The 57671-nt window shown below is 54.8% G+C and carries 47 protein-coding genes and 1 pseudogene; 41 read left to right on the plus strand and 7 right to left on the minus strand.

Annotated elements, in window-relative coordinates; genetic code table 11:
* Positions 1-342 precede the first annotated feature (342 nt).
* The 11 genes from AC3Y2E_RS26065 to AC3Y2E_RS26115 all read left to right on the plus strand — a co-directional run bounded on the left by AC3Y2E_RS26065 (position 343) and on the right by AC3Y2E_RS26115 (position 11043).
* A complete protein-coding gene (locus tag AC3Y2E_RS26065; protein WP_379215640.1) occupies positions 343-2271 on the plus strand; it encodes an alpha-L-fucosidase in 1929 nt (642 codons plus the stop codon).
* 431 nt (positions 2272-2702) lie between these two features.
* The gene (locus AC3Y2E_RS26070; protein WP_379215642.1) at positions 2703-3464 is read left to right on the plus strand and encodes a GTP pyrophosphokinase; all 762 of its coding nucleotides are present in this window, start codon (positions 2703-2705) and stop codon (positions 3462-3464) included.
* A gap of 54 nt (positions 3465-3518) precedes the next feature.
* Positions 3519-4610, plus strand: coding sequence for a hypothetical protein (locus AC3Y2E_RS26075; protein ID WP_379215644.1), 1092 nt, complete (start codon positions 3519-3521; stop codon positions 4608-4610).
* A gap of 5 nt (positions 4611-4615) precedes the next feature.
* Positions 4616-5428: an aminoglycoside adenylyltransferase domain-containing protein gene (locus AC3Y2E_RS26080; protein WP_379215646.1), complete on the plus strand. Its 813-nt coding sequence runs from the start codon at positions 4616-4618 to the stop codon at positions 5426-5428.
* Between the two features lie 10 nt (positions 5429-5438).
* Positions 5439-5612, plus strand: a complete 174-nt coding sequence (locus AC3Y2E_RS26085) for a hypothetical protein (RefSeq protein WP_379215648.1) — start codon at positions 5439-5441, stop codon at positions 5610-5612.
* Positions 5613-5663: 51 nt separating this feature from the next.
* Positions 5664-6020, plus strand: a complete 357-nt coding sequence (locus AC3Y2E_RS26090; protein ID WP_379215650.1) for a cupin domain-containing protein — start codon at positions 5664-5666, stop codon at positions 6018-6020.
* Positions 6021-6208: 188 nt separating this feature from the next.
* Positions 6209-6808, plus strand: a complete 600-nt coding sequence (locus AC3Y2E_RS26095; protein ID WP_379215652.1) for a sigma-70 family RNA polymerase sigma factor — start codon at positions 6209-6211, stop codon at positions 6806-6808.
* Positions 6768-7112, plus strand: coding sequence for a hypothetical protein (locus AC3Y2E_RS26100; RefSeq protein WP_379215654.1), 345 nt, complete (start codon positions 6768-6770; stop codon positions 7110-7112). The genes AC3Y2E_RS26095 and AC3Y2E_RS26100 overlap by 41 nt, the downstream gene beginning before the upstream one ends.
* Complete coding sequence (locus AC3Y2E_RS26105; protein WP_379215656.1) at positions 7087-9345, plus strand: hypothetical protein; 2259 nt, start codon at positions 7087-7089, stop codon at positions 9343-9345. Before AC3Y2E_RS26100 ends, AC3Y2E_RS26105 begins: the two co-directional genes overlap by 26 nt.
* 198 nt (positions 9346-9543) lie before the next feature.
* Entirely contained in the window at positions 9544-10425 is an 882-nt protein-coding gene (locus tag AC3Y2E_RS26110; protein WP_379215658.1) for an ADP-ribosylglycohydrolase family protein, read from the plus strand.
* 84 nt (positions 10426-10509) lie between these two features.
* Positions 10510-11043 (plus strand): GNAT family N-acetyltransferase, encoded by a 534-nt coding sequence (locus AC3Y2E_RS26115; RefSeq protein WP_379215660.1) that lies wholly within the window; start codon positions 10510-10512, stop codon positions 11041-11043.
* Positions 11044-11177: 134 nt separating this feature from the next.
* On the opposite strand, the gene AC3Y2E_RS26120 is transcribed toward AC3Y2E_RS26115, so the two are convergent.
* Positions 11178-11711, minus strand: a complete 534-nt coding sequence (locus AC3Y2E_RS26120) for a type 1 glutamine amidotransferase domain-containing protein (RefSeq protein ID WP_379215662.1) — start codon at positions 11709-11711, stop codon at positions 11178-11180.
* 257 nt (positions 11712-11968) lie between these two features.
* Between AC3Y2E_RS26120 and melA the strand changes: the two genes are divergently transcribed.
* The 7 genes from melA to AC3Y2E_RS26155 all read left to right on the plus strand — a co-directional run bounded on the left by melA (position 11969) and on the right by AC3Y2E_RS26155 (position 19419).
* Positions 11969-13381: an alpha-galactosidase gene (gene melA / locus AC3Y2E_RS26125; RefSeq protein WP_379215664.1), complete on the plus strand. Its 1413-nt coding sequence runs from the start codon at positions 11969-11971 to the stop codon at positions 13379-13381.
* Between the two features lie 42 nt (positions 13382-13423).
* Positions 13424-14614 (plus strand): HEAT repeat domain-containing protein, encoded by a 1191-nt coding sequence (locus AC3Y2E_RS26130; RefSeq protein ID WP_379215666.1) that lies wholly within the window; start codon positions 13424-13426, stop codon positions 14612-14614.
* 995 nt (positions 14615-15609) lie between these two features.
* Complete coding sequence (locus AC3Y2E_RS26135) at positions 15610-16233, plus strand: ABC transporter substrate-binding protein (RefSeq protein ID WP_379215668.1); 624 nt, start codon at positions 15610-15612, stop codon at positions 16231-16233.
* Entirely contained in the window at positions 16203-16622 is a 420-nt protein-coding gene (locus AC3Y2E_RS26140; protein ID WP_379215670.1) for an ABC transporter substrate-binding protein, read from the plus strand. The genes AC3Y2E_RS26135 and AC3Y2E_RS26140 overlap by 31 nt, the downstream gene beginning before the upstream one ends.
* Positions 16623-16918: 296 nt before the next feature.
* On the plus strand, positions 16919-18172 hold the full coding sequence (gene ilvA, locus AC3Y2E_RS26145) for a threonine ammonia-lyase IlvA (RefSeq protein WP_379215672.1): 1254 nt from the start codon (positions 16919-16921) through the stop codon (positions 18170-18172).
* 227 nt (positions 18173-18399) lie between these two features.
* Positions 18400-18873: a hypothetical protein gene (locus AC3Y2E_RS26150; protein ID WP_379215674.1), complete on the plus strand. Its 474-nt coding sequence runs from the start codon at positions 18400-18402 to the stop codon at positions 18871-18873.
* 30 nt (positions 18874-18903) lie between these two features.
* Positions 18904-19419, plus strand: coding sequence for a hypothetical protein (locus AC3Y2E_RS26155; protein ID WP_379215676.1), 516 nt, complete (start codon positions 18904-18906; stop codon positions 19417-19419).
* 83 nt (positions 19420-19502) lie between these two features.
* Here the strand turns inward: AC3Y2E_RS26155 and AC3Y2E_RS26160 are convergent, their stop codons facing one another.
* Positions 19503-20447, minus strand: coding sequence for an aldo/keto reductase (locus AC3Y2E_RS26160; RefSeq protein ID WP_379215678.1), 945 nt, complete (start codon positions 20445-20447; stop codon positions 19503-19505).
* Between the two features lie 15 nt (positions 20448-20462).
* Complete coding sequence (locus AC3Y2E_RS26165) at positions 20463-21473, minus strand: Gfo/Idh/MocA family protein (protein WP_379215680.1); 1011 nt, start codon at positions 21471-21473, stop codon at positions 20463-20465.
* 365 nt (positions 21474-21838) lie between these two features.
* Between AC3Y2E_RS26165 and AC3Y2E_RS26170 the strand changes: the two genes are divergently transcribed.
* Positions 21839-23542 (plus strand): ankyrin repeat domain-containing protein, encoded by a 1704-nt coding sequence (locus tag AC3Y2E_RS26170; protein WP_379215682.1) that lies wholly within the window; start codon positions 21839-21841, stop codon positions 23540-23542.
* 64 nt (positions 23543-23606) lie between these two features.
* Here the strand turns inward: AC3Y2E_RS26170 and AC3Y2E_RS26175 are convergent, their stop codons facing one another.
* From AC3Y2E_RS26175 to AC3Y2E_RS26185, 3 genes are all read right to left on the minus strand, one after another.
* The gene (locus AC3Y2E_RS26175) at positions 23607-23978 is read right to left on the minus strand and encodes a Rieske (2Fe-2S) protein (protein WP_379215684.1); all 372 of its coding nucleotides are present in this window, start codon (positions 23976-23978) and stop codon (positions 23607-23609) included.
* On the minus strand, positions 23975-25108 hold the full coding sequence (locus AC3Y2E_RS26180) for an amidohydrolase family protein (RefSeq protein ID WP_379215686.1): 1134 nt from the start codon (positions 25106-25108) through the stop codon (positions 23975-23977). Before AC3Y2E_RS26180 ends, AC3Y2E_RS26175 begins: the two co-directional genes overlap by 4 nt.
* Positions 25109-25434: 326 nt before the next feature.
* Positions 25435-26769: an ABC transporter substrate-binding protein gene (locus AC3Y2E_RS26185; RefSeq protein ID WP_379215688.1), complete on the minus strand. Its 1335-nt coding sequence runs from the start codon at positions 26767-26769 to the stop codon at positions 25435-25437.
* Positions 26770-26935: 166 nt separating this feature from the next.
* Between AC3Y2E_RS26185 and AC3Y2E_RS26190 the strand changes: the two genes are divergently transcribed.
* The 7 genes from AC3Y2E_RS26190 to AC3Y2E_RS26220 all read left to right on the plus strand — a co-directional run bounded on the left by AC3Y2E_RS26190 (position 26936) and on the right by AC3Y2E_RS26220 (position 36391).
* Complete coding sequence (locus tag AC3Y2E_RS26190) at positions 26936-27730, plus strand: helix-turn-helix domain-containing protein (protein ID WP_379215690.1); 795 nt, start codon at positions 26936-26938, stop codon at positions 27728-27730.
* 477 nt (positions 27731-28207) lie between these two features.
* Positions 28208-29473: a GTPase HflX gene (hflX, locus tag AC3Y2E_RS26195; RefSeq protein ID WP_379215692.1), complete on the plus strand. Its 1266-nt coding sequence runs from the start codon at positions 28208-28210 to the stop codon at positions 29471-29473.
* Between the two features lie 478 nt (positions 29474-29951).
* On the plus strand, positions 29952-31445 hold the full coding sequence (locus tag AC3Y2E_RS26200; RefSeq protein WP_379215694.1) for a HEAT repeat domain-containing protein: 1494 nt from the start codon (positions 29952-29954) through the stop codon (positions 31443-31445).
* A gap of 373 nt (positions 31446-31818) precedes the next feature.
* Entirely contained in the window at positions 31819-33153 is a 1335-nt protein-coding gene (locus tag AC3Y2E_RS26205; RefSeq protein WP_379215696.1) for an ABC transporter substrate-binding protein, read from the plus strand.
* 184 nt (positions 33154-33337) lie between these two features.
* Positions 33338-34132: a class I SAM-dependent methyltransferase gene (locus tag AC3Y2E_RS26210; protein WP_379215698.1), complete on the plus strand. Its 795-nt coding sequence runs from the start codon at positions 33338-33340 to the stop codon at positions 34130-34132.
* Between the two features lie 172 nt (positions 34133-34304).
* Positions 34305-34727, plus strand: a complete 423-nt coding sequence (locus tag AC3Y2E_RS26215; RefSeq protein WP_379215700.1) for an NUDIX hydrolase — start codon at positions 34305-34307, stop codon at positions 34725-34727.
* Positions 34728-34903: 176 nt separating this feature from the next.
* Positions 34904-36391 carry an MDR family MFS transporter gene (locus AC3Y2E_RS26220; RefSeq protein WP_379215703.1) on the plus strand — a complete coding sequence of 496 codons (1488 nt, stop codon included), beginning with the start codon at positions 34904-34906 and terminating at the stop codon, positions 36389-36391.
* A 64-nt stretch (positions 36392-36455) separates the two neighbouring features.
* On the opposite strand, the gene AC3Y2E_RS26225 is transcribed toward AC3Y2E_RS26220, so the two are convergent.
* On the minus strand, positions 36456-36677 hold the full coding sequence (locus tag AC3Y2E_RS26225; protein ID WP_379215705.1) for a hypothetical protein: 222 nt from the start codon (positions 36675-36677) through the stop codon (positions 36456-36458).
* 181 nt (positions 36678-36858) lie between these two features.
* On the opposite strand from AC3Y2E_RS26225, the gene AC3Y2E_RS26230 reads away from it, so the two are divergent.
* The 15 genes and pseudogenes from AC3Y2E_RS26230 to AC3Y2E_RS26300 all read left to right on the plus strand — a co-directional run bounded on the left by AC3Y2E_RS26230 (position 36859) and on the right by AC3Y2E_RS26300 (position 57195).
* Positions 36859-37605, plus strand: coding sequence for an MOSC domain-containing protein (locus AC3Y2E_RS26230; protein ID WP_379215707.1), 747 nt, complete (start codon positions 36859-36861; stop codon positions 37603-37605).
* Positions 37606-37812: 207 nt separating this feature from the next.
* Positions 37813-38229 (plus strand): VOC family protein, encoded by a 417-nt coding sequence (locus AC3Y2E_RS26235; protein WP_379215709.1) that lies wholly within the window; start codon positions 37813-37815, stop codon positions 38227-38229.
* Positions 38230-38325: 96 nt separating this feature from the next.
* Entirely contained in the window at positions 38326-38535 is a 210-nt protein-coding gene (locus AC3Y2E_RS26240; protein ID WP_379215710.1) for a hypothetical protein, read from the plus strand.
* 334 nt (positions 38536-38869) lie between these two features.
* The gene (locus tag AC3Y2E_RS26245) at positions 38870-40741 is read left to right on the plus strand and encodes a leucine-rich repeat domain-containing protein (RefSeq protein WP_379215712.1); all 1872 of its coding nucleotides are present in this window, start codon (positions 38870-38872) and stop codon (positions 40739-40741) included.
* A gap of 244 nt (positions 40742-40985) precedes the next feature.
* A complete protein-coding gene (locus AC3Y2E_RS26250; protein ID WP_379215714.1) occupies positions 40986-41684 on the plus strand; it encodes a class I SAM-dependent methyltransferase in 699 nt (232 codons plus the stop codon).
* Positions 41685-41708: 24 nt separating this feature from the next.
* A complete protein-coding gene (gene nikA, locus AC3Y2E_RS26255) occupies positions 41709-43316 on the plus strand; it encodes a nickel ABC transporter substrate-binding protein (RefSeq protein ID WP_379215716.1) in 1608 nt (535 codons plus the stop codon).
* Entirely contained in the window at positions 43313-44275 is a 963-nt protein-coding gene (nikB, locus tag AC3Y2E_RS26260) for a nickel ABC transporter permease (protein ID WP_379215718.1), read from the plus strand. The genes nikA and nikB overlap by 4 nt, the downstream gene beginning before the upstream one ends.
* The gene (locus tag AC3Y2E_RS26265; RefSeq protein ID WP_379215721.1) at positions 44272-45120 is read left to right on the plus strand and encodes an ABC transporter permease; all 849 of its coding nucleotides are present in this window, start codon (positions 44272-44274) and stop codon (positions 45118-45120) included. The genes nikB and AC3Y2E_RS26265 overlap by 4 nt, the downstream gene beginning before the upstream one ends.
* On the plus strand, positions 45117-45920 hold the full coding sequence (locus AC3Y2E_RS26270) for an ABC transporter ATP-binding protein (protein WP_379215723.1): 804 nt from the start codon (positions 45117-45119) through the stop codon (positions 45918-45920). Before AC3Y2E_RS26265 ends, AC3Y2E_RS26270 begins: the two co-directional genes overlap by 4 nt.
* Positions 45921-45966: 46 nt before the next feature.
* Positions 45967-46821, plus strand: coding sequence for an ABC transporter ATP-binding protein (locus AC3Y2E_RS26275; protein ID WP_379215726.1), 855 nt, complete (start codon positions 45967-45969; stop codon positions 46819-46821).
* A gap of 93 nt (positions 46822-46914) precedes the next feature.
* Positions 46915-48294, plus strand: coding sequence for an extracellular solute-binding protein (locus tag AC3Y2E_RS26280; protein ID WP_379215728.1), 1380 nt, complete (start codon positions 46915-46917; stop codon positions 48292-48294).
* A 270-nt stretch (positions 48295-48564) separates the two neighbouring features.
* Positions 48565-48663 (plus strand): annotated as a pseudogene (locus AC3Y2E_RS26285) (thymidylate synthase); the annotation flags it as partial.
* A gap of 536 nt (positions 48664-49199) precedes the next feature.
* Positions 49200-50186, plus strand: coding sequence for a hydroxyacid dehydrogenase (locus tag AC3Y2E_RS26290; protein WP_379215731.1), 987 nt, complete (start codon positions 49200-49202; stop codon positions 50184-50186).
* A 60-nt stretch (positions 50187-50246) separates the two neighbouring features.
* Positions 50247-51581: an ABC transporter substrate-binding protein gene (locus tag AC3Y2E_RS26295; protein ID WP_379215733.1), complete on the plus strand. Its 1335-nt coding sequence runs from the start codon at positions 50247-50249 to the stop codon at positions 51579-51581.
* A 157-nt stretch (positions 51582-51738) separates the two neighbouring features.
* A complete protein-coding gene (locus AC3Y2E_RS26300) occupies positions 51739-57195 on the plus strand; it encodes a heparinase II/III domain-containing protein (RefSeq protein ID WP_379215735.1) in 5457 nt (1818 codons plus the stop codon).
* Positions 57196-57671 lie beyond the last annotated feature (476 nt).

The raw sequence follows: 57671 nt of genomic DNA on the forward strand, positions 1-57671 counted from the left end.
TCTTCTTGAGCTTTACAATGAACATCACCCCCAAAGGGGATAATCTTGGAGGAGCCGGATGCGATGACCCGCACGTCCGGATCTGTGAGAGGCCCATGCAATTGTGCATGGGCCTACTCGATTTGTGCTTGGCCTGCAGCTTGTCCGCCTCGCTTACACGAGTGCGATTAGAAGCCATCCTAATTAACAAATCAGTTGGAAAGTAAGTATATATTATGTACAATATATAATATGATGAGATAGTCGGCGATATCAACCTGCCCAGCCACCCCGAGGGACAAGCCGACGGAGCCTGCAATGTACATTAGGCGAGTCCACCATAGCCAGGGAGCTGATCGGATCGTGAGGACCATCAAAAGAGCGGTGCATATCGATTTTCATACGATGCCGGACATACCGGATTTCGGAGAACGGTTCGATGCCGTCCAGTTTGCGCGTACGCTTGCCGATGCGCGCGTCGATTTTATCAACTTCTTCGCCAAATGCAATATCGGCTTTGCGTATTATCCGACGAAGATCGGCATCCCGCATCCGCACCTCAAGTTTGATATCCTGGGTCAGGTCGTCGAGGAGTGCCGCAAGCTGGGGATTGGCGTTACCGCGTACTTTAATGTAGGCCTCGACCACGAGATGGCGCGCAAGCGCCGGGACTGGACGGTCGTCGACGAGGACGGTCAGATTATATACGGGGACAGAACCGCCAACTTCTTCCGTAACATGTGCTTCCATTCCGGTTATCGCGACTATATGCTGGCGATGATCCGTGAGGTTTTGGAGCGGTATCCGGTGGAGGGCGTATTTCTGGACTGTATGGTGGTGCGCCCGTGCCACGGGAACGAATGTCTGGAGACGATGCGCGAGAAAGGGATGGACCCGCTCGATCCCGGTCAGGTGCGGGAGTTTGCCCGCGAAGCGCTGCTCGAGTTTTGCCGGGACGTCAAAAGGCTGGTCGGGGACGATAAATTTTTATATTTGAACGGACTGAGCACGCAGGAAACGAAGGGGCTGCGGACCCATTGGGAGATCGAATGTCTCCCGGGCGCCTGGAGCTACGACTTCTTTCCGGCGCAAGCCGCGTATATCCGTAATTTGGGGCAGCAGGTGTTCTATATGACGGGGCGGTTTCATGCGAACTGGGGCGATTTCGGAGGACTCAAAAGCAAGGCGTCGCTCCAGAACGACTGCTGGGATTCGATCATGAATGCGATGCCGACCTCGGTCGGCGATCATATGCATCCGCGGGACGGACTGGATGAACCGGTGTACCGGATGATCGGGGAAGTCTACCGCGACATCGAACGTTACGAGCCTTGGACCGACGAGGCGGCGGCCGTTGCGGATATCGCCGTGCTGACCCGAACGGACGGACATCTTCACGGCTGTCATGCGGGAGCGGTCCGCATGCTGGGCGAACTTAAGCTTACGTACGACATTATCGACGAAGAGATGGAGTTTGACCGCTACAAGCTCCTTATTATGCCGGATCAGATCCCGGTCACACCGGCGCTGCGGGCGAAGCTGAAAGCCCATCTGTCCGCCGGCAAAGGGATTATAAGCTCCGGACATTCCGGTCTGGACGAAGCTCACAGCGGTTTTGCGATGGACGAGTGGCGATTGAGCTATGAAGGGAAGGACACGTCGAACGCGTCTTATTTCCGGATGAAGGAGAATGCGGGAGACGACATACCCGATATGCCTTGTGCCATGTACGGAACGGGAATCCGGATGAAGCTCGGAGAGGGCTCCCGGGCGATTGCGGACTACGTGCAGCCTTATTTCAACCGGCGGTGGGACGGCTTCCATGGTTCCTTCTATACGCCGCCCGAGAAGGAGAACGGGGAGCCGGCCGTGGCGAGAAGCGGGAACATCATTCACTTCTGCTTCCCCGTATTCGGAAATTACAACCGTCATGCGTATCCGGTGCATAAATATGCGGTGAAGCATTGCATCGATCAGCTGCTTGCGCAGCCGGTGCTCCGGTGTGAACGAATCCCGACGACAGCGCGTGTGACGGTTACGGCGAAGGAACGGAACCGGATGATCCACATCAAGCTGACGTATCCGGAGAAGCGGGGCAGCTACGAAGTGATCGAGGACCGTCCGATTCTGCACGGTGCGGCAGTATCCTTAAGGGCGGACGGCGTGACGGCTGTCTATATGGCACCGGACCGGACGCCGCTGCCCTTCGACCGGACGCCGGACGGCTATGTGCGGATCGCCTTGCCACCGATTGAGGGGTATGCGATGGTTGTCGCGGAAGCCGCTCCTTGACGGACGGCTGACATGTGACGCGGAATGGGGAAGGGACACTTGCTTAACCGGCAAGTGTTTCTTTTATTGACGGCGGAAGTTCAAATTCTTCACCGTACTAACGCGGATAAATAGACCCCTTACTTGTCGAGTCCGCTGGTGCCTCAAGTTGCATGTCGTTGTTTATCATAGCCGTTCGGCTCTCTGTGCTGCTACTAGCTGGGGGAGGGGGACCGAATAGAAGCGGTTTGCAGCCTTTATTTGGATGCTCAAGATTGAAGCTGCTAGAGACTCTTATCTGGTTAGGCAGTCTGTAGGCACGTCGTCTCCGGTTTTCCGAAGCGGTATTTGTTCTGGCCGGGTTCCGTCTTATGGTATAATGGGATGGATACGTTTGGGAAAACTGCCGGTATACGGCCATAACGAACGGACAGACAGAAAGGGAATCGGCAATGAGTATTAGTCAAATGGAACAGGTAAAGACGATCCGCAACAAGATTACGCGGTTTATGATGATGTACAAGTTTGCCCTAAGCGAGCTTGAAACGAAGGTGGACATTCTGAAGGAAGAGTTCCATCTGCTGCACGATTACAATCCGATCGAGCACACAAAGTCGCGGATCAAAACGCCGGTCAGCATTATGAACAAGCTTCGCCGCAAAGGCTGCGGCACTTCGTTTTCCAGCATCAGGGAGAATATTAAGGATATTGCGGGGCTGCGTATTACGTGCTCCTTCATCTCGGATATTTATTGGATCAGCGAGATGCTCAGCAACCAGAGCGACTTGAACATCGTAGAAATCAAGGATTATATCATGAATCCGAAGCCCAACGGCTATCGCAGCCTCCACCTGCTGATGCAGGTGCCGGTTTTTATGTCGGACCGCCAGGAGAACGTGTTTGTCGAGGTGCAGATCCGGACGATCGCGATGGACTTTTGGGCGAGCCTGGAGCACAAAATTTTTTACAAATACGACCAATCCGTCCCCGCCCGTCTGCTGCAGGAGCTGAAAGAAGCGGCCGACTCGTCCAATGAGCTCGATCTGCGGATGGAACGGCTGCACCGGGAGATCGAAGCAATAAAGGGAGAACAGCATCACGACGACGCCGAGGAGCTGGCCCGGTTTATGATCGATAATAAACACTTCTCGATCCCGGCCGCTTTGATGGAACTGCTCAGCGAAGACATGGAACTTGGAAAATCCGGGGGATAAGCGCCTTACGGTCGGTGTACCGGCGGAGAGGAAGAAAAAGGGAGGGTTTTCGAAATGAGCTGTACGGTTATGTTTCCGCATGACGGCGATATGTTGAATGAGTACGACGGACAAATCCGGGAGGGGCGGCTCGTTATTAACGTGTCCATATCCGCGCCGGACGGCAGGCAGTTGCTCGTCAACGGTGCCGAAGCGCGCCGGGAGGGCGAGTACTACTACGGGGAAGCCGCTTTGGACGGATATGCGAATACGATAACGGTGACGGATCGGGAGACGGGTTACACCGACAGCCGGGTCGTCTATTGGCTGAAAAACGCCGTGAACAAATACCGGATTGCGGTTGACGACAACATCTGGTTTCTGAAAGACATCGCCGACAATCGTCATCGGTACCGGTCCATCTTCGACAACCCTTACCTCGGCATGTACAAGGATATTCATGAGAAGTACGGCACGAAGGTGCAGTTTAATCTGTACTACCAGACGGAAGGCTTCAACCTGACGCAGATGCCGGATACGTACAAGGAGGAGTGGAAGGCGAATGCCCACTGGCTCCGGTTAACGTTCCATGCGCTGCAAAATGACCCGCCCCGGCCTTATGAACACGCGGAGCCCGAAGAGGTGCTGCGCGACTGCAAGCTCGTCACTGGCGAGATCGTCCGGTTTGCAGGCGAGGAGGTTCTGGAGCCGGCCACGACGATCCATTACGGCGCGGCGACACGAGAAGGGTGCAGAGCGCTCCGGCAGTTCGGCTTCCGCGGATTAGCCGGTTATTTCCGGTTTGCGGGCGGCCGCCCGATCGTCTCTTATTATTTGAACGACGAGCAGACCGCGCATCTGAACGGCCGGGACTTCTGGAAAGATCATAGCGAGGATCTCATCTTCATCAAGATCGATGCGGTGCTGGACGGGCTGAAGAAAAACGATATTATCCGGGAGCTCGACCGGGTCAAGGCGAACCCGGGCGAAGCGGGATTTATCGAGCTGCTGATTCACGAGCAATACTATTATCCGCATTATACTGCTTACCAGCCGGATTACCGGGAGAAGCTGGAGACCGCAGCCAGGTGGGCGACGGAGAACGGTTACAGCCCGGCCTTTTTGAGGAGTGCATTGGGGAGTAAGGAAGCCGGAAGGAGCGGGTGAATCGGATGAAGCGGATGAAGACGGACACATCGCTATATTTGAATAAGATCGTGGATCTGTTCAGGCAACTGCTCGAGGACCGGTTGATCGGTATTTATTTGCACGGTTCGCTCGCTATGGGCTGCTTTCATCCGGATCGAAGCGACATCGATTTTCTGGTCATCCTGAAGGATAAGCCGGACGAGGACACGTACCGCGAACTGGCGCGTGCCGTACTGAGGATGGCTGACGACATGCCGGAACTTCCCGAGCTCGAATTCAGCGTGCTGCTGGAATCGGCGGTGAAGCCTTTTACGTATCCAACGCCTTTTGAATTTCATTACTCCCCCCTCCATAGAGAGAAATACAGATTGGACGCAAACTACAGATGCGGCGGATTAACGGACGAAGATTTGGCGGCCCATCTGACGATCGCCTATTACCGGGGCATCGCTCTACATGGCCGGCCGCTCCGGGAGCTGTACGAGCCTGTAGATGCCTTGTACTATACGTCGTCGATCCTTAATGACATTAAGGATGCGGCCCGGGATATTCTTATGAACCCGCTGTATATGACGTTAAACTTATGCCGGGTGCTGTACTACTTGAAGGAAGGGGCGATAAGCTCCAAAAAAGAAGGCGGGGAGTGGGCGTTACAGGTTGTTCCGGACCGTTACAAGGTGCTGATCCGCCGTTGCCTGGACGAATACAGCGGGGTTTCCGCGTGCCTGGAAGCGGAGACGCCGTTGCTGCCTAGCTTCGCCGAGTATATGCTGACTGAAATCAACCAGTCCCTCAAGGAGCGCGAATCGCCTGGAAATCGGCTGACGAAGGAGTGAGCGGCAGCAGATGAACCCTTATCATTGCTGTGCTTCCTGTACGCATTATGAGATTCGGAAGCACACTCCGGAGAAATACTGGTGCAGCCGGCTCGGTTATGCAACGAGCCCGAAGTACAAATTCGACTGCTGGACGCCGAAAGAAGCGGTGCTTCGTGCAATCGGGAAGAACAAGCCGAAGTAACCCGCCGCATAAAGCCGGCCACAAGTAAACCGAGTCTGGAGTGTTGCAGCAATGAAAATCAGCAAAGAGACGGCCGAGCATTATATTTGGGCGGAAGTATGCGACGGTTGGCGGCTTGTGAGCGAAGCGGACCGCAGTATCATTCACGAGCGTATGCCGGCAGGTACGTTCGAGGTGAGGCATTACCACGAAAAAGCGAAACAGTTCTTCTTTGTGCTGTCCGGAACGGCTACGATCGAGATCGATGGAGAGCAAGTCATCCTTGAACGCCACGAAGGTGTTTCCGTCCTGCCGGGCATCCCTCACCAGATGAAAAATGAATCTCAACTCGACGTGGAATTTCTCGTTATCTCCCAGCCGGCAACGGCGGGCGACCGCATTCCAGCAAAACCTCTAATCCGGGAGTAGTGCAAGCTTCGAGTAACCGCCCCTTCTTGGCATGAAAATAATTATGCCGTTAGGAAGGAAAATCAAAAAGTTTCGGCAGGCCGAGCGCCTGCTTTTTTTGTTTTTACTAATCGAAGAGGATCTGTGTTCAACTTTTTTTGCCAAAAGGCGTATTTCATGCAACCGGATCGGCACAGCTTGCATCTAAAGTGCAGAGAGAGGGGGCGAGCGGACTGGATGTCATCGAACGGTTGAAGCGCCGGGATGAAGCTGCGCTGCAAAGCTTGATGGAGATATACGGCGACTATTTGCTTCGCACGGCCTATCTCCTGCTCAAAGACCGGCAGGCGGCGGAAGAGGCGGTTCAGGACACCTTTATAACCGCTTATTACAAGATCGGACAGCTCGCCGAGCCTTCCCGGCTGAAAGGCTGGCTGACCCGGATCGCCGTCAACCGGTGCCGGATGAAGCTTCGTACCTGGGACTGGAACCGGCTGCTCTCTTATGCACGGATGGAATCGTTTCTCGGGGACGATCCGGAGCCCGGTCCGGAGGAGCGTTTCTTTCTGGAGTGGCGCACCGAGCGCCTGACCGATGCGGTTCATCGGCTGAAGTATTTATACAGAGAGACGATCACGTTATATTACTACAATGAACTGGCTGTGCGGGAAATTGCGGAACAGCTCGGAACGAACGAAAATACGGTTAAAGCGCGCCTAGCCAGAGGGCGTTCGATGCTGAAGCGGATCTGGGAGGAGGGGGACAACGATGAGCAGGGACAACGAGTCGGTAAAAACACGATTGGATGAGGAGCTCAGCGAGCTTCATTTTACGAAGCAGGAGGAGGTGCGGAAGCAAGCTTTTCCTGCTACACGGAGCGAACGGCTGCGCGCGTTATGGAACACAGAGATCGAGCTTCCGGTCGTGCCCGGCGCTGCGGCGGCTTTGTTATTGTTCGTCTTGCTGGGCGTCCAGCGGTTCCCCCAGGTCTCCGAACCGGAACATCCTGCGCCTGCGGCGGTCCGGCAGTTGGTCGAAGCGGGCGGCAATACGTATTGGAAAGATGAACTAGAGAAGGCGGTGACCTATGCTGAAAATCAAAATAAAAGTTAAGCATCTGGTCCTGTCGGTGTTGGCGGTCGCGGTGGCTTTGCCGCTGCTGACGGAAGTGGCGCTTCCTTACGGGAATTTGTATTACGCTCGACAGCAGGCGGCTGCCGGCAATATCCGGGGCGTGCAGGGCATCATGGAGGCGCTTGACGGTTCGTTGTTTACGGAAAAGCAGAAGCTGAAACTGATACGGGAGACGATGATCGAAGGAGCTATGGCGCCTGAGCGGATGCGTGCATCCAACTACGATTTATATGTCGGACCCGGTCATACCCAGTCCCATCTGCCGAACCGTACGGAACTGTTCCGGACCGAAGAGAAAGTGCCTTACCTGGAATACTATGTGGACCAGGCGTCGATCGACGGATATTGGTCACAGGCGGTGAAACATCTGGCGTATGTCTACGAACGCCAAGGGCAGCCGGAGGAAGCGATCCGGACGCTTGAGGAGGCGGAGCGGCGGCTAACTGCCAAAAATTTCGCTTATGTGCGTCAAACGCTCGTCATTAGACAGGCTGAGCTGCTTGCGGCCAGTGGACAAGTGGAGGAGGCGGACCGGGTTCTGGCAGAGTTCGCATACCGCCAGCTGGAGGGCGAGAAGAACAGCAGCGGGGAGATCGCCCGGATGAGAGCCCGGGTCTGGATCGATGCCGGTCAAAGCAGGCAAGCGCTGGAACGATTCAGTGCCGAGCTGGAGGAAGCGAATTCGCTCCCGGCGGCATCCGCCAATAGGCAGGTCTTTATACACCAATTAATGATGCTGCAGGAGCTGCTGCAAAAAGAGGAACAACGACTCGAAGCGGGACGTACGATCGTCTCGGGGACGCTCCGCCGCAGCGACGGCACGCCGATCGTAAACGCCGGCGTCTTCCTTCGGGAGGAGTCGATCGCGAATCGCAGCGTGACGGAACAAGATCCGTATCAGACGACTACGGATACTTCCGGGCAGTATACGTTTTATGGAGTCACTCCCGGCAGCTACCAGCTGTACCTGGGGATGAATTTCGATCAGATCAGCGGCTGGACGTGGCCGATCGGCAATGACGAATGGACGATCATCGACGGACAACCGAACGTTTCGCTGCCGGTGACGTTATATCCGCTGTTGGAGCTGTTTTCTCCGGTGAACCAGCAGACCCTGTCCGGACCCGATATCGAGTTCGAATGGGAACGGGTGGAAGGAGCCGCCTATTATAATGTAAATGTAGGAATCGGATTCAAAAACGGATCGGGCAGCACGACGCTGCAGACGCATGTGGAAAATAACCGGCTGACGGTTCCGGCGGAGCGGTTATACGATCAGGTATTCGGCTTGTCGTACGAGACGGAGAGGGACTGGGCGTCAGCCGACCCGTCGGGCCTGCTTGGTTATTCCAATCCGGACAACCGGTTTTTCTGGAGCGTCGAAGCTTTCAGCGCGGACGGCCGGATGCTGACGAAGAGCAGCGGCTACCGGCTGGATGACGATTCCATCGGCAATCTGCCTTTCTTTTATATGAAGCAGAGAACGTTGACGGAAGCAGATCGGCTCGTTCAAGTGAGCCATTATGAGGAAGCCTTGTCGAAATACAAGGAAGAGCTGGAGAACGATCCGAACCACGTTCACGCTCTTCGGATGGTCATTCGCCTGCTCCAGTCGAAAGCGCTCGTGATGAAGGACCAATCGATACAAGAAGCGCTAGTTCCGTATTTGAAGCGGATGCTGGAGGTTCGTCCCGAAGCCGTCTATGCGAGCGCGCTGGCGGAATATTATGCCGGGAACCGGGCCTGGGCGGAATACAATACGACGATCGGGCTTTACGACCGGCTGCGTCGCTCGCCTTTGTCCTCTTACGAGTTATCGGTGCGCGGCAAGACGCTGACGCAGCAAAGCCGGTTCGACGAAGCTTTGGCGTATTTCGAACAGGCCATGAGGTTAGACGGCAGCCACAGATTCGTCGGATTGTATCTCGCAGTCGAAATCTATACAGACCGCTCGATGGAGGAGGCGCTCCGGATTGCGAAAGCATACCCGGAACATTTCGTCGGTCCGCCGCAGCGGAATTGGGTCAGGCTGGTCGATGCGATGGGCGAAGAATCTGCAGCCTCGTCCCAGGTGAAGACGTACATGGACGAATTAAGAGAGAAGCTGGAATGGGTGTTTCAAGGCGACGAGGAGCGGTTGAGATCGTGGATCGCGGCGACCCGTCAAGACGGTATGAAGGAGTTTGTAAGAGCGGTTATGGCGGTTCGATAACTGAATCCGGGTGGGGGAGAAAAGTCCGAGAGATCGGGCTTTTTTCGTTATGCCTTTGAAGCTGGGGCATACGGCGATCGGGTGTGTGCTTGACAGCAAGCGTAGGGGAGGATATATAATACCATTATGTTAATAACAAAATGATACTAACAACTTTCAGCCTAGCTGACGGAATAAGCTGGATAGGGAGGGGAACTTATGAATCGGTTGAATCGTATAAAAGGCGGTCTGTACGGTGTCGCAATCGGGGATGCCCTGGGCGGAACGACGGAGTTTATGACCCGAAGCGAGGTCAAAAACAAATACGGCTACCTGACGGAGATCATCGGAGGCGGCGTCTGGGATCTGGAGCCGGGCGAAGTGACGGATGATACGATGATGACGCTCGCGGTCGTCGAAGGGATCGTCCGCAACCCGCATGATCCGATACCGCATATCGGGTCGAACTTTATGGAATGGTACCGGTCCGATCCGAAAGATATCGGCAATATCATTAGAAGAGTATTGAGCACTTATAACGGCAGCTGGTTCGAAGCCGCCTATCTCGCGGATCTGGATCTTGGTCAAAGCGCCGGTAACGGCTCGCTGATGCGTTGTCTGCCCGTAGGGCTAAGCTACCCCGGGCTGCCGGAGATCGATAAGTTTTCGCGGTTGCAGTCGAAGATGACCCATTACGACGAACGATGCAGCGAAGCTTGTACGCTGTACAACCGGATCGTATTCCGGATTATGAACGAGGAGCCGCTGCGCGAAGCCGTTCGCAGCGAAATCGGGAATACCGTCTACGCATCCGTCCTCTCCCGGGAACCCGACTGCGAACCAAGCGGTTATGTCGTTCATAGCTTCAATTGGGCGTTATTTCTTCTATTGCGCGCCGAATCGTTTGCCGAGGTGGTCCAGACGGCGGCGAACCTGGGCGGCGACTCGGATACGATCGCTGCGATAGCGGGAGGGATCGCGGGGGTGTATGGTGGTTATGAAGGCATTCCCGCCTCCTACTCGACTAAGATTCTGATCAAGGACCTGTTGGATGAGCTGGCGGAGCAACTGGCCGCCGTGCGCGCGAGGCTAATTACTTAACGACTGGCCGCTATGTGCGCCTGCTGAAGGCATCCGTTCCGGCCGAACGGTGTGAAATTTCGCAAAGTGAAGGTGGAAGAAAAGATGAGCAGCCCGTATCAAGACTTATACATAAGGCGGTTGGAGGATGACGATATCGGTTCCGTGATGGAGCTTATGCAGCTGATCGTATCGCTGCTTCCTTCTTCCGACTATTACGCGATGGACGATTCCGGCTATTTTCGCGAGCATATCCGGAATATGGGGGAGCTGTACGGCGCTTTTGCCGATACGCAGCTTGTGGCCGTAACCGTCCTGGGATTTCCCGGACCGGGTCCGCGGAACTTGGCACGCGAGTACGGGGTGCCAGAACGGGAGCTGCTTCGCGTAGCGGCTCTGGAAGGCTCGGCGGTCCATCCGTCCGCCAGGGGAAAAGGACTGCAGCGGTTTTTCGTGGAGCTTCGCGAACGGAGAGCTGCCGAGTACGGATGCTTGCACATGTATTCGACGGTTCACCCGGACAATGAGGCAAGCCGGCGCAATCTGGAGTTGTCCGGATACGAATGGAAGTTTTCCCGTTCGATGTACGGCGGTCTGCCCAGACATTGTTATGCGAAGCGGCTGAACGGACACTTGTAGGCAGCAACCGGCGGCTGCATCCGCAGCTTCGAACGCCAATGCGGTATCGGGCTCCAAACAAACATCCTCTGCCGCATCCGCCGAATATTGGCGGGCGATAGAGGATGTTCCGCGTATATCGGATCGCAAGCGGCTTAATTGGCTGAATGGCCCAGCTTGCGGAGCGTTTCGCCGATGAAATCCGGTTCATCGTGCGGTCCCCGGGAAGTAACGAAGTTGCGGTCAACGACGACCGGCTGATCGGAATATACACCGCCTTGCTCGGCGATTTTCTCCGCTACGCCCGAATAGGAAGTGAAATTTCGGCCCTGGACGAGCCCGGCTTCGGATAGCAGCAGCGGACCGTGACAGATGGCGGATATTGTGATCTCCTTCTCGTTGGCTTGCCGAAGGAAGTCCAGAATCTGATCGTTCCCCATCAGATGTTCGGGAGAACGTCCGCCTGGAATGACGATCGCGTCATAATCGTCCGCAGATGCTTCGTTGATCGACAAATGCGTCGTATACGTGATCGTCCCTTGCTTGCCCTGCAGCTCCTGTTCTTTCTCCAGGCCGATAATGACAGCTTCGTGCCCATATTTGGTTATCGCTTCGAACGGATGTTTCATCTCGGAATCCTCATACCCGTCTGCCAGCAGAAAAGCGACCTTACATCCTCTTTGTTCCATGTTCCGCACTTCCTTTCGTCATAAAGTTCTCTCAACAACTATGTATTACCCGGCTTGGACGCGAGTCAAACGAAAGCCGGTATTCAACTGCGGGGCGGCGCGGGCCTGCGGGATTGCCATGATTAACGAGAAAAAATTAATTCCGTCCGGAAAATACAGAGGAGATGGAAGGGGATTCACGAATATATACGTATTGGGGTTTCATCGCGCCAATCTTCATGAGCTGGTTTTCATGGCAGGGAAGAAGGGGGAACGATATGAGAAGAGTAGCCATAATAGGAGCGGGCAGCGCCGTATTTTGCAAAACGCTGATGCTTGACATGATGGCCACGGAAGCGCTTGAAGATACGGAGTTCGTCTTGATGGCTCCCTCAACGAGAAAAACGAGCCAGGTCGCCGCTTTCGCAGATCGCGTCATCAAGCGGAACGGGTTGAAATCGAAAGTAAGCGTTACGACGGACCGCCGGGAGGCGCTGCGCGGCGCCGATTATGTGATCTGCTCGTTCCAGATCGGCGGGATGGGCGCATTTGAGCTGGATTATAAAATTCCGCTGCGCTATGGCGTCGATCAATGCATCGGCGATACACTCGGTCCCGGCGGCGTGTTCCGCGCGCTGCGCACCATTCCGGTCATCCTGGACGTAGCCCGCGATATGGAGGAACTGTGTCCGAAAGCGACGATGCTTAATTACGTCAATCCGATGGCGATGGTCGGTTGGGCGCTCGGGGAGACGAATATTCAGTACGTCGGCTTGTGCCACGGCGTGCAGACGACGCTTGATCTGATTTCCGGCTATGTGGAGGTGCCGAAATCGGAGATCGATTTTGTTTCCGCAGGGATCAACCATATGGGCTGGTTTCTTAAAATCGAACATAAGGGGAAAGACTTATATCCGGAGCTTCGGAGACGGTTCGAGCAGCCGGAGTATTACGTAAACGAGAAAGTACGAGGCGAAGTGTTCCGGCATTTCGGCTATTTCATGACCGAATCTACCGGGCACCTGTCCGAATACGTTCCCTGGTTCCGCAAAAGCCCAAAAGCGATGGAGCTGTACTGCGACGAACCCGCCTTCGGAGGCGAATCGGGAGCCGCCTATCACTGGGGTGAATACGTGGCCCGCAAATACGAGGAGCGCGACCTTCTGGCGGACGAGCCGGCCGACCTGCCTCCGCGCAGTATCGAATATTGCGCTTACATCATCGAAGCGCTCGAAACCGGCAAAACGTTCAAATTCAGCGGCAACTTGCGAAATAACGGGATGATCGCCAATCTTCCGGCGGATTGCTGCGCGGAAGGCCCGTTGTTCGCGGATCGGACCGGCATCCACCGGACGATTGTCGGAGAACTGCCGCCGCAGTGCGCCGCGCTTAATATGACCAATATCAACGTTCAGCGTCTGGCTGTTCTGGCAGCCAAATCGGGTGACCCGGAAACGGTGGTGCAGGCCGTCGCGATGGACCCGCTTGCTTCATCTGTGCTGACGCTGAAGGAAATCCGCGATATGGTGACCGAGATGCTGCAAGCGCAGGAGCAGTGGCTGCCGCAATTCGCAGGGCGGCTGCCGAAGCCGACTCCGGTGATTCCGATTCCGGCCGACGTCCGAAGGGCGCATGTGCCGATCGATCCGGCGCTCGCGATCTTCTCGCGTTTCGGAGAATTGGCCAAGTAGGCTGCACGATAAACGAATACATACATAGGAGCCGAGTTAACGATGAATCCATTTGCAGATTCCGTAAGTATGGGAAGGTATCATTTAGAGCACGATTCGTACGGCCTGGCGTCATTTTTCTTTTACCGGGCGATCTTGGAAGAGAATACGAACGGAAACGCCTGGAACGGACTAATCATGTCCTTCAGCCTGATGCGCAGGGAGGAAGACGCCCAGATCGCGCTTGCCCGGTTCGCTTTGCAGGAAGGGCTGCCGTTCGATAAAAACCTGGTCACGTTCGCCATGATGATGTTTCAGCGCAGTCCGATCGCTTTGTCGTCGTGGTTCCGGGCGATGTCGAAACGTTTCGGGCTGACTGCCGAGGAGCGGGATAATTACTCGCAGTTGGCGGACGAGATGGAGAAGACGTACCGGAAAGCGGCGGAAGAGCAAGGCGAGACGCTGTTGAACTTGCAGGGCAACCTTACTTTGGAGGAATATGCGGGCAAGACGATGGAGCTGGACAATCTGGTCGGAGGCCAGGTGGATGCAATCTATACACGCGCTCAGGCCGGCTTGGACGGGGATATGCACGAGGCGCTGAACGCGGTCCGGATGTTGTGCATGGTGCCCGATCCGAGAAGCGAGAAGCTGCTCCGCCGCGTATGCCGCAACGAAGACCTGAACGGCAAAGTGATTACGCAGGCGCTGCTGTCGCTGCGCTGGCTCGGAGTCCGCGGCAATGTGAAAATTCATAAGATGGGCGAGCCGTTCGTCGTGAATCTGGACGATCCGCAGCCGGAGCTTACGATATCGGTGCCGGCCGCGTATAAACCGGCTCTGGACCGGATGAAGCTGTGGATGGCGAAGGAACAGGGCGCCGTCACCGAAGCGGAATACGAAAGCCACGCGTCTACGGACGAGCCGGAGCTGCCGCAGGAGCTGGCCGAAAAGCTGGAGAAGGCGGACATCCCGGCCGTTCTGCAGGAAGTGGTGCATACGCTGATCCGGGCCGCCTACGATCATTATTACCCATTCGTACCGACCATTCGCGAAACCCGCCAGTGGAGCACGGCGTTCCTTCTGCTGATGAGGGAGTATTTATTGGGAATCGGCGAAGCGTGGCCATACGGGGAGCCGGAGCAGGACGATACGGCGGTGCTGCACCGCAACTGGCTGCTAAGCGCCAGCCCGGATTTTCAAAATTCGGTGAAAACGGCCGGATTGATTCGGGCCAGCTTGAAGAAAGACTAGGGTAGTCGGAGTGGAAGGGTAAGGATAGTGCAAGTGCAAGTGCAGGTGCAGATGCAAATGTGAGCATACGAAAACGGCTAAAAGACGGGCTGTCTCCGTAGTTATTATGCGATTGTGGAGCCCGGCCAAGAATCGATTTGCTTGAACAATAAGGACCTCAATCCACGTTACAGTGGAAGCTGAGGTCTTTTCGTTTCGAAACAGGGATGTTCCCGCCACATGCGACACGTTTGGGGCAGCCACGTACCTGCGCGGGTAGATTAATGACGGCGGCAGCAGCAGTAGCAGTAGCAGGTTTGCGATTCGTTGCTGACGGAGACGGGTGCTGCCGTACCGATCATGGTGCTTTGCAGATGCTCTTCCAGCACTCTGTTGGCGCTCTGCTGGCGCTCAGCCGCGTTCTGCGTATTACCCAAGCCGCAGGATTCATCGTAGCCACCCGGTTCACTGCCTCTGCTTGTACCCCCTATTTCCTCCGAAACCGTCCTCGAAGGGGGAAATAGCGATTGGAGACTCTTAAAATCGGCGCTACCTGCGGACCCCACTATTTGATTGAAATAAAGGGTGCTAACCTCCTCTATTTGTCCCGATCGATCATCCCCATATGACAAAAATAGAAGGTACCAAAAACTCTTATTCATTGTCGAGCCTGTACAAGTAACGCTAACCTTCAAGCGAATCCCGTCTGCCTGCAAGTATGCCATGTGAAAGAGGCTTCGTGAGAAAACCATCGTGAGAAAACCTTTGTGAGAAACCTTTATGAGAAAACCTTTGTGAGAAAACTGAAAAATCCCTTGTGAAAAGTCCGTTGTGAAAAATCCCTTGTGAAAACCCTCGTACGACAGTTTTTGTTCCTGTCCGTTTTGTACAAACACCAAGACACATTGTTGAGTTTGTCCATTGAGTCTCGTTCCGATTTTGTGTAATCTCATTGATGATAATAATTATCATTATCACAGAGAAGCAGATTGCTCAAAAAACGGGAGGGAACCAAGTTGAAAAGGCTGGCAAAACAGAGCATATCCGTGATCGCTGCGGCAACGATGATGGGGCTGCTATTGATCGGGTGTACATCCGGCAATTCGGATTCGGGTTCGACGAAAGGGGACAACGGCGGCCGTCCTGCCGGTTCGAATACGGAAGCGTCAAACGGGCAGACGGGAACTAAGGAACAAGCGACGACACGCTCGTATACAGATTACAAAGGGCATACGGTGCAAATTCCGGCAGCGCCGAAAAGAGTTGTATTCGCAGGGGAGACGACAGGCGATCTGATTGAACTGGACATTCCGATGATCGGCATTTTCGGTGATCATCTGGATGGTAGAGTGTACCAGAAAGAAGCGGCGCAAATCGAAAACGTAGGCTTTCCGCTTAATCTGGAGAAGGTGATTTCCTTGAATCCCGATCTGATCATCATTGCCAATACGGACGAGAAAGCTTACGCCCAGCTGGACAAAATAGCGCCGACAATTATGTTCGACACGTTTGCTTCGCTGGACGACCGCTTCAAGGAATTGGGCGTTATTTTCAATAAACAGCAGCAGACGGCCGATTGGTTGAAAGCTCATCACGCCAAACCGCCGAGATGTGGAAGAAGCTGTATGCGACTGTACTGAAGCCGGGCGAGACGGCCTCCGTGTTCACTTACTACCCCGGAGACCGGTTGTTCGTCATGGCCAGAGCGGGTCTGCCGCAGCTGTTGTACGGCGAAGGCGGGCTGAAGCCGACGGCTCCGATTCAGCAAGTGCTGGATGCGAAGGAAGGTTTCCGCCAAATATCCGTGGAAAGTCTCCCCGAATTTGCAGGCGACCGCATCTTTATTCTGGACCCGGTTGCCGACGAAGCAAAGAAATCGACGGATGCCCTCATAAACAGCGCGGTATGGAAAGGACTGCCTGCCGTTAAGAATGGGGATGTATATCGCCTTTACATTCAGAAATCGGACTCCGACGCCGCCTCGCGGGAATGGCTGCTGGAGGAGCTGCCGCGCATGCTCGCCAAGTGACCGTCAAGAGCCATCAAGCACATCAAGCAAAATCAAGCGCCATCAAGCACCATCAAGCACCATCAAGCACCATCAAGCACCATCAAGTAACCGTCAAAGCCGGCTCTTCCAGCACGTCGGGAAAAATTTGCCGGACCGCGCTTCACCCGTTGGAGATTTCCTGAACCTTCGCCTTCCTGAAGCCATTGTCGTTAAATTGTCGGTGGACATTATGTCCCATGGATGTATAATGTAGAGATATTATGCGTACATGGATGCTGGACCGATAGGCATGTGCTGGATGGAGGAACTTACGGATGGTTGCGGATCGAGTCAGACTGGAAGACATTATCGTGGCGGGGCACGCGCTGAAGGACGTTGTGCACCATACGCCATTGCAAAAAAACTATATTTTATCGGAACGGTACGGCTGCAACGTCTATTTGAAACGGGAAGATCTCCAAGTCGTCCGTTCCTTCAAAATTCGCGGCGCCTATAACCTGATGCGCGGGTTGTCCGTGGACGAGCTTAAGAAAGGCGTCGTCTGCGCGAGCGCCGGCAATCATGCGCAGGGAGTCGCTTATTCCTGCAAGGCGATGCAGGTTTCCGGTAAAATTTTCATGCCGGCGACGACGCCGCGGCAAAAAATATCCCAGGTTAAGCTGTTCGGAGGCCCGTTCGTGGAAGTGCTGCTGACCGGCGACACGTTTGACGACTCGTTGCGGGAGGCGCTTGATTATTGTAGTCGCGAAGGGATGCAGTTTATTCATCCGTTCGATCAGCCCGAGATTATCGCCGGACAAGGTACGGTCGGTCTGGAGATTTTGAACGATATGCGGGAGCCGGTCGATTACATTTTCGCCGGGATCGGCGGAGGCGGCTTGATGGCCGGCATCGCCGCTTATGTCAAAGGTTCGAAGCCTTCCGTGAAGCTGATCGGCGTAGAAGCGACCGGAGCGCCGTCGATGCGCCAATCGATACAAAAAGGCGAGATCGTAACACTTGGCGAAATCGACAAGTTCGTGGACGGTGCCGCGGTGAAACGCGTAGGCGAGCTGACTTACGAAATCTGCAAGGAAGCGCTGGACGATATTCTGGTCGTGCCGGAAGGCAAAGTGTGCACCACCATCCTCGAGCTGTACAACGAGAACGCGATCGTCGCCGAACCCGCCGGAGCGCTGCCGATTGCCGCACTCGACTTTTACAGAGACCAGATTGCCGGCAAAAACGTCGTATGCGTAATCAGCGGAGGCAATAACGATATCGACCGGATGCAGGAGATCAAGGAGCGCTCGCTTATTTACGAAGGGCTGAAGCATTATTTTTTGGTCAATTTCCCGCAGCGGGCGGGGGCGCTCCGCGAGTTTCTGGAGTTCGTCCTCGGGCCGAACGACGATATTACGCGCTTCGAATATGTGAAGAAGACAAGCAAAGACAACGGACCGGCGCTTGTAGGCATCGAGCTGAAGCAGAGGGACGATTACGAACCGCTGATCGACCGGATGCGGACGCGGGGGCTGCAGTTCAGCTATATTAACGAGGATTCCAATCTGTTCAGCCTGTTGATTTAAGGGCCGGACAACCTTTGGAAGCCAGATGAGCTTCGATACCCAAAAGACAGATGATCCAATCACTGTCTTTTTTTGTTTTTTCAAGGAAACAGCAGGAAATATTCGGGAATTGGGCGAATCTATCCGATGTGGAGGCAATATTCTATATTAGCTAATCAGCATAATCGGAAGAAAGGGGGCGCGGCACCGGAACTTGCAGACTTACACGAAACGGGGAGGTTAGTCGGATGCACAAACCTTACTACAATGTCGGTCACAACGTCGGTACGACCATTCGCTGGTTTATTTTCATACCCAGCTTTTTCGGCGCTTATATGCTGATGGCCTTATTTCGATATCCGGTCGATTATTTCGTGCTTGGTTGGTTTACGAAGTATAGTTTGCAGACCAAATTTATTTTGGACCATCTGTATTCGGACTTTATCTGCATCGCGTTCGCCATTTTCGTGAGCTGCATATTCGCGCCCGGAAAAAGGGTCATGATCGCGGCCGTCTACATGGGATTTGTGCTTATCGCCATACCGGGGCAGCTCAAGACCGATCTGCTCTACAACTATTACGGTTATCAGCCCTGGAAGATGCCGTTTCTCATTTCTTGTTATGTAGCCGCAGCCGTCATTCCGTTTCTTTTTATGGTGCTGCAGCAATATTTAGAAAAAAAGGCTTCGATATCGGCGGACATCCCCAAGCAAATCGCGTAATAAAAACCGGATCGGCCGGGAGGTCTCAAAGTGATCATTCTGCTGGTAGTCGGCCTGTTTGTCCTCGTAGCCGGAACCTTCGCCGGTATTCTCGAATCCGACATCCTGATCGTCGTTTGCAGTGTTGCCGGAGGCCTGATCCTCGTCTCCCTATGGAAAATTTGGAACGTGCTGCAGAAGATTCATTATCGGCTGCTCGGCATTGCGTTGACGGACAGTCAACTGAACACGATTGTGAAACATTCCGGGAAATACGCTGTCGAGTCGGACCTGTTCGACGTTTATCCGGATTCCAACACGCCGTACCCGCTGCTTATGCTGGACGGCGAGCTTTATATACGGGCCAGACTGTTTCGCGATTATGTGGAGCAGGAAGAAGATCGGTATCAGTTTTCGCTGCCGGACCGGGAGCCCGTCGAGTTGAAGTTCTCCGATCGTTATGTTCCGGGCGCTGCGCTGTTCGGTCACGGGGATCAAGTATTCGTGTCGGTTTCGAGGCTTGGGCTCACGCCGGTTTTCTATAAGGATCGTATCCGGCTGGAGTAACTGCCGAGAAGATGGCACGATAAAAACCCCCGCAAGGCGATCAGCCTCATGCGGGGGTGGTTGTCGTGCCGATTGACGGACAATCAGATCGCTTTGAGCTCGGCGGACAAGTCGAGCCAGTTCAATTCCTCTTCGCTCAGCTGAATCCGGGTAGCGTCGTGGCACGATTCCAGCTCCGCTTTATTTTTCGGGCCAATCAGAGCACAGGACGGGAACGGCTGGTTCAATACGTACGCAAGTGCAATCTGAATCGTGGAGACGCCGCGCTCCTTGCCGAGCTGTTCGGCCCGGCGATATCGTTCCCAGTTGGCGTCGCTGTAGAAGACGCGGACAAGGTCGGCGTTGTCGCGTACTTCCGGCGTGAACGATCCGGTAAAAAATCCGCGCGCCTGCGACGACCAGGACAGCAGCGGGAACTGCTTCTCGCGGTGCCAAGCGCAGTCGGCGCTGTCCGCGGATACGCAGCCTGCCCAGAACGGTTCGTTAGCCTTCGCCAAGCTTAAGTTCGGACTGCTGAACGTAAAACCGACGAGTCCGTTCGCTTCGGCATAATCGTTCGCTTCCTGAATCCGCTGATGCGTCCAGTTCGATACGCCGATGGCACGTACGCGGCCTGCTTCGATATGCTCGTTCAGCGCCTCGATAATCGGGCCTACCGGTACGTTCGGGTCGTCGCGATGAAGAGCATACAGATCGACATAATCGGTGCGCAGACGCTGCAAGCTGATGGCGAGCTCCTCGTCGATCGCTTGCTTGTTGACGCGGGGACCGCTCGCATTGTGATGGGCTCCTTTCGTCAGCACGATCACTTCGCTGCGGTTGCCGCGGGATTCCATCCATAAGCCGATCGTTTCTTCGCTTTTGCCGCCTGCATAGATATGGGCGGAATCGAGGGAATTACCGCCCAGCGCGACATATTCATCAAGCAGTACACCGACCGTGTCCAGCAGCTCCGGCTTGTAGTAATCCGTTCCCATCATGAGCTGGGAGCAAGGTTTGTCCAGTCCGGGTATCGTAAAATAGTTCATGTCGGCTTCTCTCCTTTATCCGTTCGGGATCGAAATTCTGGAACGCGTGCGCGCCGATTCGAGGCAGGCGTCGAGAACTCGCATATTCAGGACGGCATCGTTCGGTGCAAATCGGGCAGGGGCGCCATCCAGAACGGCAGCGGCCATCTCATCCGACTGCAGACTGTACTGGTTGACGGGGGCCAGCTGTTCTTCGCGCCGGTTGCCTTTGACCGTGACATAAAAGACCGAAGGAGCGTCCGTCGAGCAGACGAAGGCGGAAGGAAGCTCGATGCGGCCTTCCGTGCCGAGCACCTCCAGCGTGTTGCGGCCTGCAGCCCACATCGCGCAATCGAACGTAAGCGCCACGCCTCCGGAAAATTCCAGCAGCCCGGAAGCCATCATATCCACGCCCCCGTGTTCGGGCGAGAAGAACGCATGTACGGTTGCCGCTTCCGGCTCGCGGCCGAGCAGCATACGGGCAGCGCTGATCGGATAGACGCCGATATCGTACAAGGCGCCGCCTCCCATGGCTTGGTCGTTGCGGAAGTTGGTCGTATTGGCCGAGCTGTTAAAGGTAAACGTTCCGTGGATTCCGCGAATCGCGCCGATCTCGCCGGATGCGATAATCTCTTGAATGCGCGCATACCGCGGATGATGGCGGTACATGAACGCTTCGGCCAGCTTCACGCCGTGCTTGTCGCACGCGGCGACCATCTCGGCCGCTTCGGCGGCGTCCATCGAGAACGGTTTCTCGCACAGCACGTGCTTGCCGGCTTCCGCGGCGCGGATCGTCCACTCTTTGTGCATGTTATTGGGCAGCGGTATGTATACCGCGTCGATATCGTCGTCGGCAAGCAGCGCTTCATAGCTGCCGTACGCTTTCGGGATGCCGAGCTTCTCAGCGGTTTGCTTGGCTTTGGCTTCGTCGCGGCTTGCGATCGCAGTGACGATACCCCGCTGCGATTGCTGGATTCCGGGAATGACCGAACGGATGGCGATTCCGGCGCATCCCAGAATGCCCCATCGAAGTTTACTTTGTCCCATTAGTTGTCCAACCCCTTATTAGCAGTATATTGTCATTATAGTTCAATCACATTAGAATAAAAATAATAATATATTGACTCGGATAACACGATATTGTCATATCACGTGTGCGGCGCTTGGCCGCTTGCAGCGCTCGTTGTCCCGCCCTGGAGCGTACTCCCGTCGCCTGGATACTGCATATTTCAGAGTTTATTCCAAATCTGTTTTTTTCTACTTCTGCGGCAAGCGGCAAATATGAATCATTCATGCCCCGCATCGAAATCGGCGTGATATAATTGGGATAACGCAAGATATGACGAGACCGGGTAGACGATCATGAAGAGGGACCCATCACGGTCTACGAAACGGAAATGGGGTGCCGGCCATTGAACAACCTGGCAAACGGAACGGGCGAAGCAGGCGGTTTTAACGATAAGCCGAATCAGGGAACAGACGCGTTGCGGTGGATACAACCCGAAGAACTCCGCACGGATGAAGGTACAGACATTTGGCAAATGATAATGGCTTCGATCACGGGCGATCTGGCAAGCGCCGAGCAGCTGCTTCGCGTTAAGCCGCAGCTCGCCGCGTGCAGCTGGGGGTATTTCACGCCGATTCATTTTGCCGTGCGTTACGGACATGCCGAGCTTGTCCGGCTGCTGCTGAAGCACGGGGCGAATGCGACGGAGCGGTGGCTGGGCTGGCAGGACGACCCGCTTACCAAAGCGAAGGATCGCGGGTATGCCGGCATTGAGGAGTTGCTGTCCGGTCACCTGGAGAGCACGTTCCATATATCGCCTGACGGAGCCCGGGTATGCGGATTGATCCGGTCGGGTAAGAGCGAAGAAGCTGTGCAGCTGATCGACGGGCGCACGGAGCTGATCCATGCCGGCGACGAGCGCGGCAATACGCCTTTGCACTGGGCTGTGCTGACCCGTAATCTGCGGCTGCTGGACGGCTTGATCGAACGAGGGGCTGACCCGGACGCCCGGAGGATGGATGGGGCGACACCGCTTCAACTCGCGATTGAAGGCGACTACTGGTTTAGAAGCCAGCGCGATCTGAATCGTAACGCCATCCGCAACGCGTGGTTTGTCGTCGGTTATCTGGTTGCCCGCGGAGCGGCATACGATCTATGGACGGCCGCGGCCATCGGTGATACCGAGCGGGTCGGTGCTTTTCTGTCCGAAGACGCCGCGCTTGTACATACTGCCGACTCGAGGGGCAGACGGGCTTTAACATATGCCGCCAAATACGGACATTCCGCAGCCGTTCAGCTGCTGCTCGATTATGGAGCCGATCCGAATGCGGAGGAACCGGATGCGCCTTATGGCAGCGCTTTGTGGCATGCCGTGAACGGCAATTATGAAGATATCGTCCAAAGGCTGCTCGAATCCGGAGCGAATCCGAACACCCCGGTCGAGGCAAGCGGCAATCCGCTGTTCATCGCGGCGAAGAGAGGTCACAGCTCGCTCGTTCAGCTGCTGTATGCCCACGGCGCGGCGATGAATTTGGATGCGGCTTGCTGTCTGGGCCGGCTCGATCTGGCCGGCGAGATTTTGCAGGCGAACCCGCCTCTTGTGAACAGCGGCGGCGACTACGGGCCGTTATGCATGGCGACGGGAGAAGGGCATACGGACCTGGTTCGTTTGCTGATCCGCCGGGGTGCGGATCTGAATGCGCCCTGGTACGCCAACAATTATATGGGCTACGCGATGGAGAAAGGACCGGAGCTCGTTCGTTTGCTGCTTGAATCGGGGGCCGATCCGAATCACGCAAACTGGCTCGGTGTCACGTATCTTCATAAAGCGGCAGCGGCAGGCAATCTGGAACTTGCCCGGCAGTTCGTGGATGCCGGCGCCGATTGCAACGCGATGGACGAGGAGTACGGGGCGACGCCTCTTGGCTGGGCGGCCAAATACGGCAAAGCCGAATTGGTCCAATATTTGCTGGACCGGGAAGCGGACCCCCGGCTTCCGGCCGAGCAATCCTGGACACAGCCTCTGTCCTGGGCAAGGCGCAAGGGGCATGCGGATATCGCGGAACTGCTTGAGGTTGCGCTGACAAAGTTGAAGACAGCCGGCCATTGACATGTCCGGTCTCCAGCAATTACGAAGGGTGCCGTATGTGATACCGGCACCCCAATTTAATGGATTAAACATGTACAAATAGCTGATCCTCGTTAACCGTAACGTCATAGTGCTCGACGGTCACATCGTACGTTTTCGTTCTCGTCTTCGGATCGACCACCATGCAGCCCGTCTTGATCTCGAATTCCCAGAAATGCCAGGGACACCGTACAATTTCGCCTTCCAGCTCAAAGCAAAACTCGCCGCGGGCGGTAGAGGTAACGAAGGAAGTCGTGATTCCCAAGCAGAGCGGTGCGCCTTGATGCGGACACAAATTGCGGATGGCATAATAATGTCCGTTCACATTGTACACGCCGATGCTGCGTCCGCCGATCTCCACGATTTTTCTCGACCCCGGTGCGATTTCCGAGGTGCTGCCTACACATACACGGTTCAAGCCCGGACACCTCCCGCCGCTTGTTTTCTCGCCGGCAACCTGTACAGCTCCGCCGCATTTTGATAAAAGATACGTTCCTTCATCTCCTCGTCCATCTTCGGAAAGGCGAGCAGCGGCGAATCAAAATCCCAGTGCGGATAATCGCTTGCAAACATTAAGTTTTCCCGGGCGTAGATCGCCTCCATCATGGGCATAAACATCTCCTTCTGCGGAGGAATCTCGATGGGCTGCGAGGTTACTTTCATATGTTTGCGGTAATATTCGCTTGGCGGCTCTTTCACCCACGGAGTCTGATGACGCAGCGCCTTCCAATCCTGATCCAGCCTCCAGATGAAGGGGGCTATCCACATCATCCCGGCCTCGACCATGATCACCTTCAGATCCGGATATTTGACGAACACGCCTTCGAAAATAAAGCTGGCCATATGCGCCATCATAATTTGCGTGCGTGCGGCTCTGTATTCCGCATAATAGCTTACATAACCGGCGCCGGTAGGCGGGTTGTTAATTCCGATTCCCTCCATGCTCACATGAATCGCGAACGGCAAATTGTTGCGCACGCAAGCTTCGTAGATCGGCTCGTACATCCGGTTGCCGTAAGGCTTAATCGCACCGTTGGAGACGATGACCTGAACCATGTCCGGATGCGAGCCGACCCGGTCAATCTCTTTCGCCGCCAAGACCGGATCTTGCTTTGGAATATGGACCGAGCCTTTCAGCCGGCTGTCCCGGGACAAATAGTGCTCGATCACGTAGTCGTTGGAAGCCGAGCAGAGCGCTGCCGCATAATCGGTGTCCGGTGTCGTGTGGACGCCGTAATCGCTGCCCGTCAATATTCCGTACTCCAGATTGAATTTATCGATATGCTGGGCTCGAATATAGTTCAAATAGCTGTCTTCTTCCTTATTTCGCGGAGGTTGATGCTCCTTCATCGAGCCGTTCGTGCCGCCATTCAGATACATTTGGTTTTGTCCGGGAAGCCGGCGTCCCCAAGTTTCAACCTGTTCGCGGTATATACGGGGCAAATACGGCTTTATTCCGTCCAGTGGAATGGTGGCATGAATATCGCAATCGATGATGGACGGTTTCCCTCCGGGGGATTTGATTTTCGTCGACGCATTCGTTTCCATAAGGTCACTTCCTCAACTATTAAGGTTTGGTAAAGTACTTATTTTCATCTTACAGGGGAAGGAGGGGCAAGAATATACAGGAATTTACCGTTTTATTTTCACTTTTTTGCATATGATCCGAATAGGTGCGGCTAATTTCGGTTCTTGATCCTTCGGGGTCTGTCAGAGGAACTTCGGTCAGTGGACGAAGTATGGAAATGGAGGGCTTGGACAAAATTTTCGCCGGAGTACGCCGCCCGCCTGCCATCTTATCGTTAAAGAAGAAACAGACCTCCCGCCGAACCTGCAGCTGGAAGTCTATTGGATTATGGAGCATATCACGCGGATTACTTGCTTGCTTTTTCCTGCGCGATCCATTGATTCGATTCCTCTTCAATTTGCCGGAAGGCGGTATTTAAGTCGATCGTTCCTTGCGCGAGCTGCTCCAACGGCTTGAGGTATATATTCTGCACACGCAAATCGTACACTGTCATCGGAGGGGAGTTCGTAAATTTGTTTTTGAGAATCGCCGAATAGTTCTTATTCGGGTAAGGCGCTTTGGTGCCGTAGGCTTGGATGACGGCCGGCGTTTGCAGGATCGGAATGATGGCGCGTTCGGACAACGATTTTTGCACTTCTTCCGACAGCATGTAGGAGAGCACTTCCATAGCTTGATCCGGATGCTTGCTAAGTGAGGTTATGGCGAACATCGTAGGCAGCGCCTGCTGTCCGACTCCGGGAACTTCTTTATATAGAGGATAAGAAGCGATGTCCCAATTCATTGCGGATACGTCAAAGTTCAGAAACATATTGGCTAGTCCGAGAAACATGGCCATATTGCCTTTCAAAAATTGATTCGGATCGGACATTTTCTTATTATCGGTAGTTTGATAGGCGGCAACCAAATGCTCGTACAGCGTCTTCCAGCGGGGATCGGTTTGGATCGTCGGCTTGTCCGTTTTGGCATCGACGTACGGAATCGAGAACGGACTTAGGGCAAGGGCGTAGGAAGGATACGTTCCGAGTCCGTAATATTTGATCCCGCCGTCGGTCCGGTTAAACCGCTTGGCCAGATCCAGCAGCTCGTCCCGTGTCATGCCGTCTTTCGGGAACGCCACTCCGAACTTATCGAATACATCTTTGTTGTAATAAAGTACCTCGGTGTTGCTCACCAGCGGGAGAGCGGAGATGCCGCCGCCAGACATCGATTTGGCGATATGGAGGGAGGACGGGTCCAGTTGGGCCAGGTTGACATTATGTTTCTGGATCAGCCCGCTCATATCGGACTGGATCTTGAAACGGTCCAGATTGTTGAAGGTGGCCGTATGAGTATCCCAATACACGTCGATCGCGGTTTTTGATGTGATCAGACTTTCCATCGTAACTTCTTTGCTTGCTTGAATATACTTGATCGTATATTCCGGGAATTTGGCTCTCATCGTTTGGCCGAATCGTTCGTTGAACGCTTCCTCCGACCAGCCCGAGGTGGAGAAAAAAACAAGCTCCACCGGTTCCCGCTTCGCTGACGGTACCGGCTGTTGCGGAGTCTCTTGCCCGGTGGAGCCGCATGCAGCCAGTATCGACATAGTCCCTGCAGCGAGCAGAAACCGGTAAGGGGTTAGCGCTTTCCTAGAAATAGGTTCAATCAGCCTCTTGACGGTATGGACACTCGAAAAAAACAACTTGTAACCCTCCTCAACGTCATTGGATAACCTAATTACGCTTTCATGATACATGCCGCCTGCGCGAAAAAACATGCAAGAATTTGAGATTTAATTTTCATTTTTTTGTGTCCGAAAGTTTGTTATTCTGAAAAAGGACGATCTGGCAAACAGGGGAGAATCGCGCATGATGACATTATGGAACGGGAGCATCGAGGTGGAACACTGCATTTACACGGGACCGCGACCTAACTTCATGTATCCGGAGAGCACGAACCAAACGTACACGCTGCTAGGGATCGAGACCGGATCCTTCGAATACGAGATTAGGGAGGAGACGGGCCGGGCCGCCTTCGGGGATTTGTTGTTATGTCCGCCGGACACACTGTTTAAGCGTAAAGCGCTTGAGGAAATTACGTTTCATGTCATCTATTTTCATTGGGTGATGCCGGAGCCGGAATTGTACGATCAGCTGCCTGTCGGCAAATTTGGAATTCACGACACTGACCGGCTGCTGTCGACTTATTCTTATTTGCGTGGGATGCAAAAGATTTTCAGCACGATGACTACCGCTAGAAACAGGGCGATTCCGCTGCTGCTGGACCTGCTGTTTTTGTGCGAAATGGACAGGGAGCTTGCCCTTAAGGGTAAAGATTCGAGCGACCCGATCATGCAGCTGGCCGCGGGGTATATCCACCGGCATTTGTTCGAAGAGATCAGCCTGAAGCAGATTGCGGGGAAGCTGGGCATCGGGCAATCCCAATTAACCCGGCGTTTTCATGCGGCTTATGGGACGACTCCTGTCGATTATATAACGAAGCTCCGCTTGGACGAAGTAAAGAGACGGCTGCTGGAGACCGATGAGACGCTGGATACGATCGCTTTTCAGTGCGGATTCGAGAACGGTTCGTATTTGAGCCGCGTGTTCAGTGCGAAGATCGGGATCACACCCTCATCCTTCAGAAGGAATTACCGGATCTAGCGGGCGGCGCGCTTTCAGAATGCAGCTTCCGGACCAGGAATAAAGCCTGCCGCATCAGGAGAATATGGTTATATAGAAATACCCGGTTGCATGAACGGAGCGTTAAGGTTAGAATTAGGGGTATGTTCAGGAACGGAGGGTTTAGTGTGGTAGATTTTATCCGAGTAAGAATTTGGCGCGGCTAATGGAAGCTGCCAAAGGTCTGCCTGCGGGCGGAGGACTCGGGATAGGTCTGTCCACATAAGCTCATACGACAAGAAGGGGAAGTGTGCTGCAAGACGGGAGGAGTGTGTCCCGAGGCGGCAGAAGCTCCGTTTTCTTTCTTTCCGTGTGACGATAGACCCCGCTATTCGGAATCTAGGCGTTTCGCCTTGCGAATATATCCTTACGTCCTCTATACCGGTAACACAGGCAACGGCCGCGTCGTCTGTGTTTTTTTGTATTTTCAAAAACCGAGAGTGAAAGGGAGATGAATATATGGAACAAAAAGCGATAATAGTTGGAGTTAATTTAAATGACCAGTCCGATTTTACGGATTCGATGGAAGAGCTTAAAAATTTGGCGGCGGCCTGCGATGTTGAAGTAGTCGGGGAATTGACGCAAAATGCAAGCAAGATCCATATCTCGCATTACATCGGAACAGGCAAAGTCAAGGAAGTGAAGGAGCTGCTGGAACAGCGCGACGCCTCGATCGCGATATTCAACGACGAGTTGTCTCCTTCGCAAATCCGCAATCTGGAGAAAGATCTGGACTGCAAGGTGATCGACCGCACCATCCTGATTCTCGATATATTCGCCGAGCGGGCCCAGACGAGAGAAGCTCAGCTGCAAGTCGATGTGGCCCAGCTGCAATATATGCTGCCGCGTCTGATCGGACTGCGGGAATCGCTCGGGCGGCAAGGCGGTGGTGTCGGGATGAAGAACAGAGGGGCCGGCGAAACGAAGCTGGAGCTGGACCGCCGCAGAATCGAAGCCAAAATATCCGCCCTGCAAAAAGAGCTGGAAGGGTTGGTCGCCCAGCGACAAGTACAGCGGAAGCAGCGGCAAAAAAACCGGATTCCCGTAGTCAGTCTCGTCGGATACACGAACGCCGGCAAGTCGAGCCTGATGAATGCGATCCTCGAGACCTACAATCCGGAAAGCGGCAAGCAGGTTTTGGCCAAAGACATGCTGTTCGCCACGCTCGAAACGTCGGTGCGTAATATTACTTTGCCTGACAACAAAGCGTTTCTGCTCACCGATACGGTAGGTTTCGTAAGGAAACTGCCGCATCATCTGATCAAAGCGTTCCGCTCGACGCTGGAGGAAGTATCCGAAGCCGATCTGCTGATTCATGTTGTCGATTATTCCAACCCGGAGCACGAGAAGCTGGTCGAGGTTACGCGGGAGACGGTGGAGGAGCTGGGAGCCGGCCATATTCCCGTTATATATGCTTACAACAAGGCTGAATTGACGGGCGGGGAGTGGCCAGCCAACGAGCCGGATCGGGTGTACATGTCCGCGAAGCATAAGACCGGGCTGGATGAACTGATGCAGCGCATCCGCAGCAGCATCTTCGGCGACTACGTCCGGTGCGACATGCTGATTCCGTTCGATCAAGGCCGCCTCATCGCGTACTTTAACGATAATGCGAATGTGACGGCTACAAGCTACGAGGAGAACGGGACGAAGCTGACGATGGAGTGCAGACGTGCGGATTACGAGAAGTATCAAGCCTATATTGTGGAAGAGGAGGGCAGCTGATTTCAGGCTGAATGCAACCTCTTGTGGAAACCCGGGACGTTATGTTCCGGGTTATTCAGCTTACCGAGATGCCGGGACGTTATGTCCCGGTTTTTTTTCAACTTACCGAAATCCGGGACATGATGTTCCGTTTTTGGCAACCTTGCGTGCCTAGCCAAGCCAAGCCAGCTATAACGAACCGGTGGAAGTGGCCGTGTGGGTGCCAAAGACGCTTATTACGTATAGAGCTCGCACACTCAGAGAGTTTGGCGAAAGCATGGACAAGCAATTGAAGTTCCGATTGACGGCCGTCACCTATTTAGTATATTATATATAATATAGATTATGTACATGGAGGTTGTGGAGAAACCGGAGGCATAAGATGGAAGCGCATGCACGATTGCCGTGCAGGAACAAGCACACAGGGGATCACACCGCGAGTGGTCGTTACTAACGTATTTAGAAGCACCTATCGATGAGTACAGGGGAGGATTTCGCCTTGATCGATGCTAAATATTTGTTGAACGATGAGCAGGTGGCTCAGTTTATCACCCATGGATTTGTGCAGCTTCAGACTGATTTCACCGAACAGTTTCACCAGGCCGTGCTGAAGAAAATGAGCGAAGTGTACGAGAACGAAGGCAATCCTGGCAACAATCTCGTTCCCCGCATCCCGGAAATTCAGAAGTTTTTCGATCATCCTACCGTTAAAGGGGCATTAACCAGCATACTCGGGCCTAGCTATACGATGCACGCTCACCGGCACGGGCATTTCAACCGGCCGGGAACGAGCGACGGGGGATGGCACAAGGACAACTATTGGGGGAACGAGAAGACCCGCAATCATCTTCCATGGTCTGCGATGATTTTTTATTATCCGCAGGACGTTACGGACGATATGGGGCCAACCGGCATCATACCAGGCTCGCAAAACCGATATAAAATGAACTTCTCCTCGGAAATCAACTTGCCGGTCGTCGGCAAGGCGGGGTCGTTCGTACTGATCAACTACGATATATGGCACCGGGCTACAGCCAACACGTCGGCGAACGACCGGTATATGCTGAAATTTTTATTTTTCCGCCTGGAGGCGCCGAAGCGGGCTGAGTGGAACAACCTCAGGGAAGAGTGGAAGATGCCTGAGGGAATGATGCCCGTGCCGGACAACACCTTATTGTGGAACCATGTGTGGAAATGGATGTCCGGGTCCCCGGCTTGGACGGACCGGCCGGCCGATCCTGCCGAGCGTACGGGGGCAGCGCGCCATAGCGATATCGCCGGGCTGGAAAGCCGGTTATACGGCGAAGACGAGAATGAAGCTTTGAATGCGGCTTACGGCTTGGCGGCGATCGGAGCGGAAGCGGTCCCGACGCTTATACGCGGATTGAAGCATACTGATCCCGATGTGGTCAACCCGCTGGCATTCTCGATTCCCCGACTTTGCGCACACGGCCTGGCGGCTATGGGACCCGAGGCGATTCCCGCACTAACTGAAGCGCTGGGCGATTCGTACGGGAACCGGGACGTGATCGGGCAGATCGCTTTTGCACTCGGCGAGATCGGTCCTCCCGCTTCCGGCGCCGTACCCGCATTAATCGGCTTGCTGCAGGAGGAATCGGATTTTATCCGCCAACATGTCGTGGAAGCGCTCGGCATGATCCAGGAGCCGGCGGAACAAGTCGTTCCCGCTCTTGGCGGCGCCCTGCAGGACTCGTCGATGTACGTCCGCTTCTCGGCCGGCCTGGCGCTCGCGCGGATCGGTCCTGCGGCCGGCTCCGCAGTCGGCGCGCTGAAGCTGGCGCTTCACGACGGGGATGAAGGTCCCGCTCCGATGCTGGCGGCATCCAAAGCCGACAAAGGGGCGCGTTACGTTTCGGCTATCGCCGCGACTGCGCTTCAGCGCATACGAACAGACGAAGCGTTGGACATTTTGTTATCCTATTTGCAAACCGCCAGATGGTGTCCGTCCACAACTAAAGTTTCGACGTTTTAATATACAGGAACGGAAGCGGGTCCATCGTATAAGAAAACAGGTGCGGCTCGACCCCCGGCAAGTACGACGGCTATTGGACAAATTGGCCTTGCCGGGGGCCGGCTCCCTGCGAACAGAACGGCGGATGCTTTATGCCTCCCTGTAGGCAATCGTTCGCCCTTTCCTCCCATTCTCCAGCCCTACGGCTTCCTAGCTGCAGATGAAACCTATACCTACGGATTTCGATCGAGCATACCCGCAGATGCGATACCTCTTCTGACTAACAACAGCCATGTGCCGAGTTTCATTCAACCTTGTATGCGTTTACAAGTATGGATAGATAGGACGGATAACGTTGCAAGTCCGGATAAAAATTAAAAATGGGGTGTTCCATATGCGGAAATCTAGAGTGATTTCATCCATCGGACTTTTATCCCTCACGTTAATTGTAAGCGCTTGCGGAAAGGCGGCCGGGCCAGCAGAGCCGGCTCCCGGTCAAACGCCCGACACTTCGCCGCCTCCGGCAACGGTTAATAACCAGCCGGTTACCGTGAAAATCGCCGTCCACGCGGGGATCGTCAACGACAACGATTTGAAACGGTATTTTATCGAACCGGTAAAAGCGAAATATCCGCATATCACGATCGAGAGAATCAATGTGGCCGACAAAGGGCTGAGCTTGCCCGAGCTGGTCTCGACGAATGCCGTTCCCGACATGGTGATCAATTATCCGTACAACTTGACCGATCTGTCGCAGCTCGGCATCAGCTATAATATGGATGAATTGATCAAAACCCATAAGCTGGACTTGAACCGGATCAGCCCGGAATATTTGGAATCGATCAAAATCGTGAACGGTTCGAATTATTATACAGGGTTGCCGATGAACAACAATACGTTCGCGTTGTTTTTTAATAAAGATCTGTTCGACCGGTTTGGCGTATCGTATCCGAAGGACGGCATGACCTGGGATGAAGTACGCGATATCGCGGTCAAGTTGACCCGCAGCGAAAACGGAGTCCAGTATTACGGCCTGTTCCCGGATAACGTGTACCGGGGGGCTTATCAGGCAAGCGTGCCGTTCGTCGATCTGCAAAACAATAAATCGGTGTTCCAGACCGATGCATGGAAAAAATTGTTCGAGCTGTGGTACAGTCTCTACAAATATCCCGGAGCCGAGATCATGCCGAAAGAAATGAATACCGTCAACGGCTTCAAGACCGGACAAATCGCGATGTTCTCCGGGTATTCGGGCCAATTGCCGGATCTGCTGTCGATGAAGGATCTGAATTGGGATGTGGTCACCTATCCGACCAATAAGGTCGCGCCTGGAGTCGGCCAGCGGGTGGATTCTCCGATGATGTCGATTACGAGCACAAGCAAGGTCAAAGATGCGACGATGCAAATCATATCCGTCATTTTGTCGGATGAAGTGCAAACCGAGATGACGCGCAACCTGCAGTCGTCCGTCTTGAAAGATCCGAAAATTAACGCCCAGTTCGGCAAAGCGACGCCGGAGCTTGCTTCCAAAAACGTCGTAGCGTTCACGAAGCTGAAAGTAGCGGTGCTGAAGCCGTTCGGGTTCGTACCGGTCGGCAGCGCGGCCGGGATCCCGATCACCGCGTTCACAGAGCTGCTCTATGCAGGGAAAGACGTGAATACGGTTCTTCGCGAAGCGGACGAGAAAATGGAAAAGGTGATCGCGGAAGAATTGCAGAAGAAAAAATAGAGCGTGTCTTTCAGGAGCGAATCCATCATCCTTCTCCGGGGCGGGTGGGAACATATCAGGAATGCGAAGAAGGCTGCCGCGTGCGGCCTTTTTTGTTTTAATCGATTGATCCTTCGGCGGAGGAAGGAAATCATGGAAGTAGTCCAGAATAACTACCCGGATGAGGAAGGGGGCTTACCGAACGATGAGCGAATGGAAATCGTTGACGGGTGATTCGCAGGCAAGGTGGGATGAGGTGGCGCCATTTTGGGACGATTATATGGGGGCAGCCAGCAACCGGTTCCACCGGGAGATCGTCAGACCGAAAACGGAGGAGCTCCTGGATGTCAAAGAAGGACATGTCGTTCTCGATCTGGCCTGCGGCAACGGGAATTTCTCCAGACGGCTGGCGGAGCTGGGCGCCAAAGTAGTCGCTTTCGACTACAGTCCGGTCATGATTAAGAGGGCGCTGGCGAGGTCCTCGGACTATGCCGGACGTATCGATTACCGGGTGGCGGATGCGACGAGCGCTGAGTCGTTAATGGAGCTCGGGACGCAGCAATATGACAGCGCAGTGGCGAATATGGCGCTGCATGACATCGCGGATATATCGGCTATTCCGAAAGCGCTGCATGCCATGTTGAAGCCCGGCGGCGTATTCGTCTTTTCGATCCCGCACCCTTGCTTCCAGCCTCCCGGCATGAGGAAAATTCATGAGACGGAAGAAATAAACGGCGTTATTACAACGAGAAACAGCATCCAAATCAGCAAATATTTGACTCCGGAGCCGTGCGAAAGCATCGGGATTCGCGGTCAGCCGGTGCCGCATTATTTGTTCCATCGCCCGCTGTCGGCGTATATGAACCTGTTTATGCGCTCGGGTTTTGTGCTGGATGGCTTCGGGGAACCGAGCTTTGAGCCGGATGACAAGGCGGGCAAGAGGTTCGACTGGTATGAGATCCCGCCGGCGGCGATATTCCGGTTCCGCAAGCAGGGATGAGGTTTCGCCAGCTGTTGTGCGGCCGGCATCCGAAGGGCTCGCGGCCGGGTAATCATCAAAGAAGCAGACGAGGCTTGAAGCTTGCGCGAAAGCGTACCCGGTTCGATGCCGGAGCAGGTACGCCTTTGTATGTTGAGCTGGCTGATCACTTTTGCAGAAAGGTGGGTTTATAATGAACCGATATACACATTTGGGCGTTTACGGGATTTTAAAAAACGATAATAAAGTGCTGCTCATCAAGAAATCCAGAGGGCCGCACAAGGGAAAATGGGATTTGCCGGGCGGTTCGATTGAGTTTGGTGAAGAGCCTTACGCTGCATTACAACGGGAATTTCTGGAGGAAACCGGGATCGGACATATCGTGGGGCGCATCCGTTCGGCCGTATCGTATACGATTATTTACCCTTATCGAGATGAAGAATTGGAGCATATGCACCATATCGGAATCTTGTACGATGTAAGTACGAATGCCGATCCTGGTACGATTAAGATTGGCGGAGATGGTCAAGATTCGTTAGGGGCTCGTTGGTTCGAACCGGACGAGATTAAGAAGATCGAAACAACCCCGTTTGTAAAAGAAATCGGTCCGCTGTAAGTTGTATCCAGGTCTGTTTCCATCCTCCCAAAAAGACAGCAATCCGTAAGAAAGCCTCGCGCAATCACCATGCTACAATAGGAAAGCAATAGGAGCATAAGTTCGCTTACGGCTTATGGTTTACGGCTTATTGCTTATGGTTTTAGATGGAGACAAGACCGGAGAGGAGCCAGACGGTGGAGAGTCAAGGCGCTAAAAAAGATAAAGAAGGAACCTTTGGCAGCAGAAGTAATTTTATTGTAGTTTTGGTTATGATTCTGGGCGTGTTTGTCGCCATTTTGAACGAGACGCTGCTTAATGTGGCCTTGTCCAAAATTATGGCTGATATCGGCGTTTTGCCCAGTAAGGCCCAATGGCTGACGACCGGATATTTGCTGGTGATCGGTGTGCTGATCCCGGTGACGGCGTATTTGATTCAGAGGTTTACGACAAGGAGTTTGTTTCTGACCGCTATGGGGCTGTTTACGGCGGGGACGTTCGTCGCTGCGGTCGCTCCCGGATTTGAAGCGCTTTTGGCCGGGAGAATCTTGCAGGCGGCGGGGACGGGGCTGTTGTTCCCTTTGCTGACCAATGTCGTATTCGCTACAGTCCCTATCGAGAAAAGAGGCTCGGCCATGGGGATGATCGGTATCGTGATTACGTTCGCTCCTGCAATTGGGCCGACTTTGTCCGGCATCATCGTCGAGCATTTCAGCTGGCGGTTGCTCTTTTACAGTGTGCTTCCTGTCGCTCTGTTCGTCATCGCCTTCGCTTACGTGAAGCTGCGCAACGTCACGGAGACGACGAATCCGAAAATCGACTTGCTGTCTCTGCTGCTGTCGACCTTAGGGTTCGGGGGGCTGGTGTACGGGTTCAGCAGCGCAGGAGAAGGGCACGGAGGGTGGACCAGCAGCGCGGTTTATGTGCCGATTGGAACCGGAGTCGTGTCGCTGGCGTTGTTTACATGGAGACAACTAACGCTGGAGCAGCCGCTGCTCGACCTTAGAACGTTTAAATACAACGTGTTCCGGATGTCGACGCTGATTATGATTATCGTCATGATGGCGATGTTCTCGGCGATGATGCTTCTGCCGATCTATTTGCAGAACGCTTTGAGCTACAGTCCGCTTGAAGCCGGGCTGATCATGCTGCCGGGCGGAGTCGTGATGGGGATCATGTCGCCGGTTACGGGAAGGCTGTTCGACAAGTTTGGCGCCAAGTGGCTGGCTGTAGTCGGGCTGGGGCTGATCGCCGCTTCGTTATGGCAGTTCGCGTTTCTGTCGGTGTCCACACCGTATTTCACGATCATGATCTTTAATACGTTGCTGATGCTCGGAATCTCGATGCTGATGATGCCGGTTATGACTAATGCCTTGAACGAACTTCCTTCCAGGCTGTATCCTCACGGAACGGCCATTATCAGCACGCTCCAGCAAGTGGCCGGAGCCGTAGGGACCGCGCTGCTCGTCACGATTATGACGAACGGGTCCAAGCGTTATTTGGAACTGCTGGGCGTCTCTGCGGATGATAAGGAGATGCAAATTCTCGCCATGATGGCGGGAATGAAAAGCGCCTTTCTGCTCGCCTTCGCTCTGGTCGCGGTCGCATGGGCGGTATCGTTTATGCTCAAACGGTCAGTTCCGCCGGAAGGGGAGCTGGAAGGCAGCCGGGCAACGGCTCACTAGTCGCCGAAGCAGCGGACTGTTGGCGGTTGAGAGGCGCTCTGAATATCGAAAGCTCTGTTTCTATCTATTTATTAGGTTTGCCCGGCTTTGGGACCATTTTCGGCTTGGACACTAACGTCATTTTCTTATTGTCGATATAGTCGATTTCATAGTCGCCGAGCTGGCGGATCAGGGACAAGACGGCGGGCGGAAAATTGGCTGCCTGAACATCCAACGCATCTTCCAGCTCGTTGTACCAACCCAGCATATTTTTATGAATCGTGACGAATTTCGCTTTATTTTTCATAGTGTACCCCTCTGTTCTAGTTTTTCTATATCCTATGCGCCGCCACAGTAATAGGGATGGACTAATAGAGGTAGAAACCGAAAAAGATTCGAAACCGAAACCCCGTTTGTTAATCTTGGCTGAATCGTTGATAATAACTTTAAAAGCGGTTATTACACCATATAGAAATGAGCGATCAACGGTGCAAAAACGATGGGTTGGCGAGGTCACGCATATTACGAGATATCCGGTCAAATCGATGGCAGGAGAGCCTTTAACCCGGACCGCTGTAGCGGCTTACGGCTTGTACGGGGACAGGAGCCATGCTCTCGTCGATCCCGCGAAGCAGGGCTGGGAGCGTTATATCACCGCCAGACAAATTCCCCGGCTGCTTGGCTACAGGCCGACTTTTCTCGAACAAAGCACGGAGGGTGAATTTCCGAAGCTGAGTATCGCGTCTCCGGATGGACGGACATTCGGATGGGACGAGCAGTTGTTGAGTGAGATCGATAGCCTGTCGAACCGGACGATGACGATGTCGATGATCCGGCACCAGCCGGACAGTGTCGATCTGCTGGCCGTGGATACGGGGGCGGTTCTTCTGATTACCGACCGGTCTTTGCGGAAGCTGGAGCGTCTGACGGGCCGGGAGATCGATCCGCGCCGGTTTCGCGCCAACTTCATCGTCTCCTTGCAGGAGGATAAGGCAGAGGACGAGACCGGTTGGATCGGAAAGGAACTTTCCATAGGAGGCTGCCGGCTCCAGATCGAAGAGCCGTGCGAGCGATGCTCTGTCATTACGTTAGATCCGGATACCTATGAGCGGGATGTGAACATTCTGAAGCAAGTCAACGAACAGATGAATCTGATCTTCGGCGTATATGCTTCGGTAACGGCGGTCGGCGATGTAGGTGTGGGGGACCGGGTGTATGTGGAGCAGCAGGGATAGATTTAATCCGAAGGCCGATTAAAAAGATTGGAAATGCATGATCATTTATTCCTTGACAGGAATATTCCTTAAAATGTATATTTAAAACGTAATCTGCAGCGGAAAAGAAAAGCTGCTACGACTTGAGGAACCGAAAACGGCTGGCCAAGCGGCTCAACCTGATAGCCCAACAAAGCCGGCACGACAAATTATCGATGAGGTGATCGCATGGCAGTCAGAGCGGATCAAATTTTTGTTAATTTACCGGTTAAAGATTTGAACCAAACGATCGAGTTTTTTACAAAAGTAGGATTTGAGTTTAATCCGGAATATACGGACGAGAATGCGGCATGTATGATCGTCAGCGACCATATTTTCGTGATGCTGCTGGTCGAAGAGTTTTTCAAAAATTTCACTAAAAAAGAGATTGCGGATTCAACGAAAACGACGGAAGTCATCGTGGCGCTGTCTGCAGACAGCAAAGAGCAAGTGAATGAGATCGTAAACCGTGCGCTCGCAGCCGGCGGTACAGTATCCAACGAACCTATGGATCAAGGCTTCATGTACGGATGGAGCTTCCAGGATATTAACGGCCATCTGTGGGAACTGATGTATATGGATATGAGCGGAGGCGGCCAAGCTTAAATCCGCGGCAGAACAAGCTTGTTGGGTATGGAAACGAAGACGGGCCTCCTCAAGCGGGAGGCTTTTCGCATCTAGGGAGATCGAAAGGAGTTCATAGTGGGCGCATATGTGTATTCGGGAATCGTATGGGGGCTGCTTCTGACCGCAGGCGTGCTGCTCATCGCCGCATCCCGGAACAATCGGAAAGATAAAAACAGCGGCATTTTAAGATGGACGGGGTATGGACTTGTTGTCTGTACTCTTGGGCTGATTATCCTGGAAATCTATGCTGGTTTTGAGGCTGAGTCGCACCGGATCGGTCATTAAACGCCGAGCGCGAGCCGTTTATCCATTTCGCTAAGATGAAGATGAAAGACAAAGGGTATGGGTAGCAGATCGGAAGTCCGTTTCTGGATAGAGCGGGCTTTTTTGCATTTCGAAACTGATGGTGCTTCTCTGCAGACGATCGATGCGGGACGTTTTCCATCCGTTTGAAGTATAATGAAAATGTTGACATTTAGTTTTCAGGCAACTAAGCTTAATTGGAAATTAATACGATTTTTTTGGGGAATTTTTTTGGGTTATCCGTAATACATGATAGAATTTGCCTTCCTACTATTAGTTCATCTTATATAGTTAAGAATTTTTGAGGGGTGCCGAAGTGGAATTTATCAAATTAATCTGTCCAAATTGTAACGGGAAAATTGAAAATAAAAAAGGGCAAACGTTCAAATGTCCTTTTTGCGAGACGGAACTATTATTAAAAGAGAACAAAGTCTATTATGTGGACCAAACGATTCATAATTATTACGGGACGCCTCCTGCTTCCGCTCCGGTAACAACCAAACCAGCGAATAGTGCAAAAAAGCTAGGTCTTGTGTCGCTCGTGCTCCTCTGTGCCATGGTTGGATATTTCTTTTTGATCGGCAATCCAGTTAAAGACAGCGGTACTGTCAAATCGCCGCCTGTACGAACTATGCCGGAAAGCGAAGTGCTCCTGTTCTTTTTAAAAGATATTTTCAACAAAGGTACAGCGATGCCGACGGAAGAAGAAATTGCGCGAATCCGTTATTTGTCCGCAGACCATTCTGAAGATCGGTGGCATTTCGTTTACAGCTTCGACGATCCGTTTACGAATACGCAAGCTGAAAAAATCAACTATGTGATTACAGACAAAATATTGAATACGCAAAAAATCGAACAAAAAGACTTTGAGGCGTTTAGCGGACTAACGGCGTTAAATCTGATGGGGGAATACGAGATTTCCAAAAATCAGGACGTCAGTTTTCGGCATATGGAACAATTAAAAAGCTATGAAGGCGGCTTTAACGAATCGTTCCGGGTGTTCGCCCAATATTTTGCCGATAAAGCCAAGATCGTAGAACTCTCCGTACAAATCCGAAACAACGCGGAACTGGCTTTATTGCTGGAGTTTCCGAATTTGCAGTCGCTTGACATTTCCTATGTCGATAAATCTGTTACGGACTTCCATCTGCTGAACCAGCTGAAGCTAAAATCATTATCATTTCGTACGATCAATGATATAAAATGGTTGTCTTCCTTAACCGGCTTGGAGTCCTTAGGCATCTATTATAGTGATGCAACCGACTTTAGTTCCTTGTATTCACTGAGTCAATTGCAAGAGTTGAGGTTTGAGGTAGTAAAAAATTTAAAAACGATTGATTTTGTACAAAACATGCCTAACCTGCAAGTGCTGGAGATCGATCGGGCCGATCTTGCGAGCTTAGAACGGCTTAGAAATAAGTTATCCTTGACGAAGCTGCAAGTAGCGTACCTCTCTCCATTAGGTTCTGTTGAATTTGTGAACAGTTTAACTTCTCTGACGGAATTGTCGATAACGGGTTATCATGGAGCGGTCTCCTCATTCACACTGCCTAATTTAAAGAAAGCCGAAGTATCCGGTTCGATCATGAAAAAGCTGACGGCGCCTGCCTTGCAATCGTTAAAGGTTAACATTGGCAGCGTTGATGTACATGGGGCAGATGTCGTGAAATACCCGCAGCTGGAGCAGCTTTCACTGAAAGATGGAAGTTTTGAAGATATCCGTTCCCTGGATCGTTTGCCCAGTCTGCAATCCTTATATGTAGAGGATATGAGTTTTTACGATGAAACGAGTGCGCTATTCCAATTGCAGCATATCAAAACGTTAACCTGTAAGGATTGCAGTTTCCAGCTCCGCAGTCAAGATCCGTTCTCAAATGATACGCTCGAACATTTAGTTTTGACCAAGACGTGGTTTCAAATAGGCAACGAACGAGTGAGTGAAATGGATAAGGTGATGCCTTATTTTGCAAATGTGACAGCCTTACGTTCCTTTTCCATGCAGGACAGTTCGCTGCAATCGCTGGATTTCATGAACAAGTGGCAGCATATGGAGGTGCTTCATTTGGAAAATAACGCGATTTCCAATGTGGAGCCATTAGTGAAACTGCCAAATCTGCAAAAGTTGTATATGGCAGGCAATCCGGTACAAAACAAGTCTGTTCTGGATAAGAGAATTTTGGTTTATTGATAAAAAAGTCCGGTTGTACAGCTCCCTGTACGATAGACAGGTAACACGGTCTGTCGCATAGGGAGTTTGTTTTTGCTGCGGAAACGATAGCATAGGAGAAAAGATATGTATTTTTGCTTGATAATAGTAAAAATTACGATTATAATATCGCTATGCTACATGCAAGGATTCTTTTTCAATCGTCAATATAGTAAAAATTACGTTTAATAAATTAATCTTACAATTCGAAAGGCAGGTAAATCTCATGAGCGAAAATCAGCTTTACGATGTATGGTGGACCGAGCAGAAGGACGGCGAGCAGCGCATGGAGGATGAGCACCAGGCTCATTGGCGCAAAGTGCTAGGGTATATGGAGGAGTCCGAGCTGAACGATTTCGAGATTCTCGACTTCGGCTGCAATCAGGGGGGCTTCCTTCGCTATCTGTACGGACAGAGACCTTTCAAGTGCGGTGTCGGCATCGATCTGGCCCGTCGTTCGGTGGATATCGCCAATGCAAGAAAGGGTGGCTTGCCGGTTCATTATGAAGCCACTTCAACGCCCGAGCAATTTCAACACCGTTTTCACTTAGCCCTCAGCATTTCTGTCATCTATCTGATCTCCGATCTGAAGGAGCACGCCTGGAAAATCAAGCAGGCCCTCAAGCCGGGCGGCGTTTATTATGCGACCTACACCGACTACTCGGGGAATCCGAGCTTGCCGTCCATTCGCGAGCAAATTAACCGGAACGGTGCCTTGCCCATGAACGAGCATCGGCTTGACGATATCGCCGGCGCTTTTCTGGGAGAAGGATTTCAAGTCCAGATTCGCCGTATCCCGCCTCGCGGATATATTACGCTATCCGATCAGGAACGATGGTTCGGCAGCTTTGCGGACCGGATGCTGTACGAGTACGAGCAGGCCTATATGTTCCGTTTCACAGCTCCTGGCCGAGGAACAAAGTAACCGGTAACGAAAGGAGGCTATACGATGATTGCTCTCATTAGAAAATATATATGGCTGTTTCCCTTGACGCTTGCCTTCTTGCTCGCCGGCTGCTCATCGGGCGATCCTGATTCCGAATTGAAACCATCCCCGGAAAAATCCGTCACAGTAGCCTGGAACGTCGATGTCGGTCCGCTAAATCCGCATCTGTACGCTCCCAGCCAAATGTTTGCACAGGCTATGGTATACGAGCCGCTGGTGGACTATGCGGAAGGCGGCAACATTGTCCCGCGGCTGGCTGAGAAGTGGGACATTTCTCCGGACGGCTTGAGCTATACCTTCCATCTCCGCCGGGACGTCGTTTTCTCCGACGGGACCTCCTTTGGGGCAGACAACGTGAAGCGGAATTTCGACGCCATTATGGCCAACAAGGAGCGCCATTCCTGGATGGGAGTCATCTCCGTGCTGGAGAAGACGGAGAAGCTTGATGAATACACGATCAGGCTGACGCTCAACCAAGCTTATTATCCGCTTCTGCAGGAACTCGCCTTCGTCCGGCCGTTCCGGATTCTTGCAGACGCCGGTTTCCCGGACAGCGGCAAAACCTCGGAATCGATCGCCAAGCCGATCGGCACCGGACCGTGGATACTGAGCGAGTACAAGAAGGACGAGTACGCGGTATTTCGCCGCAACGACCATTATTGGGGAACGAAGCCGAAGCTCGGTTCGGTGAAAGTACGTATCATCCCGGACCCGGAGACGATCGTAACCGCCTTTGAGAAGAACGAACTGGACATGGTCGTAGGCAGCGGCCTAATCAGTATGGACAGCTTCAAATACTTGAACCAATCCGGGAAATACGTCACAGGATCTTCCGAACCATTGACCACCCGGACCTTCGTGCTGAACAGCGTCAAGGCGCCTACGTCGGATATTCGGATTCGGCAAGCGATCCAGCACGGCATCGATAAGGAGAAGATGGTGAACAGCGTCACCCTGGGACTGGAGAAAAAAGCCGATTGGGTCATGGCGCGCAACTTCCCCTATTCGGACATCGGGCTCAAGCCGTACGAATACGATCCGGACAAAGCCGTGCGGCTGCTGGAGGAGGCTGGCTGGAAGCTTCCGGCGGGGAAAACCGTACGCGAAAAAGACGGCAAGCCGCTTTCGCTCGACCTGGTCTACGTCAGCACGGATGCGATCCAGAAGCCGATGGCCGAGATCGTTCAAGCCGAGCTCGCGAAGATCGGCATCCAGGTTCTCGTCAAGGGCGAGGAGCTGATGGTCGGCAACGGGCGGTTGAAGTCCGGCGATTATCATCTGAATGTGTGGAATACATACGGGGTGCCGAACGACCCTCATAACTTCGTAACGACAAGCACGCAAGCCAAGACCGGTATTCATGAGGCGCTGCTGGGCGTACCGGCGAAGCCCCAGATGGATGCATGGGGCAAAGAAGTGCTGAACAGCACGGACGAGAAGAAGCGCCAACAGCTGTATGTCCAATTTCTGACGGGCATTCACGAGAGCGCCGTGTTTTACCCGATTTCTTACGATGCTGTGATCGCAGTCGCCCATAAGAAATTTAGCGGCCTCAAGTTTGGGGCGACGAAGTACGATTTTCCGTTCCAGCAGCTCGACATCGTTCCATGACGGGACGCCGGATTCTCCTATACGTTCGCAACCGGCTTCTGGGACTTCCGTTCATCCTGCTCGGCATCTCCCTGCTGGCATTCGTGCTCGTCCGTCTTGTCCCTGTGGAGCCGGCCGAGGTCGTTCTGCGGATGTCCAATATTCCGCCAACCGATGAAGCGATCGCCTCCATGCGTCAGGAGCTCGGTACCGACCGGCCGCTTCCGGTTCAGTATGCCGATTGGCTGTGGAAAGCGGTGCATTTCGATTTCGGAACGTCTTATGTCGGCAAAAATCCGGTGTGGGCAGACATCCGGGAGAAGTTTCCTTCGACGCTGCTGCTGGCGGGCTCGGCTACCTTGTTGTCGCTGCTCGTCAGTATCCCGCTCGGTGTAATGGCCGCCATGTATAAGGGGAGGGCCATCGATCAGTTGAGCCGCGTGTTATCGCTTGTCGGTTCCTCGATGCCGCGTTATTGGCTGGCCTTCCTGCTCGTGTATGCGTTCTCGGTTAAGCTCGACTGGTTTCCGATCCAGGGCCGCGGCGGCTGGCAGCATCTCGTGCTTCCTACGGTTACGTTATCGGCGGCGCATATCGCATTGTTCTCCCGCCTGCTTCGTTCCACGATGCTGGAGAATGCGAAGGAACCCTACGTCCTGTACGCGAGAGTGCGCGGACTAAGCGAGAGGGAGATCGTCCTGCGCCATATCCTGCCGAATTCCTTGCTCCCGCTGATCACTTCGGTAGGCGTCAGCTTCGGTTATTTGCTGGGGGGAACGGTCATTGTGGAGCAAATATTCAGCTGGCCCGGGCTGGGGCGGTTTCTGATCGAATCGATTATGAGCCGGGATTATCCGGTGATTCAATGTTATGTGCTGCTCATGGCCGCGGTGTTCGTCCTGACGAATCTGGCGGCGGATGTGATCGGCCGGATGCTGGACCCCCGGCTGATGAATGGGGAAGGGGGGAACGGGAGTTGAATGCGCCAGCAGCCCCTCGTTATGTATGGCGGCGAAGCAAGCAGGTTTCCGTCGTGATCGGATGCTCTATGATCTTAGCGCTTCTAGCGCTTGCCGGGGCTGCGGCGCCGTGGATCGTGCCGAACAATCCGAATCAGATCGACCTGATGAACAAATTTGCCTCCTTTTCCGCTCAATACCCGTTAGGAACCGACCACCTGGGAAGATGCACGTTCTCCCGGCTGCTTATGGGAATACGCACTTCCTTGTTTATTTCGCTAATGGTAATATCGTCAACGATTCTGATCGGCGCTCTCGCAGGCACGATAACGGCTCTCCGAGGCGGGTGGCTCGACGCCGCATTTATGCGAATCTGCGACATTCTCCTGGCGTTTCCGACTCTTGTGCTCGCCTTCGCCCTGCTCGGGATTCTCGGTCCCGGGACGATGAATCTCATTCTCGCGCTGGTGCTTTCCCAGTGGGTCTATTACGCGAAGATGGTGCGCAGCATGGTGCTGAAAGTGAAGCTCCAGCTCTATTATCAGTCAGCCCGGGTTGCCGGTACGAGACGATGGGGACTCCTATGGCGGCATCTGATTCCGGGCGTATCGTCGCAGCTGCTCGTACTGGCTACGCTTGAGTTCGGAACGCTCCTGCTCGAGGTGACCGGATTGTCCTTCCTGGGTCTCGGCGTGCAAGCTCCCCACGCAGAATGGGGGATGATGATGAACGAAGCCCGCCAGCACCTGCGTCAGCATCCCGAACTGATGTGGCTTCCCGGCATGGCGGTTACGCTTGTAGTGATTTGCAGCAACGTGCTGGGAGAGACGTTAAGAGATTATCTCGATCCGAAGGAGCGGTCATGATGCGGAATGTCGAATTTCCGGAGCCGATCCTCTCGGTAAGCCGCCTTGCCATCGATCTATCGGCGGCAGCCGGTCCGGTCCGGCTCGTGGACGGCGTCGATCTGCATGTCCGCGCCGGGACGGTTATGGGGATCGTCGGGGAGAGCGGAAGCGGCAAATCGATGACCTGTATGGCTTGTATGGGACTCTTGCCTCCGGGGGCCGCCGTTGCGGGCGGAAGGATCTCGCTTGCCGGTCGGGAATTGCTCGCGCTTTCCCCGGAAGAGCGCCGCCAGCTTCGCGGTTCGCGGTTATCTATGGTTATGCAAAATCCGATGGCTTCGTTTAATCCGATTCGAACGATCGGCCATCATTTCACAGAGACGATTCGGGCCCACGAATCTGTCGGACGCGAAGACGCCCGGGAGCAAGCCGTCGGCCGCTTGAAGCGGATTGGTCTGCCCCGTCCGGACGAGCTGATGAACATGTATCCGTATCAGTTAAGCGGAGGGATGCTCCAACGGGTCATGATTGCAATCGCCCTGTCGGCGGGACCGGATGTGCTTTTTGCGGATGAACCGACAACTGCGCTCGATCTGGCCAGTCAGCGCCATGTATTAACCGAACTGGAGCAGTTGTGCCGTTTGGAAGGAACGGCTCTTGTGATCGTTACCCACGATCTGGGAGTAATCGCCGAACTGGCCGACGAAGTCGCTGTCATGCGTCAGGGGCGTATCGTCGAAACGGCTGAGGTTTTCCGGCTGTTTAACGATGCGCAGCATCCGTATACGAAACAGCTGCTCGAGAGGCAGATCGGTTGAGGCGGCGGAAGCGGCGGATATTTCGTATGAACGGAGGTTGTCCGGAATGACTTTGCTGGAACTGGCAGGGGTGAGCAAATCCTACGTGAAGGAACGCGGTTTATTGGGGAGCGCCAAACGTTATGCGGCGCTGCATCCGTCATCGTTCAGCCTGGAGGCCGGCGAGTGTCTGGGGATCGTCGGAGCAAGCGGATCGGGCAAAAGTACGCTCGGCAAGCTTATCCTCGGACTCGAACAACCGGACGAAGGGACGATCCGGTTCCGCGGCGCCGATTGGCTGAACGCTTCAGCCGCGGAGAGACACCGGCTCCGCCGCGACCTGCAGGCCGTCTTCCAGAACAGCGGCGATGCGCTGAACCCGCGAATGAACGTTAGACAAATCGTAGCCGAACCGTTGCTGAATTACGAACGCTTAACGAAGCGGGAGCTGGAGCGGGCCTGTCTGGATGCATTGGAAGCCGTAGGGCTGAGCGCCGCGGAGGCCGGGAAGCTGCCGCATCAATTAAGCGGGGGCCAGCAGCAGCGGGTGTGTATTGCCCGCGCCTTGACGCTCCGTCCCAAGCTGATCTTGCTGGACGAAGCCGTCAGCAGCCTCGACCGGATGCTGCAGGCTCAAATTCTGGAGCTTCTTCGCCGGCTGAGATCGGAACATCGGCTGTCGTACCTCTTTATCACGCACGATATGAAGGCAGCCCGTTATTTGGCGGATCGGCTGATCGTAATGGATCAGGGAGACATCGTCGAGCGTTTGGATTCCTTGACGGCGCTCGAATCCTTGTCCCATCCGGCATCGAGAAGGCTGTTGGAAGCCAGGTTGCCGGGTCATCCTTCGGGGCGTAAGCGAATAATGGAAGAGGGACTAAGGAGTGCAGCTTGCCCGTTCGTGGTCCATATTCCGTAGATAGTAGGCAGGACTTGAAAAGGACGGTGCGAATTGATAAGATTTTGGTGACATCCAAAATCCAATTCAATCAGGCAGGGAGCAGGAATAGCGATGAATTCAAAGCCGAGCCGACGCACTTTCAGAGACCGTATGAACGAAATGATCGCCACGCTGCGCCGCGATATCGAGTCGGGCGTTTATGCGCCCGGTTCTTTTTTGCCTTCGGAAGAACGACTTGCCGAGCAGTTCGAAGTGAGCTACAAATCGGTGGCCAAAGCACTTGATCAGCTGGCGGCCGAAGGGTTGCTGGTCAAAATACGCCGGGTGGGCAGCAAGGTCGTCAAAAAGGAGACGGTTCATTTCGGGTTTCACGATACGATGTACCGGGACGTCGACCTGGCCTCGCTGCTTGCCTTGTTTCACCAGGAGCATCCGCATATTGAGATCCGTCCGGTCGCCATCTCGCAAAACTATGCTTCGGATACGATCGACGATCTGATGACATCCGGCCGGTTCGACGTCATGATGACCAATCATATTTACTACCAGCACGCCCGGGAGCGCAATCGGCTGAACGTGCTGGAGCCGGTGCGCCTTGCGGACGACACGTATCCGTTTCTGCGCGAGGAGCTGCTTGTCGACGGCGTCAGCTACGCCTTGCCGCTTGTATTTTCACCGGTCATCCTCGCCTATAATCCGGAGCATTTCCGGGAGGCGGGGCTCCCGGAGCCGGACAGCGGATGGACGTGGGAACGGATGCTGGAGGCTGCCGCGCAGTTGACGAAGCCAGAAGGAAGATATGGATTTGCCGCCAGCTTCCTGGCCGGCAACAACCGCTGGCCGGCGATCTGGATGCAGCTTGCCTCCGATCCGCTGCATTCATCCGGCTGGCGGCCGGAGGCGGAGGAGCTTGCCGTGGCCCTGACGTACTGCTGCGGCTTGATGAAAGCAGACGGAGTCGTTCCGAGTTTTCTCGACGTTTCGACGATGCAGTCCCTGTTCGCCGAAGGCAAGCTGTCGATGCTGATGACGACTTACTTTTTGCTGAACGGCTTGGGCGACAAGATTCCGTACGATATAGCGCCATTGCCTTACGTAACGAAACCGCGGACCATGCTGCTGTGGATCGGACTGGCCATTTACCGCAAGACGGCGGTGCCGGAGGCGGCCCGCACGTTCGTTGAGTTTATGTCGTCTCCCGAGGCGCAAGCGGTCATCCGCCGCAACACGCTCAGCATCCCGGGCTCCGCCGTCGCGGCCGGCGCGTCGGAGCCGAAGGTGCACAAGCCGGAACGGTACAATTTGTACCGGGAAATTATTCCGACCTACCGGAGCCATCGGCAATACGGGCTGAGCCACGAGACGATCGAAGCGGTGCGCGAGCTGCTGCCGCTGCTGTACTCCGGCTTGATCGGAGCTGCGGAGCTGCGCGTCCGGCTGGCGGAGCTGCTGGATCAGCAGGAGGCGGGGCGGATCGCTTCCGGCGGTTAAGGCACCTCGGCACGGTGCGGCTGCCAGTCCAATAACAAAAGGGTACATCCCCCGCCAGTTGGTTGCGGTTTGAAGCTTTTATTTTGTGCGAACCCGTGTGGATGGAGGAATTAAGAGCGGTTTGGGGCTGTTAAAATCGGCAAAAAGGGTGCAACCCCCACCAGTTGGTTGGTAAGAGGTACAAACCACCTTTATTTCGTTTGTTTTTATGGAAAACGAGGAAAATAGAGGGTGTAAAAGGCTCTTATTTGCTCAAGGTCCGCGTGCGTGACGAATGTTGACTATCTGCACGAACACGGCGTATTTACATGGGACGAATGGGCTGATGAGAACGGCGATTTGGGGCCGGTGTGCGACAAGCAGCGGCGCGAATCGGGAGGACACAAGCTGCTCGCAAAAATGAGGTGACCGGTTTCGCTTATTGGAGTCGGGTTGCCCCCGTAACACCTCATCAACGAGCGGCTGGAGCCAAAATACCCGTTCCCTCCACGCACAAACTAGGGGTTAGCTCGCTAAAGGACCGTCCGATGGTTTACAGATCCCAGAAAAAGTCATGGTTTTTCCAGGGAGTGCGAATTATTAAGTTTGATCTTCAACGAGAGACCGTTTAAAGCCAGTTCACAGGCTAAAAACGGTCTTTTTGCATCTTAGAAAAAAGCCGAGAGGGCTGTTCTGTTCAGTGGCCGCGAGCTTTTTGGACGGTTTTTTGGCGTGCACTTGTGCAGCCGACGCGCAATTGAAATCAAAAAAAGCGACGAATGGAAATCCGATGGTTGACATTGCTGCGGGAAGGATTATAATTTGTTATGTAGATAGTATGTAGATGTTGATTTTTGAATTATTGTAGCTTTTTAATGTATTCTGCATATCTTCTACATAGCGAAAAAGAATGGAGGACGAGAAGCTTGGCATGGACGATCGCTCTCTGCTATCCGCCCAACCTGCAACGACCGATTTTGCACGAAGGGCACCTGGAACGTCTGGCGGGCCTGGGGAGGGTGATTCACACGGAATGGACGGACCCGGAGCAAGCGCGCCGTGCGCTGTATCAGGCCGATGCGGCCATCACCTCGTGGGGGACGCCGACGCTGGACGAGGAGTGGCTTCGCTACTGCCCACGGCTGAAGGTGGTCGCGCATGCGGCCGGCACGGTCAAAGGGCTTGTATCCTCTGCGCTGTGGGAACGGGGCATCCGCGTATCGAGCGCCAACGGACCGCTGGGGGAGGGGGTTGCCGAGACAACGCTAGGCATGACGATCGCCTCGCTGAAAAATATGTGGCGCATCGACCGGGCAACGCGTTCCGGCGGATGGAAGGAAGAAAGAAAAGGGGCGAGAGAACTGTATCAGATTACGGTCGGCGTGATCGGAGCGGGCAAAGCGGGCATGCACTATATGAAGCTGCTGCGCCCTTTTCAGATCAAGGTGCTGGCTTACGATCCGTTCGTCAACCAGCAGCAGCTGGCAGAGCTGGGAGCGACCCGGACGGACCTGGACGAATTGATCCGCCAATCCGATGTCATTTCGATTCACGCGCCGCTGCTGCCTTCGACCCGCAATATGATCGATCGGAGCCGGCTTATGGCAATGAAGGACGACGCCATTGTGATCAATACGGCCAGGGCGCCGATCATCGACGAGGAGGCGCTGGTCGAGCAGCTGTCGCTCGGACGGCTGTTCGCCTGTCTGGACGTCACCTCGTCGGAGCCGCTGGCGGCCGATCATCCGCTGCGCTCGCTGCCGAATTGCGCGTTGACGTGCCATATTGCAGGAGCGGTATCCAACGGCGGCTATCGGCTCGGACAATTTGCAGTCGAAGAGCTTGAACGTTTTAAGCGGGGGATCAGGATGGAAGGCGAAGTGGAGCGCGAGCAGATGGAGATTTTGGCGTAGGAGCCGCTGGCTTGGACAATTAAAGAAAGCGTTTGCAAAAATAAGGAGGCAATGTGGACCATGAATACCCGAACTGTGAAAACGGCATGGCTGCCAGTGATGCTGGCGAGCGCGCTTGCCCTGACCGCATGCGGCAGCGTCGGAACGGAGCCGCGGCAGGCCCAAGAGGACAATGGCGCGGCCGTACCGAGTGCGCCTAAGCCGATCGATCTGTTTATTTATACCGATGTGACTGACGAAGTGTTCCAGGCGACTTGGGGCGAGCGCATCCGCCGGCAATTCCCCCATGTGACTATCAAGCATCAGCAGGGGGTAAAAGGCGCGCGGATCGAAGATCTGGTGGCGGCGGGCACGATCCCGGATGTGATGCGGACGCAGACGACAACGATTCGCGACGAATATTTGAACCTGGGGCTTTCCTACGATATGCGCGAGCTGGTGCAGAAACACAAGCTGGACCTTAACCGGTTCAACCCCGTTTATTTGCAGCGCATCATCAATGAAACCGGTGCGTCCGGAGGCGAAATCTACGGCTTGCCGATCAATTCCCCCAGTCCGCTCGTCCTGTTTTACAACAAAGACCTGTTCGGCAAGTTCGGCGTTCCGTATCCGAAGGACGGTATGTCATGGGACGATTTGGTTCCGCTGGTCCAGCAGCTGTCCCGCTCGGAAGGCGGCATCTTGTATCGCGGGCTGACGACCAATTATATGTCGGTGCTGCGGGACAATGCGTGGTCCCACCCGATTTTGAACCCGAATGCCGACGAGATGGCCGATACGGCCAAATGGCAAATTTTGTTCAACAATCTGAAGCGTTTTTACGAGATTCCCAACAATCCGATGGCGGCCTCGCTTACGGCCGAGCTCCAGCTGTTTTACAAGGAACGGACGGCTGCGATGTATGTCGGGCAAATTAACCAGTTCAACTCGTTCCCGGCCGATCTGAGCTGGGATATGGTCAGCTTGCCGCAGTTGAAGGAAGCGCCGAACAGGCTGTCCCAGCTGACGCCTCCGTACTGGTCAATTACCCGTCAAAGCAAGGTGAAGGACGAAGCGTTCGCCGTCATACTGGATTTGCTGTCCGAGGACGTGCAGCTCGCACAAGCCAAGGAAGGCAAAATTCCGACACTTGCGGACAAAAAGCTGGAGCAGGCGTTCGGTCAGGAGACGCCGGCGCTGAAGGGCAAAAATACAAAAGCGGTCTTTTATCATCCGTTCGCCGACCCGACGCCGCTCAGGAAAGCCGAACTGCCGGTTGTGCCGCTTGGCAAGCAGCAAACGATTGTCAGCAACGCTTTCGAGAAGGTGGTGAAACAGGGGACCGACGTCAATACGGCGCTGCGGGAGGCGCAGGATCAGCTTAAAAAAGAGCTCGATACCGCAAAAGCCAAGTAGAGCCGGCTGCGCAGGGCGTACAGACGACAGAACAGCGGACCGGGATGAAGCGATCCTATGACGATACGAAGCTGTATATCGCCTGGGACGGACGATATGTAAGCGGATACAATAATAGGCTGCGGCAATCCTTACAGCCTTTGAGGAGGAGACGCACATGCAGGGAAAATGGAAACAAGGTCTCACCCGGGTGCAGGCGGGCGTATTGATCGTGGCGCTGGCATCGCCAGGCTGGACGGCGATGGGCGGCTCGACGGTGACGGAGCTGTATGAAGGGGAGAGCGCCGCTGTAGTAGTTGCGCCGGAGGTTGCCGTGCATACGGATCGATGGCTGACGGCGCAGCTCACTTCAGTTCCCGTCCAGACGGACGGCGTGTGGAGCGAAAGCGTGTGGGAAGAAGTTTACGGAACCGGCGGTTTTTCCACCGCCTTTTTCAATGAACAGGCGGAACAGCAGACGATCATGAAGCTGGCTTATGACGATACGCATCTGTATATTGCCTTGGACGGCCAATATGAAAGCGGATACAGTCCGGCGAATGCTCCGGAGGCGGAGCGGGTTTTCGTGCTGCTGAGCCGCGACGACGACATGATGAAATTTTACAGCGTCCCTGTCACGATTACGCCGGGACCGCATCCGATCCGGATTCGGTACAACAATTTCACAGCTGCCGATGTGCGGGAAACGCTGCAAGTGACGGTGGACTTGACGCAAGGCGGGCAGTCGCAGCAAGCGGTGAGAAAGCGAAGCGACGGCTGGAGCGCCGAAGTCAGCATCCCGCTGTCCGTGCTCGGAGTCGATGAGATTGAGCCTGGTGAGCGCTGGCATGTGAATGCGATCCGTTATTTTGGGATCGCTTCCCAACGTCCGCTCAGCTCCTGGGCGCCGGTACGGCGGGCGACGGTGATCGACGGCGACGGTTCCGGCCCGAACCGCGGATATACGCTGAGCGTATACACGGCCAATGAAGGGCGGTTCGGCAGCCTGTATTTCGGAGGAAGAGCGAATGCGCCTGTCAGCGGCAAGCCGGTTGTCGCGTGGCCGCTGACGACCCCGGCACGATTGCTGTACGACAGTTTTACGGAGAAGCGGCTAATCCTGCAGGAGAGTGATTGGAATGCGGTTGAGTCGTCGGTGGATATACGCTGGACTTCGCCGCACGGTGAACAAACTTCGATCACTCCGGCGTCCATCGTAAGCGAGGGAAACGAGCGGGTCCTCTCGTTCACCCATCCGGAGCCTCTGCAAAACGGGACGTACCGGCTGCAGGTGACCGCAGAGGAAACCGGAGGGCTGCAGGCCAGACAACTGGAGCTGGCCTTTGACCGGGACGGACTGATTGCGGCCGGCGATAAGCGGTTTGCGGTTCAACCGTTAGCGTCCGTGACTCATTTGACGCCTGCGGCCCCATCGCCGGAAGTCGCTTTGCTGCTGACACTTGTGCCGGAGAAGGTGGGGATGTTTTTCGCGGGGGTGCCGCATGCCCCGGAGCTGTCGGAACGGGCGACCAATTACACCTGGTCGGTTGCCGATCCGTGGGCATTGACCTCGACGGACAGCGGGAAGTTGAAGTATCCGAATGCGCAGTATCCGGAAAACAAGCAGCTGACGGTGACCAATCGTCTGGGTCAGACGGTGGACTACCCGTACTACGAGGATGCGAACGGAACACGGTACTTTCTGTCCGCCCATCTGTGGTATTTGCAGCGGCAGTACTTGTTGACGCGGACGCGGGAGCTGGCGTTAACCGATCCGCTCGGTGCGGCGCGTCTGATACACCGGTTCGCCCAGGTGTTCCCGGGCTGGGTGCCGATGAACGATTACGACAAAGGCGTGCAGTATCCGGTCGAGCCGGCGGGCGGTCCGCCTTACCCGTACTATGGCGGCTTGTGGTCCCGCTGGTCACAGTCCGAGCTGAGCGCGCTCGGGCAGTTGGCGGATGCTTATGCGATCGTCAAACGGACGAACGCCTTCGATCTGCTGAGCGCCGAATTGGGCGAAGACGCGGACGCGCGCATCGTCGAGGGCATGTTCCGGCCGACGCTGGATTACTTTCATTCGTTTCCGGTCATTAAGCACAACAACGAGGTGCTGAACTACATCGGCCTGATCGCGCTGGCCAAAGCGCTGAACGATCCCGCCTTGATGCACGAGGCGGTGGAGCTGGTGGAGCGGTATGCGGCCAATGTGTATATGCTGGACGGCTTCTGGAAGGAAGTGTCGGTGACGTACCACAAAGATTCGGCGCTGCTGCTCAGCCGGGCGGCCGAGCAGGCGGCGGGGTGGAGCGATCCGCCGGGGTATGAGTCGCCGCGGACGGGCACGCGGCTGGAACAGCTGGATTTGCTGCAGCGGATGCCGCAGCTGCCGGCGATGCTCGGGCTCGCTGCGAAGCTGACGTACCCGGACGGACGGGTGCTGCCGATCAACGATACCTGGGCGTTCTATAAACCGCCACAGCCGCAGGATACCGGCTCGCTGGTGCTGCCCGGCGGCGGGATTGCCAAGCTGGCGCGCGGCCAGGGGGCCGGACAGACGATGCTGTATATGGGCTTTTCGCCGAACAACGGCCACGATCACAAAGATCCGCTCAATTTGACGCTGTATGCGAACGGTCAGGAGCTGCTGCCGGACATCGGTTATACGCATACGAAGTATAGGCAGTGGAGCGCGTCGACGCTGGCGCACAACACAGTGGTGGTGGACGGCCGCGATGCGTCGATCTCGGGGAATGCCAAGCCGGGCGGCGCCATCCGCGAGATGGTCAGGCTGGGCGATGCGGCCGAGGTGGTGCGGGCGGAGCAATCGAACGCCTACCCGCAGACTCAGACGTATGGACGGGAGCCTTGGCTGATCGGGTTCCACGGAGGGGGAGCCAACGAGGCGTATGTGCTGGATTTGTTTCGCGTGGCCGGCGGAGCGCGGCACGAGTATACGCTGAACGGCGATGCGAACCGGACGGCGTATTTCGAGACGGAGGCGGCGCTGCAGGAGTACGGCCCGTATTTGCTGGAAGGAAATCCGGCCGTGGTGGAGCCGGTGAACGAATACGATACCGGCACGATCAGCGGCGGGCAGTACCACGGGTACATGCATGTGCGTAACGTGCGGTCGGCCGCGCTGGCGGACGGACGGTTCGAAGCGACGCTGCGGACGATGGAAGGCGCGGGAGCGCGTTCGAATCTTCGAATCAGCGGGTTTGCCGGAACGGGGGCCAGTCAGCTGTTCATCGGTGAATCGCCGTCGCTGCAGGCCACCCGGCTGAAAGGCTTGAACTATGACACGCAGACGGAGGCGGTCAAGCATTTCATGCCGAAGCTGGTCGTGCGCCGGGAAGGAACAGCGCTGAAAAGTAACTTCATTACGGTGCTGGAGCCGTTCGCGTCCGGGCAGCAGCCGCGGATCGAACACATCGAAGTGCTGCACAGCGACGAGCAGACCGGAGCGGCGGCCGTGGCGATCACCTACGGCAACACGCGGGATATTGTGCTAAGCGCGCCGCAGTATGCGGGTGTGCCGCTGGTCGTCGGCGATTTGCGGCTGGACGGCAAGCTTGGCTTTATCCGGCTGGTGGACGGCCAGATCGAGCAGATGCGTCTGGCGGACGGCACGCGGCTGAGCAAGGGATCGGTCGTAATCACGGCAGGCGGCGCGGTTCAAGGTACGATTGTGCGAACGGAGCGGGAGCGGGACGGCGACGGGCATAACGCGCTGGTGACGGAGGCGGCGGTGCCGCAGTCCGCGGCAGGCCGTTACGTGATCGTCACGCATCCGGACGGATCGGCAGCCGGCTACCGGATCGAAAGCGTTCAGCCGCGGGCAGGCGAGACGGCGCTTGTGCTGGGAGAGCAGGAGCCGGGCTTCACGATCGGGCCGGACGGCCGCTCCGGACAGCTGTATTTTCCGATGAAGCAGTGGACCGGTGCGCATACGCTGCATCTTGCAAATCTGGAGGCAAGCGGGTTTGCCGCTCTTCCGCAACTTATGGCGGGAACGGTAAGCGGAACGGTATACGGTCCCGGGCTTGAACCGCTGGATGGCGCAAATGTGAATGTGAGCGGATTCGGCGGTTTATCAGCCGTAACTGGACCGGACGGCGCCTTCGTGCTGCCACAGGTTCCGGGCGGCTGGCAGCGGGTAACGGCTAAGAAAGACGGCTATCGTACGACAGTGTCGGATGCCGTCTATGTAGAAGCGGGTCAGACGGTAAGCGTTCCGCTGAAGCTGGATGACAACTCGCCTCCGATGTTGACCGGCGCGCCTGCGGTAGGTGCGGGAATCGGGGAGTCGATACAGGCGTCGTCGTCCCGCGACGGCTGGCTGTACCTGGTACCGGAATCGGTTCCTCCGGTGCCGTCGCAGCTGGAAACGGCTGTCGTCAGCGCAGCGGTGTACGCTGCCCGCGCCGAGGCTGCGGCTCATATTCCGGCTTTGCTCGATACGTCCGGTTTCGCTGCCGGGAGGTATATGTTGTACGCAGTAGACGGCCGCGGACGTGTGTCCGCAGGATCGCTCGTATGGCTGTTGTCTACCGTCCAAGAGATCGTGGACAATGAAGATTCGCTCGTCGGGTATTCCGGGACGTGGACGACGACGCGAAACGACGACCGGCATATCGGCAGCAGCGCTGTAACGGCGACCTCGGACGGAGCCTACGCCGAGATTCCCTTTTATGGCGCAAGGGCGCAGCTGCTCGGCGTTCGTTTCCATACGCACGGCAAAGCTGCGATTTATGTCGATGGCGAATACCGGACAACGGTAGACAACTACCGTGCAAGCTGGAAAGCGCAGGAGGTCCTATTCGATACGGGAGAGCTGCCGGAAGGGGCGCACATCATCCGGTACGAGCGGCTCGGCGAGAAAAACGCAGCCTCCAGCAACTATTTGATCCACTTTGACGCGCTGCGTGTCATGACAGCGGCACAACTGCCGCCGGTTGCCGCCCGCGTCGGAGAAGGACCGGTTGCCGTTGGCTCGCCGGTAGCGGCCACGAGCTCCAAGAGCGCTACCCTTTATCTTGTCCCGCGAAGCACGAGCGCGACCCGCAGTGCGATCGAAGCGGCAGCGGCGGGAGCCGGCGGCTCAAGCGTGACGGTGACGGCTTCGGCATACGGGCTGCTGGACACGACCGGTTTTTCGCCGGGCTTGTACAGCGTATATGCGATCGATGCGAACGGCGTCCTATCCGAACCGCTTCCGCCGATTCCCGTGATCGATCCCGGCGCAACGATTGTAGACAGCGCCGGCCCGGTTGTCTACTACAGCGGATCGTGGTATACAACAAACAATGATAGCCGGCATATCGGCAATAGCGCGGTGACGGCGATGAACAATGGGGCTTATGCCGACATTCCGTTTTACGGGAAAAGGGCGCAGCTGCTCGGCGTTCGCTTCCATGCGCACGGCAAAGCCGCGATTTATATCGATGGCGAGTACCGGACAACGGTGGACAATTACCGCGCAGCCTGGAAGGCGCAGGAGATTATTTTCGATACGGGAGCGCTGCCGGAAGGGCTGCACACGATCAGATACGAGCGAATCGGCGAGAAAAATCCCGCCGCCAGCGACTATTTGGTTCACTTCGACGCGCTTCGGGTGATCAACGAGCCGTAGTCGGGGGGAGGAGGGGATGCCGATCCGCAGATCAGACGTATAACATCCTCAACCTGTTGATGCGGGAAAGTGGGCCCCTCACTTGACGAGTCAGCAAATGTCGCGAGCCCAAACCCAAGCCGCTTGTCGCGGCCGTTCGGCTGTCGGCCCTGCTTGTAGCGGGGAGGGGAGCGGATAAGAAGCGGTTTGGAACTGCTATTATCCGCAATAAGGGTACCGACCCCACCAACGGGATGAAATAAGGGGTACAAACCGCCTCTATCCGTCTCTGTTTTCCCGAAACGCCGAATATAGCGGGTGCTAAAGAGACTGTCGATTAAATGTGTAGAATTGTTAACAGGCCGTTCCAAGTGAAAAGTTGCCTTCTTCTGCTCAGACAGGTTGTCCGGAATCCCTTGATTTTAAAGGATTTTAAGGTTTGGGGTTTCTGCCCCCATTGCAATCGGGCGTTTACCACCACGAAATCTGAGCAATGG

Source organism: Paenibacillus sp. MAH-35, assembly GCF_058135425.1.

Excerpts from the sequence above, each read along its gene's own strand:
- ilvA (WP_379215672.1), top strand. The coding sequence starts at position 16,919 with ATGGTTGCGGATCGAGTCAGACTGGAAGACATTATCGTGGCGGGGCAC.
- AC3Y2E_RS26140 (WP_379215670.1), top strand. The coding sequence starts at position 16,203 with ATGTGGAAGAAGCTGTATGCGACTGTACTGAAGCCGGGCGAGACGGCC.
- AC3Y2E_RS26080 (WP_379215646.1), top strand. The coding sequence starts at position 4,616 with ATGAAGCGGATGAAGACGGACACATCGCTATATTTGAATAAGATCGTG.
- AC3Y2E_RS26250 (WP_379215714.1), top strand. The coding sequence starts at position 40,986 with ATGAGCGAAAATCAGCTTTACGATGTATGGTGGACCGAGCAGAAGGAC.
- AC3Y2E_RS26235 (WP_379215709.1), top strand. The coding sequence starts at position 37,813 with ATGGCAGTCAGAGCGGATCAAATTTTTGTTAATTTACCGGTTAAAGAT.
- AC3Y2E_RS26110 (WP_379215658.1), top strand. The coding sequence starts at position 9,544 with ATGAATCGGTTGAATCGTATAAAAGGCGGTCTGTACGGTGTCGCAATC.
- AC3Y2E_RS26210 (WP_379215698.1), top strand. The coding sequence starts at position 33,338 with ATGAGCGAATGGAAATCGTTGACGGGTGATTCGCAGGCAAGGTGGGAT.
- AC3Y2E_RS26090 (WP_379215650.1), top strand. The coding sequence starts at position 5,664 with ATGAAAATCAGCAAAGAGACGGCCGAGCATTATATTTGGGCGGAAGTA.
- AC3Y2E_RS26215 (WP_379215700.1), top strand. The coding sequence starts at position 34,305 with ATGAACCGATATACACATTTGGGCGTTTACGGGATTTTAAAAAACGAT.
- AC3Y2E_RS26070 (WP_379215642.1), top strand. The coding sequence starts at position 2,703 with ATGAGTATTAGTCAAATGGAACAGGTAAAGACGATCCGCAACAAGATT.
- AC3Y2E_RS26275 (WP_379215726.1), top strand. The coding sequence starts at position 45,967 with ATGACTTTGCTGGAACTGGCAGGGGTGAGCAAATCCTACGTGAAGGAA.
- AC3Y2E_RS26225 (WP_379215705.1), bottom strand. The coding sequence starts at position 36,677 with ATGAAAAATAAAGCGAAATTCGTCACGATTCATAAAAATATGCTGGGT.
- AC3Y2E_RS26150 (WP_379215674.1), top strand. The coding sequence starts at position 18,400 with ATGCACAAACCTTACTACAATGTCGGTCACAACGTCGGTACGACCATT.
- AC3Y2E_RS26165 (WP_379215680.1), bottom strand. The coding sequence starts at position 21,473 with ATGGGACAAAGTAAACTTCGATGGGGCATTCTGGGATGCGCCGGAATC.
- AC3Y2E_RS26180 (WP_379215686.1), bottom strand. The coding sequence starts at position 25,108 with ATGGAAACGAATGCGTCGACGAAAATCAAATCCCCCGGAGGGAAACCG.
- AC3Y2E_RS26085 (WP_379215648.1), top strand. The coding sequence starts at position 5,439 with ATGAACCCTTATCATTGCTGTGCTTCCTGTACGCATTATGAGATTCGG.
- AC3Y2E_RS26105 (WP_379215656.1), top strand. The coding sequence starts at position 7,087 with ATGCTGAAAATCAAAATAAAAGTTAAGCATCTGGTCCTGTCGGTGTTG.
- AC3Y2E_RS26295 (WP_379215733.1), top strand. The coding sequence starts at position 50,247 with ATGAATACCCGAACTGTGAAAACGGCATGGCTGCCAGTGATGCTGGCG.
- AC3Y2E_RS26100 (WP_379215654.1), top strand. The coding sequence starts at position 6,768 with ATGAGCAGGGACAACGAGTCGGTAAAAACACGATTGGATGAGGAGCTC.
- AC3Y2E_RS26075 (WP_379215644.1), top strand. The coding sequence starts at position 3,519 with ATGAGCTGTACGGTTATGTTTCCGCATGACGGCGATATGTTGAATGAG.
- AC3Y2E_RS26270 (WP_379215723.1), top strand. The coding sequence starts at position 45,117 with ATGATGCGGAATGTCGAATTTCCGGAGCCGATCCTCTCGGTAAGCCGC.
- nikB (WP_379215718.1), top strand. The coding sequence starts at position 43,313 with ATGACGGGACGCCGGATTCTCCTATACGTTCGCAACCGGCTTCTGGGA.
- AC3Y2E_RS26130 (WP_379215666.1), top strand. The coding sequence starts at position 13,424 with ATGAATCCATTTGCAGATTCCGTAAGTATGGGAAGGTATCATTTAGAG.
- AC3Y2E_RS26300 (WP_379215735.1), top strand. The coding sequence starts at position 51,739 with ATGCAGGGAAAATGGAAACAAGGTCTCACCCGGGTGCAGGCGGGCGTA.
- AC3Y2E_RS26190 (WP_379215690.1), top strand. The coding sequence starts at position 26,936 with ATGATGACATTATGGAACGGGAGCATCGAGGTGGAACACTGCATTTAC.
- AC3Y2E_RS26280 (WP_379215728.1), top strand. The coding sequence starts at position 46,915 with ATGAATTCAAAGCCGAGCCGACGCACTTTCAGAGACCGTATGAACGAA.
- AC3Y2E_RS26120 (WP_379215662.1), bottom strand. The coding sequence starts at position 11,711 with ATGGAACAAAGAGGATGTAAGGTCGCTTTTCTGCTGGCAGACGGGTAT.
- AC3Y2E_RS26115 (WP_379215660.1), top strand. The coding sequence starts at position 10,510 with ATGAGCAGCCCGTATCAAGACTTATACATAAGGCGGTTGGAGGATGAC.
- nikA (WP_379215716.1), top strand. The coding sequence starts at position 41,709 with ATGATTGCTCTCATTAGAAAATATATATGGCTGTTTCCCTTGACGCTT.
- AC3Y2E_RS26160 (WP_379215678.1), bottom strand. The coding sequence starts at position 20,447 with ATGAACTATTTTACGATACCCGGACTGGACAAACCTTGCTCCCAGCTC.
- melA (WP_379215664.1), top strand. The coding sequence starts at position 11,969 with ATGAGAAGAGTAGCCATAATAGGAGCGGGCAGCGCCGTATTTTGCAAA.
- AC3Y2E_RS26205 (WP_379215696.1), top strand. The coding sequence starts at position 31,819 with ATGCGGAAATCTAGAGTGATTTCATCCATCGGACTTTTATCCCTCACG.
- hflX (WP_379215692.1), top strand. The coding sequence starts at position 28,208 with ATGGAACAAAAAGCGATAATAGTTGGAGTTAATTTAAATGACCAGTCC.